Source organism: Rhodanobacter sp. FW021-MT20 (assembly GCF_041107475.1).
GTDB classification, from domain to species: Bacteria; Pseudomonadota; Gammaproteobacteria; order Xanthomonadales; family Rhodanobacteraceae; genus Rhodanobacter_A; species Rhodanobacter_A glycinis.
The window spans coordinates 173,015-230,318 of record NZ_JBGBPX010000002.1 but is presented as its reverse complement, the minus strand read 5'-3'; the positions used below and the strand labels follow the sequence as shown (position 1 = coordinate 230,318).

At 66.2% G+C, this 57,304-nt stretch carries 48 protein-coding genes (1 of these 48 only partly in view); 17 read left to right on the top strand and 31 right to left on the bottom strand.

Annotated elements, in window-relative coordinates; genetic code table 11:
• Nucleotides 1–577 precede the first annotated feature (577 nt).
• Nucleotides 578–763 carry a hypothetical protein gene (locus AB7849_RS03915; protein ID WP_008208032.1) on the top strand — a complete coding sequence of 62 codons (186 nt, stop codon included), beginning with the start codon at nucleotides 578–580 and terminating at the stop codon, nucleotides 761–763.
• Nucleotides 764–819: 56 nt separating this feature from the next.
• Here AB7849_RS03915 and pepN read toward each other — a convergent pair whose 3' ends face one another.
• On the bottom strand, nucleotides 820–3,471 hold the full coding sequence (gene pepN, locus AB7849_RS03910; protein ID WP_008208037.1) for an aminopeptidase N: 2,652 nt from the start codon (nucleotides 3,469–3,471) through the stop codon (nucleotides 820–822).
• A gap of 68 nt (nucleotides 3,472–3,539) precedes the next feature.
• Here pepN and AB7849_RS03905 point away from each other — a divergent pair, with 68 nt between their 5' ends.
• Entirely contained in the window at nucleotides 3,540–4,535 is a 996-nt protein-coding gene (locus AB7849_RS03905) for an aldose 1-epimerase (protein ID WP_008208039.1), read from the top strand.
• Nucleotides 4,532–5,503: a pyridoxal-phosphate dependent enzyme gene (locus AB7849_RS03900; RefSeq protein ID WP_008211229.1), complete on the top strand. Its 972-nt coding sequence runs from the start codon at nucleotides 4,532–4,534 to the stop codon at nucleotides 5,501–5,503. The genes AB7849_RS03905 and AB7849_RS03900 overlap by 4 nt, the downstream gene beginning before the upstream one ends.
• On the opposite strand, the gene AB7849_RS03895 is transcribed toward AB7849_RS03900, so the two are convergent.
• A complete protein-coding gene (locus AB7849_RS03895; RefSeq protein WP_008211227.1) occupies nucleotides 5,504–6,628 on the bottom strand; it encodes a sterol desaturase family protein in 1,125 nt (374 codons plus the stop codon).
• Nucleotides 6,629–6,694: 66 nt separating this feature from the next.
• The gene (locus AB7849_RS03890; RefSeq protein ID WP_008211226.1) at nucleotides 6,695–7,585 is read right to left on the bottom strand and encodes a DMT family transporter; all 891 of its coding nucleotides are present in this window, start codon (nucleotides 7,583–7,585) and stop codon (nucleotides 6,695–6,697) included.
• An 89-nt stretch (nucleotides 7,586–7,674) separates the two neighbouring features.
• Here AB7849_RS03890 and AB7849_RS03885 point away from each other — a divergent pair, with 89 nt between their 5' ends.
• Together AB7849_RS03885 and AB7849_RS03880 are read left to right on the top strand one after the other, a co-directional pair.
• On the top strand, nucleotides 7,675–8,244 hold the full coding sequence (locus AB7849_RS03885) for a DNA-3-methyladenine glycosylase I (protein ID WP_037099711.1): 570 nt from the start codon (nucleotides 7,675–7,677) through the stop codon (nucleotides 8,242–8,244).
• Nucleotides 8,245–8,273: 29 nt separating this feature from the next.
• Nucleotides 8,274–8,840 (top strand): hypothetical protein, encoded by a 567-nt coding sequence (locus AB7849_RS03880; protein ID WP_157618074.1) that lies wholly within the window; start codon nucleotides 8,274–8,276, stop codon nucleotides 8,838–8,840.
• Nucleotides 8,841–8,849: 9 nt separating this feature from the next.
• Here AB7849_RS03880 and bioC read toward each other — a convergent pair whose 3' ends face one another.
• From bioC to bioB, 5 genes are all read right to left on the bottom strand, one after another.
• Nucleotides 8,850–9,731: a malonyl-ACP O-methyltransferase BioC gene (gene bioC, locus AB7849_RS03875; protein ID WP_008211222.1), complete on the bottom strand. Its 882-nt coding sequence runs from the start codon at nucleotides 9,729–9,731 to the stop codon at nucleotides 8,850–8,852.
• Nucleotides 9,728–10,513 (bottom strand): pimeloyl-ACP methyl ester esterase BioH, encoded by a 786-nt coding sequence (gene bioH, locus AB7849_RS03870; RefSeq protein WP_369500620.1) that lies wholly within the window; start codon nucleotides 10,511–10,513, stop codon nucleotides 9,728–9,730. The genes bioC and bioH overlap by 4 nt, the downstream gene beginning before the upstream one ends.
• On the bottom strand, nucleotides 10,510–11,409 hold the full coding sequence (locus AB7849_RS03865; RefSeq protein ID WP_008211220.1) for a sulfurtransferase: 900 nt from the start codon (nucleotides 11,407–11,409) through the stop codon (nucleotides 10,510–10,512). The genes bioH and AB7849_RS03865 overlap by 4 nt, the downstream gene beginning before the upstream one ends.
• Before the next feature lie 59 nt (nucleotides 11,410–11,468).
• Nucleotides 11,469–12,653, bottom strand: a complete 1,185-nt coding sequence (gene bioF / locus AB7849_RS03860) for an 8-amino-7-oxononanoate synthase (RefSeq protein ID WP_369500619.1) — start codon at nucleotides 12,651–12,653, stop codon at nucleotides 11,469–11,471.
• A gap of 66 nt (nucleotides 12,654–12,719) precedes the next feature.
• Nucleotides 12,720–13,775, bottom strand: coding sequence for a biotin synthase BioB (bioB, locus tag AB7849_RS03855; protein WP_008216440.1), 1,056 nt, complete (start codon nucleotides 13,773–13,775; stop codon nucleotides 12,720–12,722).
• A gap of 149 nt (nucleotides 13,776–13,924) precedes the next feature.
• On the opposite strand from bioB, the gene AB7849_RS03850 reads away from it, so the two are divergent.
• Nucleotides 13,925–14,632, top strand: a complete 708-nt coding sequence (locus AB7849_RS03850; protein ID WP_369500667.1) for a ComF family protein — start codon at nucleotides 13,925–13,927, stop codon at nucleotides 14,630–14,632.
• A gap of 46 nt (nucleotides 14,633–14,678) precedes the next feature.
• Nucleotides 14,679–14,864, top strand: coding sequence for a hypothetical protein (locus tag AB7849_RS03845; protein ID WP_369500618.1), 186 nt, complete (start codon nucleotides 14,679–14,681; stop codon nucleotides 14,862–14,864).
• A 21-nt stretch (nucleotides 14,865–14,885) separates the two neighbouring features.
• Here AB7849_RS03845 and AB7849_RS03840 read toward each other — a convergent pair whose 3' ends face one another.
• Nucleotides 14,886–15,932: a hypothetical protein gene (locus AB7849_RS03840; RefSeq protein ID WP_369500617.1), complete on the bottom strand. Its 1,047-nt coding sequence runs from the start codon at nucleotides 15,930–15,932 to the stop codon at nucleotides 14,886–14,888.
• Between the two features lie 93 nt (nucleotides 15,933–16,025).
• Between AB7849_RS03840 and AB7849_RS03835 the strand changes: the two genes are divergently transcribed.
• Entirely contained in the window at nucleotides 16,026–18,155 is a 2,130-nt protein-coding gene (locus tag AB7849_RS03835) for a DUF6311 domain-containing protein (protein ID WP_369500616.1), read from the top strand.
• Between the two features lie 7 nt (nucleotides 18,156–18,162).
• Here the strand turns inward: AB7849_RS03835 and ubiA are convergent, their stop codons facing one another.
• The gene (gene ubiA / locus AB7849_RS03830; protein WP_439822705.1) at nucleotides 18,163–19,056 is read right to left on the bottom strand and encodes a 4-hydroxybenzoate octaprenyltransferase; all 894 of its coding nucleotides are present in this window, start codon (nucleotides 19,054–19,056) and stop codon (nucleotides 18,163–18,165) included.
• A gap of 337 nt (nucleotides 19,057–19,393) precedes the next feature.
• Here ubiA and AB7849_RS03825 point away from each other — a divergent pair, with 337 nt between their 5' ends.
• The gene (locus tag AB7849_RS03825) at nucleotides 19,394–19,717 is read left to right on the top strand and encodes a hypothetical protein (RefSeq protein WP_147628434.1); all 324 of its coding nucleotides are present in this window, start codon (nucleotides 19,394–19,396) and stop codon (nucleotides 19,715–19,717) included.
• 44 nt (nucleotides 19,718–19,761) lie between these two features.
• Here AB7849_RS03825 and AB7849_RS03820 read toward each other — a convergent pair whose 3' ends face one another.
• From AB7849_RS03820 to AB7849_RS03765, 12 genes are all read right to left on the bottom strand, one after another.
• Complete coding sequence (locus AB7849_RS03820) at nucleotides 19,762–20,901, bottom strand: glycosyltransferase family 9 protein (protein ID WP_147628433.1); 1,140 nt, start codon at nucleotides 20,899–20,901, stop codon at nucleotides 19,762–19,764.
• 165 nt (nucleotides 20,902–21,066) lie between these two features.
• Entirely contained in the window at nucleotides 21,067–22,635 is a 1,569-nt protein-coding gene (gene ilvA, locus AB7849_RS03815) for a threonine ammonia-lyase, biosynthetic (RefSeq protein WP_147628432.1), read from the bottom strand.
• Nucleotides 22,632–22,910 (bottom strand): acetolactate synthase small subunit, encoded by a 279-nt coding sequence (ilvN, locus tag AB7849_RS03810; RefSeq protein WP_008211731.1) that lies wholly within the window; start codon nucleotides 22,908–22,910, stop codon nucleotides 22,632–22,634. Before ilvN ends, ilvA begins: the two co-directional genes overlap by 4 nt.
• A 157-nt stretch (nucleotides 22,911–23,067) precedes the next feature.
• A complete protein-coding gene (gene ilvB / locus AB7849_RS03805) occupies nucleotides 23,068–24,867 on the bottom strand; it encodes a biosynthetic-type acetolactate synthase large subunit (RefSeq protein WP_369500666.1) in 1,800 nt (599 codons plus the stop codon).
• A gap of 203 nt (nucleotides 24,868–25,070) precedes the next feature.
• Nucleotides 25,071–25,412, bottom strand: coding sequence for a hypothetical protein (locus tag AB7849_RS03800; RefSeq protein WP_092701688.1), 342 nt, complete (start codon nucleotides 25,410–25,412; stop codon nucleotides 25,071–25,073).
• 71 nt (nucleotides 25,413–25,483) lie between these two features.
• Complete coding sequence (gene ilvC, locus AB7849_RS03795; RefSeq protein ID WP_092701685.1) at nucleotides 25,484–26,494, bottom strand: ketol-acid reductoisomerase; 1,011 nt, start codon at nucleotides 26,492–26,494, stop codon at nucleotides 25,484–25,486.
• A 154-nt stretch (nucleotides 26,495–26,648) separates the two neighbouring features.
• Nucleotides 26,649–27,746: a 3-isopropylmalate dehydrogenase gene (leuB, locus tag AB7849_RS03790; protein ID WP_008211728.1), complete on the bottom strand. Its 1,098-nt coding sequence runs from the start codon at nucleotides 27,744–27,746 to the stop codon at nucleotides 26,649–26,651.
• A gap of 91 nt (nucleotides 27,747–27,837) precedes the next feature.
• Entirely contained in the window at nucleotides 27,838–28,422 is a 585-nt protein-coding gene (leuD, locus tag AB7849_RS03785; protein ID WP_008211727.1) for a 3-isopropylmalate dehydratase small subunit, read from the bottom strand.
• 184 nt (nucleotides 28,423–28,606) lie between these two features.
• Nucleotides 28,607–30,022, bottom strand: coding sequence for a 3-isopropylmalate dehydratase large subunit (gene leuC / locus AB7849_RS03780; RefSeq protein ID WP_369500613.1), 1,416 nt, complete (start codon nucleotides 30,020–30,022; stop codon nucleotides 28,607–28,609).
• On the bottom strand, nucleotides 30,019–31,020 hold the full coding sequence (locus AB7849_RS03775) for a branched-chain amino acid transaminase (protein WP_092701677.1): 1,002 nt from the start codon (nucleotides 31,018–31,020) through the stop codon (nucleotides 30,019–30,021). Before AB7849_RS03775 ends, leuC begins: the two co-directional genes overlap by 4 nt.
• Nucleotides 31,017–32,627, bottom strand: coding sequence for a 2-isopropylmalate synthase (locus AB7849_RS03770; RefSeq protein WP_008211724.1), 1,611 nt, complete (start codon nucleotides 32,625–32,627; stop codon nucleotides 31,017–31,019). Before AB7849_RS03770 ends, AB7849_RS03775 begins: the two co-directional genes overlap by 4 nt.
• Nucleotides 32,628–32,741: 114 nt before the next feature.
• Entirely contained in the window at nucleotides 32,742–32,879 is a 138-nt protein-coding gene (locus AB7849_RS03765) for a hypothetical protein (protein ID WP_369500612.1), read from the bottom strand.
• 381 nt (nucleotides 32,880–33,260) lie between these two features.
• On the opposite strand from AB7849_RS03765, the gene AB7849_RS03760 reads away from it, so the two are divergent.
• On the top strand, nucleotides 33,261–33,950 hold the full coding sequence (locus AB7849_RS03760; protein WP_369500611.1) for a GNAT family N-acetyltransferase: 690 nt from the start codon (nucleotides 33,261–33,263) through the stop codon (nucleotides 33,948–33,950).
• Between the two features lie 46 nt (nucleotides 33,951–33,996).
• Here the strand turns inward: AB7849_RS03760 and AB7849_RS03755 are convergent, their stop codons facing one another.
• From AB7849_RS03755 to AB7849_RS03735, 5 genes are all read right to left on the bottom strand, one after another.
• Entirely contained in the window at nucleotides 33,997–34,626 is a 630-nt protein-coding gene (locus tag AB7849_RS03755; RefSeq protein ID WP_092701672.1) for a glutathione S-transferase, read from the bottom strand.
• 188 nt (nucleotides 34,627–34,814) lie between these two features.
• Nucleotides 34,815–36,131: a threonine synthase gene (gene thrC / locus AB7849_RS03750; RefSeq protein WP_369500610.1), complete on the bottom strand. Its 1,317-nt coding sequence runs from the start codon at nucleotides 36,129–36,131 to the stop codon at nucleotides 34,815–34,817.
• Between the two features lies 1 nt (nucleotide 36,132).
• Nucleotides 36,133–37,131, bottom strand: coding sequence for a homoserine kinase (locus AB7849_RS03745; RefSeq protein WP_369500609.1), 999 nt, complete (start codon nucleotides 37,129–37,131; stop codon nucleotides 36,133–36,135).
• Nucleotides 37,128–38,282 carry a homoserine dehydrogenase gene (locus tag AB7849_RS03740; RefSeq protein ID WP_369500608.1) on the bottom strand — a complete coding sequence of 385 codons (1,155 nt, stop codon included), beginning with the start codon at nucleotides 38,280–38,282 and terminating at the stop codon, nucleotides 37,128–37,130. Before AB7849_RS03740 ends, AB7849_RS03745 begins: the two co-directional genes overlap by 4 nt.
• 502 nt (nucleotides 38,283–38,784) lie before the next feature.
• Nucleotides 38,785–40,797: a bifunctional 2',3'-cyclic-nucleotide 2'-phosphodiesterase/3'-nucleotidase gene (locus AB7849_RS03735; protein ID WP_369500607.1), complete on the bottom strand. Its 2,013-nt coding sequence runs from the start codon at nucleotides 40,795–40,797 to the stop codon at nucleotides 38,785–38,787.
• A gap of 372 nt (nucleotides 40,798–41,169) precedes the next feature.
• Between AB7849_RS03735 and AB7849_RS03730 the strand changes: the two genes are divergently transcribed.
• On the top strand, nucleotides 41,170–42,900 hold the full coding sequence (locus AB7849_RS03730; protein ID WP_369500606.1) for an LTA synthase family protein: 1,731 nt from the start codon (nucleotides 41,170–41,172) through the stop codon (nucleotides 42,898–42,900).
• 264 nt (nucleotides 42,901–43,164) lie between these two features.
• Here the strand turns inward: AB7849_RS03730 and nagA are convergent, their stop codons facing one another.
• From nagA to AB7849_RS03710, 4 genes are all read right to left on the bottom strand, one after another.
• Nucleotides 43,165–44,325: an N-acetylglucosamine-6-phosphate deacetylase gene (nagA, locus tag AB7849_RS03725; RefSeq protein ID WP_369500605.1), complete on the bottom strand. Its 1,161-nt coding sequence runs from the start codon at nucleotides 44,323–44,325 to the stop codon at nucleotides 43,165–43,167.
• Nucleotides 44,325–45,359, bottom strand: a complete 1,035-nt coding sequence (locus AB7849_RS03720; protein WP_369500604.1) for an SIS domain-containing protein — start codon at nucleotides 45,357–45,359, stop codon at nucleotides 44,325–44,327. Before AB7849_RS03720 ends, nagA begins: the two co-directional genes overlap by 1 nt.
• A gap of 223 nt (nucleotides 45,360–45,582) precedes the next feature.
• The gene (locus AB7849_RS03715; protein ID WP_008213732.1) at nucleotides 45,583–46,614 is read right to left on the bottom strand and encodes a LacI family DNA-binding transcriptional regulator; all 1,032 of its coding nucleotides are present in this window, start codon (nucleotides 46,612–46,614) and stop codon (nucleotides 45,583–45,585) included.
• 109 nt (nucleotides 46,615–46,723) lie between these two features.
• The gene (locus AB7849_RS03710; protein ID WP_008213730.1) at nucleotides 46,724–48,010 is read right to left on the bottom strand and encodes a sugar MFS transporter; all 1,287 of its coding nucleotides are present in this window, start codon (nucleotides 48,008–48,010) and stop codon (nucleotides 46,724–46,726) included.
• Between the two features lie 399 nt (nucleotides 48,011–48,409).
• Here AB7849_RS03710 and glk point away from each other — a divergent pair, with 399 nt between their 5' ends.
• The 6 genes from glk to AB7849_RS03680 all read left to right on the top strand — a co-directional run.
• The gene (gene glk, locus AB7849_RS03705) at nucleotides 48,410–49,489 is read left to right on the top strand and encodes a glucokinase (RefSeq protein WP_092701648.1); all 1,080 of its coding nucleotides are present in this window, start codon (nucleotides 48,410–48,412) and stop codon (nucleotides 49,487–49,489) included.
• 116 nt (nucleotides 49,490–49,605) lie between these two features.
• Nucleotides 49,606–52,323: a TonB-dependent receptor gene (locus AB7849_RS03700; protein ID WP_369500603.1), complete on the top strand. Its 2,718-nt coding sequence runs from the start codon at nucleotides 49,606–49,608 to the stop codon at nucleotides 52,321–52,323.
• 112 nt (nucleotides 52,324–52,435) lie between these two features.
• Nucleotides 52,436–54,778 (top strand): beta-N-acetylhexosaminidase, encoded by a 2,343-nt coding sequence (locus tag AB7849_RS03695; protein WP_439822704.1) that lies wholly within the window; start codon nucleotides 52,436–52,438, stop codon nucleotides 54,776–54,778.
• A 171-nt stretch (nucleotides 54,779–54,949) separates the two neighbouring features.
• On the top strand, nucleotides 54,950–56,017 hold the full coding sequence (locus AB7849_RS03690; RefSeq protein ID WP_369500601.1) for a glycerophosphodiester phosphodiesterase: 1,068 nt from the start codon (nucleotides 54,950–54,952) through the stop codon (nucleotides 56,015–56,017).
• A gap of 85 nt (nucleotides 56,018–56,102) precedes the next feature.
• On the top strand, nucleotides 56,103–56,849 hold the full coding sequence (locus AB7849_RS03685) for a lysoplasmalogenase (RefSeq protein ID WP_369500600.1): 747 nt from the start codon (nucleotides 56,103–56,105) through the stop codon (nucleotides 56,847–56,849).
• Nucleotides 56,846–57,304 carry the 5' end (the start) of a sterol desaturase family protein gene (locus tag AB7849_RS03680; RefSeq protein WP_369500599.1) on the top strand. The gene runs 825 nt beyond the window's last position, so 459 of the gene's 1,284 nt are visible here — the first part of the coding sequence; it begins with the start codon at nucleotides 56,846–56,848; its stop codon lies beyond the right edge, outside the window. The genes AB7849_RS03685 and AB7849_RS03680 overlap by 4 nt, the downstream gene beginning before the upstream one ends.

Sequence of the window (57,304 nt, the reverse complement as noted above, 5' to 3'; positions counted from 1 at the left end):
ATGGTAACTCCGAAGCCCGGCCGGGCGACAGGCGTCGTCGGTGGCACGCCTCGTGCTTCCTCTGAATTGCACTTTCACGGGCAGACGCTGCGCGGTCAACGCGCGCCGAGATCGGACGGACAGGGGTTCGATTGCGTGCCGGGAGAGGAAGCATGGCGGCGCCCCGGGTTTCCCTGGGCGCCGTCACTTTTTTCGGGGTTGGCTTCCGCGCGAAACCCTCGCCAGCCGGGCTCCGGGCACAAAAAAACCGCGTCGTGCGCGGTTTCCTGCCTTGCGAGAGAGATCTGGCGCCCGGCGGTCTCAGGAACAGGGGGAATCCAGGATGACCGTGTTGCCGGGCGCCAGAAACCGTGAATGCGGTTGCCGTCAAGCAGCCTTCGCTGCCTCAAGCGTGGATTGATCATGCCGCCGCGCGCGTGAACACGAAGTGACTAAAACGCGGTTTTGTGTCGGATCGCGGCAGCAGCTGACGCGGTGTGTCAGCTTGTGATCCATGACCATTTTCGATGTGATGTCCATCACGTTTTTGGCATGCCTGATGCAACGCCTCGGAGGCAACAGAGAACGAGGTGATGGCATGGACTTCAACAACGAAATTGCGCCGGTATACATGCACCATGACCTGCTGATCGAGATCGGCAAGGTCGAGATGGCGATGGATTACCTGAATCAGAACGAGATGGCCAAGCAGGAGCAACTGCTGTCGCGCCTGCAGAGCAAGATGAGCCATCTGCGCGACGAACTGATGCACCTGGCGGTCTGATGCCGCCGCTCGTGCAGGCGAGAGTCTGCACGAGTGGCCGGGAATGAGCCGTCGGCTCAGTCCTGCAGCATGTTGCCCAGAATCTCGCCCAGATTGCGCGACAACGCCGGCCGCCCCAGCAACTGCGCCATCGCCTCACGCGCCGCTTCGCGGCGTACCGGTTCGAGCCGCTTCCAGCCGTTGAATGCCGTGGCCAGTCGCGCGGCGATTTGCGGATTGAGTGCGTCGAGCTGGGCCAGGCGTTCGGCAAACAGCACGTAGCCGGCACCGTCGGCACGGTGGAAGCCACTGGGATTGGCGCTGGCGAACGTACCGAGCAGGGCGCGGGCGCGGTTCGGGTTCTTCAGCGTGAACTTCGGATCGGCCTCCAGCGCCTGCACGCGGGCCAGTGCCGGTTCGCCCGGGATCTGCGCCTGCACCATGAACCACTTGTCCAGCGCCAATGCGTTGTCGTCGTAGCGCGCGCGGAAGTGCGCCAGCGCGGCATCGCCTTGCGTCGCCTGGTTGCGTACCAGCACATCGAGCGCAGCGAGGCGGTCGGTCATGCCTTGCGCGTTGTCGTACTGGGCGGCGGCCAGCGCATGGGCGCGTTCCGCGTCGATCAGGGCGAGCAGTTCCAGCACGCGCCGCTTGAGCCGGCGCATGCCCTGGCCGGCGGCACCGAGATCGAGTTCGGTTGGCGCGGCGAGGGATTGATAACGCGCATGCAGCGCCGCAGCGCCGATACGGCTGGCGAGACGCTGCAGCAACGACTGCCGCAACGCGTGGATGCGCGCAGGGTCGGCCTCGGGCTGGCGGTCGGCCAACTCGAGTTCGCCCGGTGGTGTGAGCAGGCCGGCGAGCAGGGCGTCGTCCAGCTCGGCTTGTGCGAACAGCGCGGCGAGCGCATCGCACCAGGCGACGGGAGCCGCGTCGTCGCCGCCGTCACGCAGCGCGTCGAAGGCGCGTGCGGCGAGCTGCTGGCCGGCCTCCCAGCGGTTGAAGCCGTCCACGTCGTGGGTCAGCAACAGCGCCAGTTCGTGCGGGGCGTAATCGCACTCCAGGATCACCGGTGCGGAAAAGCCACGCAGCAGCGACGGTACGGGTTTCTCCGCAACATCGCGGAACACGAAGGAGTGTTCGGGCCGATCGAGCACCACCACCGACTCGGTTTCGCCCGCGGCCGTCTGGCCGTCCATATGCAAGGGCAGCATGCGGCCATCGTGACCGAACAAGGCCAGCTTCACCGGAATCGGCACCGGTTGCTTGTGCGGCTGGCCGTGACTGGGCGGTGTGTGCTGCGATAGCGTCAGTGTGTACTGATGACGCGCGGCATCGTAATCGCCACGGGCCTTCAGCCGGGGCGTGCCGGCCTGGCCGTACCAGGCCAGGTTGGGGCTGAGGTCGATGTCGTTGGCCTCGCCCAGCGCGGTGAGGAAATCCTCGATGGTGGCGGCGCGGCCGTCGTTGCGTTCGAAGTAGCGGTCCATGCCGCGACGGAAGCCGTCGCGACCGAGCCGGCCGGCAGTCATGCGCACCAGTTCGGAGCCCTTCTCGTACACCGTGGCGGTATAGAAATTGTTGATCTCGCGATACTCGGACGGGCGCACCGGGTGCGCCAGCGGGCCGGCATCCTCGGTGAACTGGGCGCGGCGCAGCAGCGAGACGTCTTCGATGCGCTTCAGCGGCGCGGAATTCATGTCAGCCGAGAAACTCTGCTCGCGGAACACGGTGAGGCCTTCCTTCAGCGACAGTTGGAACCAGTCGCGGCAGGTGACGCGGTTGCCGCTCCAGTTGTGGAAGTACTCGTGTGCGACCACCGCCTCCACCGCGCGGTATTCGTCGTCGGTGGTGGAATCGGGATCGGCCAGCAGGTATTTGGCGTTGAAGATGTTGAGGCCCTTGTTCTCCATCGCGCCCATGTTGAAGTCGTGCGTGGCGACGACATGGAACACGTCGAGGTCGTAATTGCGGCCGTAGGTCTGTTCGTCCCAGCGCATCGCGCGTTCCAGCGCGTCCAGCGCGTAATGGCAGCGGTCGATCACGTTCGCCTCGGACCACATCACCAGCTTCACTGCATGGCCGTCGGCGGTGGTGTAGTCGCGTTCGATCTTTTCCAGCCGTCCGGCGACCAGCGCGAACAGGTAGCTGGGTTTCGGGTGCGGGTCGACGAAGCGCGCCCAATGGCGGCCACCCTCAAGTTCGCCGGTGCCATCCGGGTTGCCGCCGGCCAGCAGGATCGGGAAGCGCTCGCGATCGGCGCGCAGGGTGACGGTATAGGTCGCCAGCACGTCGGGGCGATCCGGGAAGAAGGTGATGTGACGGAAGCCCTGCGCCTCGCATTGGGTCAGCAGGAAGCCGGCTTCGCGCGAGCCCGACAGGTACAAGCCTTCCAGCGCGGTATTCGCGGCCGGTTTCAGTCGCACCCGGGTTTCCAGCACGCTGCCGTCGCGCGCGCCATCGATTTCCAGCACGTGGTCGGCGTAGCGCCAGGCAGTCGGTGCCAACGCCTCGCCATCCAGGGTGATCGACAGCAGCTCCAGCCCTTCGCCGTCCAGCCGCAGCGGCTCGTCCTGCGCATCGTCGCGGCGCAGTTGCAGGCGCGCGGTGACTTCGCTGGTGTCGATGCCAAGATCGAAGTCCAGTTGCACCGCGTCGACGCGCCAGGCCGGGGGGCGGTAGTCGCTGAGTCGGGTCGGGGCGGGAGTGTGTTCGGGGCGAGCGCTCATGGGGGGATACCGGTGAAATGGAATCGGATCAGGCTAACATGGGGCGTGTTATGCACAGGAAAACGCCGATGGGTCGATATGCCGCAGAACGCGCCACGCTTGGCGCACAGCCGATCGTGGTGCTGCAGGATGGCGCGGGACGATGCGTTCGCGTCGCCTGTCACGGCGCCGCGCTGATTGGCTTCGAGGTGCCGCGTGCGGGCGGTGTGTTCGATATCGCGGCCGGGTATCGCGACGAGGCGGAGATCGTGGCCCGACCCAGCTCGCGCTTTGCCATCATGGTGCCGTTCGGCGGACGCATCGCCGACGCGCGCTACACCTTTGACGGGCAGACGCAGGATCTGCAGCCGGGGGTGGAAGGCGCGGCCCGCGCCAGCCGGCATGGCTTCGTGCGCGGGGTGGATTACGAGGTGGCGTCGTTGCAGGCGGACGAGCATTCCGCGCATGTCGCGCTGACGACCTCGGCGATTCGCCCGCAGCCCGGTTATCCGCATGCGATCGATCTCACGGTGACTTACACGCTGGACGCTGGCGGCCTCACGCTGGAGGTGTGCATGCGCAACGTGGGCGACAACGCCGCGCCGTGCTTCTTCGGTTGGCATCCGTATTTCCGCGTGACCGAGGGCGAGGTGGACAGCTGGGCGTTGCAGGTGCCGGCCGAAGTCCTGGTGCGTGCCGATGCCAACCTCATCGCGCTGCCCGGCGCGTCTGCCTACGTGCCGCTGGACGACGCACCGGCGCTGGATTTCCGCGAGCCGCGCGTGATCGGCGACACCATCCTCGACCAAGGTTATGTCGACCTCGACACCGAGACGGACGGTCGCATCCGCACGCGCCTGCATGATCCGGCCAGCGGCTTTGCCATCGCGGTGTGGCAGGAGCGCGGGATGATGCACACGTTCACCGCCGACACGATCAGCAGTGGCGTGCGCCAATCCGTGGCGTTGGAGCCGATGGAATGCATGGCCAACGCGTTCAATCGGCCCGACTGCGCCGAGGCGATCCGGCTGGAGCCGGGTGCCGAACGGCGGTTCCGCTGCGGCGTGGAAGTCGAAACGGCATGAGTGACGCCATGCCCGTGGATGCACTGCCGACACTGGCGCAGATCCGCGACGCCGCGGCACGCATCGCGCCGCATGCGGTGGTGACGCCGGTGCTGCGCAGCGACGTGCTGGACGCGCTGGCCGGCGCCGAGCTGCATTTCAAGTGCGAGAACCTGCAGCGTGGCGGCGCGTTCAAATTCCGCGGCGCCTGCAATGCGGTGTGGTCGCTGGACGATGGCGAAGCCGCGCGCGGCGTGGTCACCCATTCTTCCGGCAATCACGGCAATGCGTTGGCGCTGGCGGCCGCCACGCGCGGCATTGCCGCCCACGTGGTGGTGCCGGAAGGCGCGGTGCAGGCCAAGCTCGATGCCATCGCGCGCGCCGGCGGCATCATCCATCGCTGTGCGCCGACACAGGCGGCGCGTGAGGCGGCCGCCGCAGAAGTGCAGGCGCAGACTGGCGCCGTACTCGTCCATCCCTATGCCGACACGCGGGTAATGGCAGGCCAGGGCACACTGGCGCTGGAGCTGCTACGCCAGGCGCCGACGCTGGACAGCGTGATGACGCCGGTGGGTGGCGGCGGTCTGGCCGCCGGCGTGGCGATCGCCGCGCACGGCATCGATCCGACCCTGTCCCTGTTCGGCGCCGAGCCCCAAGGTGCAGACGATGCAGTGCGTTCGCTGGTCGCCGGCGAGCGCGTCACCGACGTGGTTCCCGACACGCTGTGCGACGGCCTGCGCGCGCTGGTCGGTCTGCGTAACCTCGACGCGCTGCGCGGGCATCGTGTCGAGGTGATCACCGTCAGCGATGCGGAAACCATCGCCGCGATGCGCCTGTTGTGGAGCGAGCTGAAACAGGTGGTCGAGGTATCCAGTGCCACCGTGCTGGCGGCCGTGCTGAAAAGCCGCGAGCGCTTCGCCGGTCGGCGCGTGGGGCTGGTGCTCACCGGTGGCAACGTCGATCTCGACGCGTTGCCGTGGGGTGCCTGATCAGGCCGCTGCGGATTCTCCGGAGGGGGCATCGGTCGGTGCCGGTACCGTCACCTGTGCATGGACATGGCCGGGCAGATGGTGCGCCAGCGCGTGCAGGTCGAGTTCGCCCACGGGAATCGGCCGGTAATCGTCCGGGCTGAACGCCACTTCGCCGGGTTTCCAGCCGTCCAAACGGCGCACCGTGCCCCAGAAGCGTTTCAACGAGGCCCAGTGCAGGCCGATCAGGCCGTAGTTGTTGTCGGCATCCACTACCGGATCACCCACGCCGGTCGGGCGCAGCGGTTCGTCGTACAACGAGGTGCCAAACAACACATCCCAGATCGACAGCACCTGGCCGTAATTGCAGTTGTGCAGGCCCGGGCGTTCCGGGTCGACCAGCATGTGGTGCAGACGGTGGAATTTGGGATCGACGAAGACGTGTTCGAGGATGCGGCCAAAGCCGAAGCGCGTATTGGTATGCGAGAAGTTCTGCACCAGTTCGCCCAGCAGCATCAGCCACGCGAATTCATCCGGATCGACGCCCATCGCCAGGCCCACCACAGCGAGAATCATCGACTGGATGAAGCCGTCCACCAGGTTGCCGCGGTCGTTGGTCCAGCAGCTCATCTGCCGCGTGCTGTGGTGCATGCTGTGCAGCGCCCACCACCAGGGCAGCGCGTGCTGGGTGCGGTGCATCCAGTAGTACACGAAGTCGTAGACCACGTAATACGTTGCGAACAGGGCGTAGGGATGGTTGTTGAACCACGGCATCCAATGCGTCAGCGCCAGCGGTGAACCGGTGCTGGAGGTGGCCGCGTCCGCGCCACCGAACAGGTGGCTGAACGGCATCAGGATCAGGTAGGTGAACAGCGGAAAGATGCCCAGCAGCATCATCAGCGTGTAGTTGCGATCCACCAGGGTGAGCTTGCGATCGCTCCATTTCTCCGCAGGAAACCAGGTTTCCAGCGGACGGAAGATGAAGCCGATGATGCTGATCTGCAGCGCCGCGATCAGCAGCGACGCGGCGATGTCGCGCGGATCGCCGGACAGCTTGCCCAGATGCAGCAAATCGAGTGTCGGTGCGACGGCATGACTGCTCAGCCAGTCGACCAGGTGAAGCCAAAGCTGTGGCAGGGAGGACATGGTGTTGTTCGTGGGGACGACGGGCGCATGATACCGCTGTCAGCCGGCGCCGGCACTGACGGAAAATCAGTGCCCGCGCCGGCGTATGCCGACACCGCTTACCGAGCACAAACCCAGCAGGATGCAGACGATGCCGACGCCTTCCATCAGCGTCGGCTGCTCGTGCAGGATGATCCAGGCCAGCAGCACGCTGACAATCGGCACGCCCAGGCTGGACAGGCTGGCCACCGCCGTGGGCAGGCGTTGCAGCACGAATAGCCACAAACCCCAGGCGATGCTGGAAGCGAACACCACGCAATAGGCCAGCCCGGCCACGAAGGCCCCGTTCCATTCGATTGGCCGCTGCGGCAACAGCAGCGCGATGATCGCCAGGCCGATGCCGCCGAACAGCATCTGCCATGCCGTGAGACTGAGCGGCGAGCAGGTATGGCGCTGGAACATCCGTTTGCTCAACACCGTACCCAGCGCCCAGCCTGCACCACCCAGCAGGGCCAGCGTCGTGCTGTGCCAACTGCCCATGCCGCGCCAGGGTTCGAGAATGCAGAGCAGGCCGAGCGCGGCGAGCGCCAGCCCCAGCCAGTGCCGCGCGGTCGGACGCTCGGCCAGCAAGGGCCACGCCAGCAGCACGGCCCAGAACGGCATGGTGTAGGCCAGCAGCGCCACGCGTCCGGCGCCGCCGGTCACCAGCGCCCATTGTTCCAGCCCCTGGAACGCGGTGGTCTGCGCCAGGCCGATCAGCACGGTGGCCAGCAGCGGTGGTGGCCGCAGCGATTGCTTCGCCACCAGCAACGCGGCAAACAGTACCAACGCCCCCAGCAGGTAGCGGATCGCCGAAAAATCGAACGGCCCCGAGTAACGCAGCACCTGCTTCATCACCACCCAGCTGTAGGCCCACAAGCCGATGGTGACGAGCATGGCCAGCACGGCGGTGCGCTGCGGGGAAGACGATGAAGCCATGGATCGAGATCACGAAGAAGGAAATCACGAGTCTATCCGCATCGTCGCCGCCGCTGCGCTACATTGCCTGCTCCGAAGGAGGACATTGCATGCAGCGCTGCGCCTGGGCCGCCGATGGCGACGACTTGATGTGCGACTACCACGACCGCGAATGGGGTGTGCCGCTGCACGACGACAACGCCTTGTTCGAATTCCTGTGCCTCGAAGGGGCGCAGGCAGGGCTGTCGTGGCGCACCGTGCTGGTCAAGCGCGAAAACTACCGCAAGGCGTTCCATGGCTTCGACATCGCCCGCGTCGCGAAGATGACCGATCGCGACCTGGAGAAACGCCTGCTCGATCCCGGCATCATCCGCAACCGCCTGAAAGTGTCATCGGTCCGCGACAACGCCGTGGCCGCACTCAAGGCCATCGACGAATTCGGGAGTCTGGACGCCTGTCTGTGGTCGTTCGTCGACGGCAAGCCGATCGTGAATCGCTGGCGCGAATCAAGCCAGGTGCCGGCCACCACGCCGCTGTCCGACCACATGAGCAAGACGCTGAAGAAACGCGGCTTCCGCTTCGTCGGCGGCACCATCTGCTATTCGCTGATGCAGGCAACCGGGATGATCAACGATCACCTCGTCGGTTGTTTCCGGCATCCAGAAATCTCTTCTGCCTGAGGGTGTACACAATGCCAGAAGCTTGCGTTGTGCTGATTGCGCTGATGAGGGATGGGACTTTCTGGACTGCTTTAAGCGCGCTAGCGACGCTTGCAGCAGTGATAGTTGCCATTGTTGTTCCGTGGGTTGCGCATGGCCGAGCGAAACGTGATGCACTCGATGTTGCAAATGCAGCGCTCAAAGTACTTCAGCAAGAGTTGAAGGCTGTTGCGGAACAGGCAGATAGCGCTTCGGAATTGGCTAGGCGCCTAGCTTCCGGAGTGTTGCATCCGGACCCAAGCGGGTCTGGCGACTTCGTCCGAAAGCTGAAGGCGTTCGAAGTGAGAAAATTGAAAGACCTGGCGCATATTGAATTCCCGACACTGCAGGCCTTTGGTGACCGGATTCGTGGAGCCAAGCCGGATTTGGCTCTATCTGTGATGTCTGGCTATGGCGAGCTTATGCGAGCGCGCCTGATATTGCAGTCCATCGTGAATCATTGGACTGAGGGCCAGTCACCTTTCGCTGACGATCTTCTTGCGTATGGCAAGGCGGCAGATACCATTTCTTGCGCTGGGCGTCGCGCCGCAACGCGTATCGACAGTTCGCTTCGATGAATTGCGCGCTCAGCGTCGCCGCGAGCCGCGCAGGCTGTTGATCGAGAAGCTGGCCATCTCGCCGCCGCCGGGGATGCGGCGCGATTGTCCCGGCGGCGGACCCCAGGCGTGCGCGGTGACGACTTCCCACGTGGCGGGAATGCGGCCGTCTACGCGCATGGTTTCGTAGGCTTCGAGCATGGCGCGGTAACGTGATTTTCCGGCGAGGCCGCGTGCGCGCGTGGCATCGGCGTTGGTGGCACCCAGGCCCTGCAGTTCTTCCAGCAATTTGCGCGGCTCGCTGTAGGTCAGGGTGAAGCGATCGACGTCCAGCACCGGGTCGCGCAGGCCGGCGTTGATCATGGCGTCGCCGATGTCGTGCATGTCAAGGAAACGGCTGACGTGCGGCTGGCCGTCGGCGGCGGCCCAGGCGGCGCGCAGTTCCTTCAGCGTGTCGGGGCCGAAGGTGGAGAACGTCAACATGCCGCCGGTCTTGAGCACGCGCACGCACTCGCCGAACAGCGCGGGCAGGTCGTCGATCCACTGGAAGCACAGGTTGGAATGCAGCACGTCCACGCTGTGGTCGGGCAGCGGCAGCGCGGTGGCGTCGGCACAGATGCGTTGAAACGGTTTCAGCCAGGCGCTGTGGCGCTTCGCTTCGCGCAGCATCGGCAGGGCGGCATCCAGTGCGATCACCTGCGCTTTCGGCCAGCGCTTCTTCAGCAGCGCGGTGCCGCGACCGGGGCCGGCGCCGACATCGACCACGCGCGCCGGCTCTTCCAGATAGAAGCCCAGCCGATCGAGCAGCAGCGTTTGTACTTCGCGCTGCAGCGCGTCGTGTTTTTCGTAGCTGCGCGCAGCCGCGCCGAAATGGCGACGGACCTGGCGGTGGTCGACGTGGAAATCATTCATGGCGTGGGGTTTGCTCTGAAGCGGGCCAGCAGCGGCTGCAACGCCGCGGCAACGGCATCGGCATGGCCGAAGAAGGGGGCGTGGCCGGCGTGCGCAACCTCGCTGAATCCGCCGTTGGCAGCGTCGGCCGACCATTGCATGGACAGCGGATGCACCAGCCGGTCGCGGCGACCGGCGATCCACTGATTCGGCACGCCCAGTCGCGGCAGGTGTTCGCGCAGGTCGGTGTTTTCCAGCAGGCGAATGCCCTCCTGCAGCACGCGCAATTTCGGCTCGCCGCGCGCGAAGGCGTCCGCGCGCAGGCGCCGCAGTTCGGCGCGCGGGTCGGGGCTGCCCATGGCCTCCAGCGCCATGAAGCGTTCCAGCGTGGCGTGGTAATCGGTTTCCAGGTCCTGCGCGAGCTGGCGCACCATCGCCGGCGCATTGCCGTGCGGCCAGCTCTCGTCGCGCACGAACTTTGGCGTGGCACACAGCATGGCCAGCCCGCGCACGTGCTGCGGTTGTTCCAGCGCGGCGACCAAGGCGACCAGACCACCCAGCGACCAGCCCAGCCACACGGCCGGCGGCGTGGCCGCGGCCACCGTTTGCGCGATGACGTGCGGTTCCAGCGGCAGGTCGCAGTCACGCGAATAGCCATGGCCGGGTAGGTCGATCACGTACAAGGTGCAGTCGTCGGCCAGAGCCTCGACCAGCGGCGCGAACAGTCCGCCGTGCATCGCCCAGCCGTGCAACAGCACCAGTGGCACGGGGCCGCGGCCGTGGGTTTCGATGTGCAGCGTCATGCGCTTTTTTCCTTCTCCCCGTCGGGGAGAAGGTGGCCCGAAGGGTCGGATGAGGGGCGGGTGCTTGCGGAGATGTTTAATGGAACAGACTTTGTAGCCAAGTCATCGCCAGGTTGGCCCCTCACTCCAGCCCTCTCCCCGGCGGGGAGAGGGAGTTGGTGTCTGGCGGGGAGAGGGAGCAGATCCGGCCCCACCGCACCGCGGTTGTCGAACACGAAGCAGCCGCCTTCCCAATGCGCGCCGCCGGTTTCCTCGAAATACTTGAGCACGCCGCCGTCGAGCTGGAATACGTGTTCGATACCGGCATCGCGCATGTGCAGCGCGGCCTTTTCGCAGCGAATGCCGCCGGTGCAGTACGACACTACGGTCTTGCCTTCGTAGCGGGCACGGTCGGCGGCAATGGCCGCGGGCAGGGCAGTGAACTGCGGCAGGCGATAATCCACGGCTTGCGGGAATTTGCCGACGTCCGTTTCGTAGTCGTTGCGCGTGTCCAGCAACAGCAGTTCGCGGCCGTCGTCATCGTGACCCTGGTCGAGCCAGCGTTTCAGCGTGGCGGCATCCACTGCCGGCGCACGCCCGGCTTCGGGGCGGATCGCGGGTGCACGCAGGGTAATGATCTCCTTCTTCACTCGCACGCGAAGACGGCCAAACGGCGCAGTGTCCGACGGCGATTCCTTCGTCTCGATATCCGCGAAGCGTGGATCTTCGCGCAGCCATGCCATGAATGCGTCCAGCGCGTCGCGCGGCCCGGCCAGGAACAGGTTGATGCCCTCCAGTGCCAGCAATACGGTGCCTTTCAGTGCCAGCGCCTCGCAGCGTTCGAACACGCGCTCGCGCAGGGCCGGGAGGTCGTCCAGGCCGACGAATTTGTATGCGCAGAGATTGACGATCGACATGCGGGGAAATCGCGGAGGCAAGCGGCTGATTATACGTGGCGGGGGGCGATGGCCGGGATTCAGCCGGCGCCGGACATCAAGCGCAGCTCGTCCAGGGCCTGCAGCAGGTGGTCGATATCGGCTTCTTCGTGCGCGGCCGACAGCGTGATGCGCAGCCGCGCCTGGCCTTTCGGCACGGTGGGCGGACGGATCGCACCTACCAGGAAACCGCGTTGCTCCAATGCTTGCGCGGTATCCAGCGCAGCCTGCGCATCGCCCAGTTGCAGCGGCTGGATCGCGCTGGGCGAAGGCATCAGCGCCAAGCCGAGTTCGGCGGCACCAGCGCGGAAACGGGCGATCAACGCGGCGAGTTTTTCGCGGCGCCAGCTTTCCTCGCGCGCGGCGATGACCGCGGCCAGCGCAGCAGCGGCCAGCGCGGGTGGCATCGCCGTGGTGTAGATGTACGGGCGAGCGAATTGCAGCAGGCCGTCGATCAGCGCGGCCGAACCAGCGACGAAAGCACCGCTGCAGCCCAGCGCCTTGCCCAGCGTGGCCATCAGTACAGGCACGTCACGCTGGCCAAGCCCGGCGGCGCGAATGCTGCCGGCGCCATCATCGCCGAGCACGCCCAGGCCGTGGGCATCGTCCACCATCAAGGTGGCGCCTTCGCGCGTGCACACGGCGGCCAGTTCGCGCAGTGGCGCCACGTCGCCATCCATGCTGAACACGCCGTCGGTGGCAAGCAGGGCGGCGCTGTCGGGGCGGCTCTGCAACTGGCGCGCGGCGCCGGCCACGTCGGCGTGCGGATAGCGTTTCAGTTCGGCGCCGGCCAGTTGCGCGCCATCGATCAGGCAGGCGTGGTTGAGCTTGTCCTGCACGCAGGTGTCGCCACGTTGCAGCAGTGCCTGCAGCGTGCCGAGGTTGGCCATGTAGCCGGTGGAGAACAGCAGCGCGCGTTCGCGCCCGGTCCATTCGGCCAGCGCCTCTTCCAGCATCGCGTGCTCGCGCCGATGGCCGCAGATCAGATGCGCCGAGGTGCTGCCCACGCCTTCGTCGTCGGCGGCGCGCTTCAGTGCAGCGATCACCTGCGGATGCTGTGCCAGGCCCAGGTAGTCGTTGCTGCAGAAGCCGAGCAGGCGGCGGCCTTCCGATTCCAGCCACGGGCCGTCGCCGTGCTCGACCACGCGCAGGCGGCGCAGCAGGCCGGCACGCTCGCGCCGGGCCGTCTCGGCGGCCAGTCGATGAAGAAGCTCGGGTCTGGGCATGGGGCGGTTATCCGTGCGACGGATGCTGGCGTCATCCCCACTTGCGCAGGGATGACGCCAGCAGGGTCATGCCGCCGCGCCGCAACCGCAGCTGTTGCCGCAACAGGCGGCTTCGTCGGCGCTGGCAGAATCGAGGATGTCCGCGTGCACGGTGCCCGAGGTCTCCACCACGTCCAGCGGATGCAGGTCGAGCCGGCGGAACAGGGCGTGGTCGTGCGCCACGTCAGGATTGCCGGTGGTGAGCAGCTTGTCGCCGGCAAAGATCGAGCCGGCGCCGGCGAAGAAGCACAGAGCCTGCACCGCATCGTCCATCTGCTGGCGGCCGGCGGACAGGCGCACGATCGAGCGCGGCATCAGGATGCGCGCCACCGCGATCGCGCGCACGAATTCGAACGGGTCGAGCTTGTCGGTATTGGCCAGTGGCGTACCGGGCACCGGCACCAGCTGGTTGATCGGCACCGACTGCGGGTGTTCGGGCAGGTTGGCCAGCGCCTGCAGCAGGCCGGCGCGCTGCTCGCGCGTTTCGCCCATGCCGACGATGCCGCCGCAGCAGGTCTTCAGGCCGGCGTCGCGCACCTGGCCCAGCGTTTCCAGCCGGTCCTGGTATTCGCGGGTGTGGATGATCTCGCCGTAGAATTCCGGCGCGGTGTCGATGTTGTGGTTGTAGTAGTCCAGCCCGGCATCCTTCAGTGCCTGCGCGTGACCGTCGCCAAGCAGGCCCAACGTGGCGCAGGTTTCCAGGCCCAGCCCCTTCACCGCGCTGACGATGGCGGCGACCTTGGGAATGTCGCGATCCTTCGGCCCGCGCCACGCCGCGCCCATGCAGAAGCGACTGGCGCCTGCGGCCTTGGCGGCTTTCGCGCGCGCCAGCACGTCGTCGATCTCCATCAGCTTCTGCGCCTGCACGCCGGTGTCATAGCGCGCGGCCTGCGGGCAGTAGGCGCAATCCTCGGGGCAGCCGCCGGTCTTGATCGACAGCAGGGTCGACACTTGCACGGCGTTCGAGTCGTGGTTTTCCTGATGCACTGTGTGCGCGCGGTACAGCAGGTCGTTGAACGGCAGGTCGAACAGCGCGAGCACTTCGTCGCGGGTCCAGTCGTGGCGGGTCGGGGTAGCGGTCACTGTCTATGCTCGCGGGATCAAAGCGAAAGTGTGGAAGTCGCGGCCTCCGTGTGTCAACTTCAATATGCTATTTCAGGTTGACGATGCGTGGACGCATGCGCCCCGCTACCATCGGTGCATCGCGTCGAATGGAGTGATTCGTGCAGGGAATGGCACGCCGCTGGATCGAAGTCCTGCGATACGGCTTGTTGCCACCGCGCTGCCTGCTGTGCGGCGCGCAAGGGCATGACGGCATCGACCTGTGCGCCGATTGCGCCGCCGAGTTGCCGCGCAACCACCATTGTTGCGCCCGCTGCGCCTTGCCGTTGCCCACCTCCGCTGCGCTGTGCGGTCAATGCCAGCGCCATCCGCCCACCTGGGATGCCGCATGGGCGCCATTTCGTTACGGCTGGCCACTGGATCGGCTGGAATCGCGCTACAAGTTCGGCGCCGCGCTGGCGGCCGGTCGTGCGCTGGGCGCCCTGTGGCAACGCGAGCCGCTGACGATCGAGCGGCCGGCGCTGATCGTACCGGTGCCACTGCATCGCACCCGCTTGCGTCGGCGCGGCTACAACCAGGCGCTGGAGTTGGCCCGACCGCTGGCGAAGGCGCTTGGTGTGCCGTGTCGCCACGACGTGCTGCGACGCGTTCGCGCCACCGATGCACAAACCGAACTCGATGCCGTCGCACGCCGCCGCAACGTGCGCGCCGCCTTTGCCGTGCGCGAAGGCATCGTGCTGCCATCGCACGTAGCCGTCCTCGACGACGTGATGACCACCGGCGCCACCCTGGCCGAATGTGCCCGCGTGCTCAAGCGTGCCGGGGTGCAACGCGTGGATGTGTGGGCACTGGCGCGCGCACCGTCACGACGTGATTGATGTTGCCTGCACAAGCCGTTGCAGACAGTGACGGTCAATGTCGCACATGTCGGAGACGATCAGGGCAAATCCGCATGGTCGAACGTATCCCTTTCGCGTCGACGGCACCACGCCCATCCTGCCCATCTTCGATCAAGCCGCGGTGCTGATTTACAGGGGTTTCATCGGCTTCATGGTGCGCCGGGAACGAGGCATGCGCGACGCGAGAACAAGTGCGAGCTGCTGGCGGTGACACACGTGCACATGCTGGCTGTCATTCGCTTGCGCCTGATGCCTCCAGCTTGTCCAGCGCATCCAGAAACCGTGTGACGCGCCACGATAGACGGCCCAGTGGCGTGAAGTGCGCAGGATCGAGATGTCCATTGTTCTGCTCGATCTGGGGCAGGGCAAAGCCGGCGCTGGCCTGGGTCCTGAAATCGCCGTACAGGTCCATTGCTTCCGACACAACGGTGCACCGGGATTCGGGTACCTGTTCCATCGTGTAATGACGAATCTTGCGGCTGTCGTAGTAAGCCATGCCATTCGACAGTGGAAGATCGAGCGACGTACCAAGAGCACGGAACGCGTCCGGGCCGACCGATTCGTGGAACCAGCCATGCACATGGGGCAGCGTGCGTACGGCCTGGAAGTAGAGCTGCACGACCAGAAAGTAGCCGCGCAGCACCTCGATGCAGCTCGCGATACGGCCGCCATTGAGTTCGGACAATCCGCGCGTGGACATCAGCGTGTCCAATGGATTGCGGAAGGTGAATATCTGGTGCGATGTGTAAAAGCGGCGGCACTGGAAATCGAACAGCTCGCTGCATTCCGCTGTCGCGTCATGAGGGTTGATGACGATCTTCGAGCCAACGTAGCGATAGTGCCGGGCCAGTTTTTCGAGGTAGTCGTGCCAACGGGCATCGTGTTCGAACAAGCGAGGGCAGTAGCTGCTCTTGGTCTCCTGGTTGCCCCAGGCGCGGTGCATGCCGTTGTAGCGCGAGGCAAAGTCGGGGGTTCCCGGGTCGCGATGAAAAGCGGGTTCACCGAACAGGAAAATCTCACGGGAATCGTTCAGTGCACCTTGCAGGATGGTCGTGCCCGTCCGGGCCGCGCCGATGACGAACAGGCCCTGTCGAGCAACCGGGTCATCGGTCGCCGACCCTGTGTCCGCGGGCGTTCTGGTGTCGTCGTCAACCGGCGTGCGGGATGGTTGGCGCATGAGCAGGTGATGGAGTTTGAACATGGGGCCAGCTGACGTTCGAACCGGGAAGTATCGAGGCGCAGTCTTGCATACGATGCCTTGCGCGTGCGGGACATCCATGGCGCAGGTCCGTAGGTTACCCTCGACAGGGTGTTGATACGGACATGAATGATGGCATTCAACGACCTGCCGCCACGCTCTAGAGGAAACCCCATGTTGGCAGCGGCCATATGGGCTGCCTGTGGTGGGGCGTTGATGTTCTGCCTGCTGCTGGATGCTTCGTATCTGTGGCCCGGGCATGTCGGCTGGCTGGCGGTGGGCGACTCGGCACAGAGTTACATGGGGTGGCTCGCCTTTCGAGCGGAGCCATGGATGTTCCCGCTGGGCCGGCTGCATGCGCTTGGGCTGGAACAGGCTCATTCGATCGTCTATTCCGACTCGATCCCGCTGCTGGCATTGGTCTTCAAGCTGTTCCGGAGATGGCTGCCCGCGACGTTCCAGTACGACGGCATCTGGCTTTGCCTGTGCTATGTCTTGCAGGGTTATTTCGCCTGTCGCCTGCTGTCCCTGTTCACGCGAAGTCGTCTGCTGCTGGCCGTCGGAACCGTGTTGTTCCTGCTCAGCCCGATCATGTTGCTTCGTGCCCAGGCTCATCTGGCGCTGAGCGCGCACTGGATCATCGTCTGCGCGCTCTATCTGTACTACGTGCCGCCGAGCCGTGGCCGGCTGTGGCAGTGGCTGGCGCTGTTGTGGCTGGTACCGCTGGTGCAGGCCTACCTCGTGGTCATGGCCTATGCGATCTGGGCGGCCTATCTGTTGCGCTATCTCGTCCTCGATCGTGCTCGATTGGCGAAATCGATGCTGTGGGCAGCGCCGGCGTCGATCGGCGGCTCGCTGCTCCTGATGTGGCTGGCCGGCTATTTCGGTGACATGGATGTATCGGCTGGCGGCTTCGGCTTCTATTCGATGAATCTGCTGTCGCCATTCATGCCGGTAGGCATTCGTCCCTTCCTGATGCCGGCGCTGTCGCCTGCGACTGCGGGTCAGTACGAGGGATTCAATTACCTTGGTGCCGGTGTCTTGCTTGCATTGATGGCGGGAGCGGTCTGGTGGTGCTGGCGGGGACGTCGGCCTGGCCAGGTGCAAGCATGGCAAAAGCGGCCAGGAACGGCGATTGCACTGTGTGCATGGGTGCTCACGGCACTGGCCGTGTCGAATGTCGTGACTTTCGGGTCGCACGTACTGTTCACGTTGCCCTTGCCCACCATCGTTGCCAAGTGGGCCAACACCTTCCGCTGTTCGGGGCGATTGTTCTGGCCGGTTTACTATCTGTTGATGCTGGTCGCGGTCCGCGGATTGTCTCGATTGCCCGTCCGGGGAATGCAGGTGACGGCCATCGTGGTATTGCTGTTGCAGTTCATCGACCTGCAGCCTTTCCTGCAGGTTTCTCGCCACACTGCAGCAGGCAAAGTCGCAGACGGCCATTTTCCGCAGACCTCTTCGGCGTTCTGGAACGAGGCGCGGGCACGCTATTCCAATCTGTACGTGATCCCGGGCCATTACAGCGGTGATGAGTACATCGCCTACGAAATGCTGGCGCTATCCCATGGCTTCGGTATCGATACGGCCTACTATGCGCGACTTCCCGCGCCGTACCTGCAACGCGAGCGCACGCAGCGGCATGATGCGTTCTTCCGCGGGAAGCTCGATGCCCATGGCCTCTACCTCGTGCAACCGGACATGTGGCAGCGACTCGCGCGTATCCAGAATGGCTTTCCCGCGGGTACTGGCATGGGCATGGTCGACGGCTTCCATGTCGTCGCGCCGGGCTGGTTTGCGCATGGTCAACGCGGCGTCCTGCATCATCCGTCGCGCGTTGGTTATGCGGAAGCCTTGCCGGGCCACATCTATCATTTCAGTCCGGATGCTGCGGGGCTTGCTTTTCAGCTGGCAGGCTGGAGCCATCCCGGCGACGGCGGCACCTGGTCAAGCGGAGCCACCGCCGAATTGGGCCTCCGCGTGGCATCGCCCGGAGCTGGCGTGCGCCTGGTCATGGGTGTATTGCCCTATCTGCCAGTGGCATTTCCGAAGCTCACTGTCGATGTTTCTGCCGGCCAGCATCTGCTGGCACGCTGGTCGTTCGAGCGCGGCAAACCCATGCCGATGACGGTAGTGAGGGTGCCGTCCGAAGCGATGGATGCGCAGGGCAACCTCCATGTCGAGTTGCGCTTCGACCAGCCGCGGTCGCCGCTTGCTGCCGGCGAGAGCGCGGACCCTCGTGATATTTCGGTAAACCTGCAAAGCCTGCAGGTCGAAACAGTCCGGAATCAGCCGCAGGGGTAGCGGTTCACTATCTGACCGCCAACGCCAGCACGATGCCGATCCACACCGCCAGGCCCCACCAGTTGTTGTGGCGAAAGGCAGTCAGGCAGGGGCCGCGTTCGCGTTTGCGGATCAACCACAGTTGGTAGGCGAACAGGCCGGTGGCGACAAGCAGGGCCAGCCAGTACGGCCAGCCCAGGTGTGCGCGCTGGCCGACGAAGACCATCGCCAGCAGCAGGGTGGCCATCAGGATGCCGAGGATCGGCAGGTCGGCGTCGCCGAACAGGATCGCGGTGGATTTGGCGCCGACTTTCAGGTCGTCGTCGCGGTCGACCATCGCGTACTCGGTGTCGTACACCACCGACCACAGGATGTTGGCGATGAACAGCAGCCAGCCCAGCGGCGGCACCGTGCTCGTCACGGCGGTGAACGCCATCGGGATCGACCAGCCGAACGCCGCGCCCAGCACCACTTGCGGCAGGTAGGTCCAGCGCTTGGTGAACGGGTAGATTGCCGCCAGCGCCGCGCCGATGAACGACATTTCGATGGTGAGCTTGTTGGTGAACAACACCAGGATGAAAGCGAACACCAGCAACGCGGCGAACACGATCAGCGCCTCGCGCGGCGTCACCCTTCCGCTGGCGATCGGCCGGCCGGCGGTGCGTTCCACCTGCGGGTCCAGCTTGCGGTCGGCAAAGTCGTTGATCGCGCAGCCGGCCGCGCGCATCGCGAACACGCCCAGGGTGAAGATGATCAGCAACTTCCATGGCGGAAAATCGTCAGCCGCCAGCCACAGCGCCCACCACGTCGGCCACAGCAGCAGCAACGCGCCGATCGGGCGATCCATGCGGGTCAGTACCAGATAGTCGTGCGCCTTCTCGCGCTGGCGCAGTGGCAATTTCTGCAGCAGCCAGTCCAGCACGCGACTGGCACGGGTCGAACTGTCGGCAGGACCCGCAGGCCTGGCCGCCGCCGGCCGTGGCGCACGCACGTGTGGCCGGGTCTGGGTGGACGATGCAGGTTTGCGCCGCTGGCGCTTGCGCGGAGGAGGAGCCATCGGCGAAGTGTAGCGTGAGCCGATGGCGGAGGCAGTGTGGCCTGTCGGGAGAAACGCGTTGTGCCGCACGATCCCGGCTTCGGGTCAGTCCGGTGAGCGCATGTGGCCATCGAGCGGCTCCACACGGATTCGCCGACCTCTCTTGACGTCCGGTTCAACTACGCCGCGCCAAGATCGGCCATGGCCCTGACCGGAGCGGCGTATGAAGGCGATCCTCTGCACTCTCACCCTTGCGGCGATGTTTGGTCTGGCGGCTTGTCACGCCAACCGGGACAAGCCGGTAGCGTCGGACGGGCCTGCGGCAAGTTCGTCTGCGCCGGCACCGGGCACCGCCAAGGCTATCGAGAAGTCGCGCAATGCCATGATGGACAAGAGCATGGATATCCAGAGCGAGCACTGGGCCTCGACGCCGGCGGCGTCATCCACGACGGCGTCATCACCAGCAGTCACGCCCGGGACCACGGCGCCGCCAAAGGCGGCGACGCCTGCAGCCACTCCGCCGGCAGTACCCGGCAGCGGGCACTGAAGTCCGTCCCGGGGGGCGGGCCCTGCCTGCGCGGAAACCTCGGGTCAGGCTCCTTCGGCAACGGCAAGCGAAGTTGTCGAGGATGGTCCTTGTCGAGGACGTGGGGCGTTGTCAGTGGAGGGCGCGTCAGGCACGCCACGTGAGGGCAATCGATGCCATGCGTCGACCACCGTTTCGAGCTGGATCTGGTCCACGCGCTGACATTCCGGCAGGCCGCCGACCACGCTTACCGCCCCACCGCGCCCGCTGCGGGGCGCCCACGTGCGTGGCGACCGGCCGCCGAACAGCACCACCAGCGGGCAACCCAGCGCGGCCGCCAGGTGCGCCGGCCCGGTGTCGACGGACACCATGCTGTGGGCGATGTCGAGCAAGGCCTTGAGGCGACCCAATGGCAGTGCGGCTATCTCGATGGCCGGCGTCGTCGGTCCCACGGCCGCCTTGAGCTGGCGCAGGTAACCGGCTTCCGCGGGCGACCCGCAGAACAGGATTTGTGCATGCGGCATGGCCTGCGTCATGGTTTGCGCGAGGGCGGCCCAGCGGTCCGCCGGCCAGGATTTGACGTCTTCATCGGCTGCACGCACCCCGTTCCAGCGCATCGTCCGCTTGTTGGCCGGTTGCAACAGCACCAGCGGGCGTTGTGTCCAGTGGCGCGCGCGCAACCATTCGTCGCGGTCCAGTTGTTCGCCCTGGCTGACCCGCAAGTCGGGGGCTCCGCACCATTCCGGTATCGCGTGCCCGGCGTGGTCGCGGAACGCGCTTGGCGTGGTGTCGCTGAAGCGCGACAGCCAGTCCAGCCAATGCTCATCTTCCCGCATCGGCAAATCCTCGATGAACTGGCAGTGCTCTGGCGGTATGCCCGCCAGCTTCAGCATCGGGCGGATCTTGGTCCGGGCGCGGTTGGCTGGCTCGGCAATGTAGAACGGATGGCCGCGTAGCCGACGCAGTGCCAGGATCGCTTTCCAGCGCTCGGGGCGGATCCACAGCGGCCCATATTGAGTGGCCAGCGGGATCAGGCCGGCGACTTCCGGCTGGGCCGAAAACAGCGTGGCCGACCAGTCGCCGAGGGACAGCAACTGGCAGGGCTGGCCATAGCGTCGGGACAGCTTGTGCAGCAAGGGCTGCAACAGAATCGTGTCACCGAGGCGACCGAAGCGCACCACGACCGGGCTGCAAGTGACGTCCATCAGAATCGCCAATAGGGCCCGAGAAGGCGCGATAGGCGTCCAAACGCTCATCCGCGGAAGTGGTGTACATGATGGGAGTCGAAACCGGCGGGTGCCATTGGGCCACTCCGGGCCGGGCGCCCGGTTTGTGCGCAGCCCTGTCAGGGCGCCCCGCGGCGCCCCGCTTCATTCACGCAGCAGCAGGCGGTACGCCGGATTCTCGCTTTCGTCGCAGTGCGGGTAGCCCAGCGTGTCGAGGAATTGGCGGAACGCGGGCTGCTCATCGGCGGGCACCTGGATGCCGACCAGGATGCGGCCGTAGTCGGCGCCCTGGTTGCGGTAGTGGAACAGGCTGATGTTCCAGTCCGGGTGCATGTGGCCGAGGAAGCGGGTGAGTGCGCCGGGGCGTTCGGGAAATTCGAAACGGTAAATCCGCTCGTCGTCCGCCAATGGCGAGCGGCCGCCGATCATGTGGCGCAAGTGCAGCTTGGCCAGCTCGTCATCGGTGAGGTCGAGCACGTCGAAAGCCTGCGCGCGAAACGCGGTGGCCAGCGCCTCGCGTTCATTGCGGCCGGTGGTCTGAATGCCCACGAACAGGTGCGCGCGGGTGGCGTCACCGATGCGGTAATTGAATTCGGTGATGCTGTGCTGGCCAAGCGCGGCGCAGAAGCGGCGGAAACTGCCGCGTTCCTCGGGGATCGTCACCGCGAACACCGCTTCGCGCTGTTCGCCCACTTCGGCCCGTTCGGCGACGAAGCGCAGGCGATCGAAATTCATGTTGGCGCCGGAAACCACCGCGACCAGCGCGCCGTCGATGTCGCCGCGCGTGGCGGCGTATTGCTTGAGTCCGGCCAATGCCAGTGCGCCGGAGGGTTCGGGCACGCAGCGGGTTTCCTGGTAGACGTCGCGGATGGCGGCACAGATGGCGTCGGTGTCCACGCGCAGCATGGCGTCCACGTGGCGCTGGCACAACGCGAAGGTGAGCGCGCCGACCTGCTTCACCGCGGTGCCGTCGGCGAACAGGCCGACTTCGTTCAGCAGCGCGCGTTCGCCGCTTTCCAGCGAGCGTGTCATCGCGTCCGAATCGGTCGCCTGCACGCCGATCACTTTCACCCCGGGACGTTGCGCCTTGATGCACGCGGCGATGCCGGAAAGCAGGCCGCCACCGCCTACCGGCACGAACACCGCGTGCAGGTTATCCGGATATTGGCGAAGCAGTTCCAGGCCAACCGTGGCTTGCCCGGCGATCACGTCGAGATCGTCGAAGGGGTGCACGAACACGCTGCCGCGTTCGGCCTGCACACGTGCAGCGGCTTCTTGTGCGTCGCTGTAGGAATCGCCGGCCAGCATCACTTCCACGAAGTCGCCGCCGAGGCGGCGCACCGCGTCGATTTTCACCTGCGGCGCGGTGACCGGCATCACGATGACGGCGCGAATGCCGAGCTTCGCCGCGGCCAGGGCCACGCCTTGCGCATGGTTGCCGGCCGAAGCGGCCACCACGCCGCACGCGCGTTGTGCCGCATCCAGTTGCACCATGCGGTTGTAGGCGCCGCGCAACTTGAACGAGAACACCGGTTGCTGGTCTTCGCGCTTCAGCAGCACGCGCGCGCCGAGTCGGGCGGACAGCAATGGCGCGTCATCCAGCGCACTCACGTGGGCCACGTCGTAGACGCGTGAGGCTTGCGCGCGCTGCAGCAGCTCGCGATCGGTCGCGGCTGCATCGGCGGTGGCTTGTTCGGCGAGCCGTGCGTTCAAGGCTGGGCAGCCAGCGCCAAGGGGGCGCTGTCGTCACCGATCAGCGACAGCGTGTTGACGTCGATCACGTCGACCAGCTTGCGCGTCTGCCGCACGATCTGGTCCAGCACCGAGGCGCTGCCGTGCAGCACCAGGGTCAGCTGCGACACCGACGGATCATGGGTGGCGGCGACGGTCAGCGCATCGATATTGCAATGACGCGCGGCAAACAGGCCGGCCACGCGTACCAGCGCGCCGGATTCGTTCTGCAACAACAGGGACAAGGTGTGTTTCATGGCAACCCTCCGAATCGTTCGGTAGTGAATCTCTCTCCCATTGGGAGAGGGTGCCGGCAGGCGGGTGAGGGTACGGTCGGAGCGAAACGTCGAGACTTCGCCGAACCCTCATTCGGCCCTTCGGGCCACCTTCTCCCAGAGGGAGAAGGAAAAAAGCTCAGAACATGGATGTCGAGGGAACCTCGTTCGTGTCGGCCGGTATCTCGCCGCGCGAAGCGATGAAGTCGCCGGTAATCATTTGTGCGTAAGTGGCCCCCGGCCCCACCATCGGGTAGACGCCGGCATCGGGGTCGATCATCACTTCCAGGAAGGCCGGGCCGTCGAAGGCGAGGAACTCGGCGATGGTGGAAGCCAGCGCCGACTTGTCGTCCAGTCGACGCGCCCAGGCGAAGCCGTCGGCCTCGGCGGCCTTGATGAAATCCTTGCGATGCAGGCTGCGGTCGCTGGCACTGAAGCGGCCTTTGAAGTACAGCTTCTGCCACTGCCGCACCATGCCGTCGCCGACGTTGTTGAGCACCACCACCTTCAGCGGCAGGCCGTAGGTGGTGACGGTTTCCATCTCGCCCAGGTTCATGCGGATGCTGGAATCGCCGTCGATGTCGATGACCAGCGCATCGGGTCGCGCGAACTGCGCGCCGATCGCCGCGGGCAGGCCGAAACCCATCGTGCCCATCGAGCCGGAGGTCAGCCACTGGCGCGGCTGGCGGAAATCGAAATACTGCGCAGCCCACATCTGATGCTGGCCAACGCCGGTGCTGATGATGGCGCGGCCCTGCGTGTGGCGATTGATTTCCTCGATCACCGCGTAGGGCTGGATCAGCGCGCTGTCGCGGTCATAGTTCATCGCGTGAGTGTGCTTGAGCGCGGCGACGTGCGCATGCCATTCGTCCGGCGCCGGACGTGCACCGTGGGTGATGCCATAGTGGGTCAGCCGCTCCAGTGCGGCGGCGAGCGGGCCGACGTGGTGCCAGTCCACCGCTTTCACCTTGCCGATTTCCGCGGGGTCGATGTCCAGCTGCGCGATGAACTTCGCGCTGGGGGCGAACTTGTCCGGCACGCCGGCCACGCGGTCGTCGAAGCGGGCGCCAAGGGTGAACACGAAGTCGCAGTCGTCCACCGCGTAATTGGCGTAGGCGGTGCCGTGCATGCCCAGCATGTGCAGCGCCAGCGGTGTGGTGGTATCGACGGCGCCCAGGCCCATCAAAGTGGTGGTCACCGGGATGCCGAAGGCTTCGGAAAATGCGCGCAATGCCGGTGCCGCGCTGGCGGCGATGACGCCACCGCCGGCGTAGATCAGCGGGCGTTTTGCCAGGGCCAGTGCGGCGAAGAAGCTGGCGCAGGCATCGTCGTCGAGGCGCGCCGATTCCACCGCATGCAGGCGTGTGCGATAGCCGGGAATCGGCAGGCGGCACTGGCCGTCGAAATGCAGTTCGGCGTTCTGCACGTTCTTCGGAATGTCCACCACCACCGGGCCGGGGCGGCCGCTGCGGGCGATCTCGAAGGCGGTGCGCAAGGTGGCTTCCAGCGTCTGTGCGTCGGTGACCAGGAACACATGCTTGGCGCAGGCGCCCATGATGTTGCTGATGGGGGCCTCCTGGAATGCGTCGCTGCCCAGCGAGGTGGTAGGCACCTGCCCGCAGATCACCACCAGCGGGATCGAATCGGCCATCGAGTCGCGCACCGGGGTGACCATGTTGGTGGCGCCGGGGCCGGAGGTGACCACGGCCACGCCCACCTTGCCCGAGGCGCGCGCGTAACCGGAGGCCATGAAGCCGGCACCCTGTTCGTTGGCCGGCACCACCAGCGGCATCGCTTCGCGGCCGTCGGGGCCGGCGTGTTCCGCGTTGTAGCGGAACACCGCGTCGTACACCGGCAGGATCGCGCCGCCGGAATAGCCGAACAGCACACTGCACCCTTCGTCGGCCAGTACCTGTACGACCACCTCGGCGCCGCTCATCGGCTGGCTGGCGAGGGGGTGGTGGTCGGTGGCGATGGAGGAGGCAGCGGGGGCTGTCAGCGTTGATGTGGTCACGATGGGTTCCTGAATGCGCCGGGCGGGCCGGCAGGTCGGGCACGGGTCTTGAAAGGCCGTGCCGGTGGGCTATCTGTCGGACCGCGCGGCCGGGCATGCCGGCCAGCGAGCGGGTGCCGACCGATGCTTCAATTGCGGATCAGTTCGTGCTGGACGGCGGGATGCACGGGCACGCCGAAGGTGGTGATGATGCGAAGGTCCTGTTCCAGCGTGGAGAAACGCTGCCACTCGATGTCGTTGACGTCGGTGCTGCTGGAGAAGGTTTGTGCGGCATCGTCTTCGAAACCGAGCTGGCAGATGCGGCCGGCCTGCGCGGGTTCCTGGCGGATCGAGAAGTTGAGCTGCTCGGTGCGCCACATGGCGTAGGTTCCGTTCACCACGGCCTGCGGCTTCTGGCCCAGGCGGGCGCTGTAATCGGCGATGGAGGCGTCCAGGTCAGCGACGGCCAGGGCGATATGGAAACGTTTCATGGCGAACCTCGTCTTCGTGGATGGGTAAAGCGGGCCGCGCGGCCTCATGCACGCGCGGCCTGATGCCGGTTTCAGCCGGCCTTCTTCAGCGACTCCGCCGGCGCGGCGGTGGTCGGGTGCAGCCAGGTCATGCGTGCGCGCAACTTGGCGCCGACCGCCTCGATCGGGTGATCGAGATCGGCCTGCTTGTACTTCTTGTAGTTGGGCAGGCCGGCCTGGTATTCGGCGGTCCAGTTCCTGGCGAAGGTGCCGTCCTGGATGTCCTTCAGCACGTCCTTCATGCGCGCCTTCACGCTGGCGTCGATCACCCGCGGGCCGCTGACGTAGTCGCCGTACTGCGCGGTTTCGGAGATGAACTCCAGCATCTTCGCGATGCCGCCTTCGTAGAACAGGTCCACGATCAGCTTCAGTTCGTGGAACACCTCGTAATAGGCGATTTCCGGCTGGTAGCCCGCCTCGATCAGGGTCTCGAAGCCGGCCTGCACCAGCGAGCTGGCACCGCCGCACAGCACGGCCTGCTCACCGAACAGGTCGGTCTCGGTCTCTTCCTTGAAGTCGGTCTTGATGATCATCGCGCGGCCGCCGCCGATGCCGTCGGCATACGCCTTGGTCTTCGCCTCGGCCTGGCCGCTGGCATCCTGGTGCACGGCCCAGATGCACGGCACGCCGCGGCCGCGCTCGTACTCGCTGCGCACCAGCGCGCCCGGACCCTTCGGCGCGACCAGGATCACGTCGATGTCCTTGCGCGGCTCGATCTGCTTGAAGTGCACGTTGAAGCCGTGCGCGAACAGCAGCGCGGCGCCGGGCTTGATGTTCGGCTCGATCGCCTCCTTGTAGACGGCCGGCTGCACCATGTCGGGGGTGAGTACGGCGACCAGGTCGGCGCCGCGCACGGCTTCGGCCGGTTCCGCCACGGCAAAGCCGTCGGTGTAGGCGCGGTTCCACGAGGGACCGCCCTTGCGCACGCCGACCACGACGTCGAGGCCGGAGTCTTTCAGGTTGAGCGCATGCGCGCGGCCCTGGCTGCCATAGCCCAGGACAGCGATGCGGGCGTTGGCGAGCGTGTCGTTGGTGGTGCTCATGCGGTAACTCCTTCGGTAACGTTGGCTGGTTGGTTTCTGGCCGCATGGACGGCCACAGGTAAGGTCTTCAATGACGGTGGAACGAGCTGCTTCGTGCGTGTTCGAATAAAAAAAGCGGTCACGTCCCTGTGTCCGCGGGGTAAGGGGTGTGGTGTCAGCCGCATGCGCGCTCGCGATCGGCAGAGGCATTGCTGCTGTTGGCGTGATCATTCAGCGCGGCCAGCACGGCATCGCGCACCGCGTCGGTGCCGGCATCGCCACCGATGTCGCGGCTGTGCGGGCCGTGCTGCAATACGTGGTCGACCGCCGCTTCCACCGCCTGCGCCTCGGCTTCCAGTTGCAGCGAGTGACGCAGCAGCAAGGCGACCGAGAGGATGGTGCCGACCGGATTGGCGACGCCCTTGCCGGCGATGTCCGGGGCCGAGCCATGGATCGGTTCGTACAGACCCTTGCGGCCCTCGCCCAGCGAGGCGGACGGCAGCAGGCCCAGCGAGCCGGCCAGCGCGGCGGCTTCGTCGGTCAGGATGTCGCCGAACAGGTTCTCGGTGACCACCACGTCGTAGCGGTTCGGCTGGGTCAGCAACAGCATCGCCATCGAATCGACCAGCTGGTGCTCCAGTTTCACGTCCGGGTACTCGGCGGCCACCCGGATGACGGTGCTGCGCCACAAGCGCGAGGTTTCCAGCACGTTGGCCTTGTCCACCGAGGTGACGTGCTGGCGGCGGCCGCGCGCCAGTTCGAACGCACGCCGTGTCACGCGCTCGACTTCGGCCACGGTGTATTTGCATTCGTCGGTGGCGGTGTCGGCGGTGCGGGTCTTCGCGCCGAAGTAGGCGCCGCCGGTCAGTTCGCGCACGAACAGCACGTCGACGTTGTGCAGCTTTTCGTTCTTCAGCGGCGACAGCGAGGCCAGCGCGGGATGCACGGTCAACGGACGCAGGTTGGCGTAGACGCCCAATGCGGCGCGCAGGCCCAGCAAGCCCTGTTCCGGGCGTACCGGAGCATTCGGATCGGACCATTTCGGTCCGCCCACCGCGCCCAGCAGCAGTGCGTCGGCGTTCTTGCACGCGGCCAGCGTGGCGGCGGGCAGCGGTTCGCCGGTGGCGTCGATGGCGGCACCGCCGATCAACTGTTCGTCGAAGCTGAAATCGTGCGCATAGTGCGCGGCGACGGCTTGCAGCACGGCAACAGCGGCAGCGGTGACTTCCGGGCCGACACCATCGCCGGGCAGGGTGACGATACGGGCTTTCATGCGTGGGATTCCTTGGACGGGGTGGCGTTATGGCCGTCATCCCAGCGGAAGCTGGGGTGACGGTGAGATGGGGTGGGGAGTGCGTAGGACTTCATGCCGCCTCCTCGCAACGCGCTTCGAACGCTTCGATCGCGTCGGCGTGCTGCTGCAGGAAGCCGAGCTGATCCACGCCGTTGAGCAGGCAGTGGCGCGCGAACGGTTCCAGCTCGAAGCGGATGCGACCCCCGTCGGGCAGCTCGATCGCCTGCTCGCGCACGTCGATGGCCAGCTCGGTGCCGGGGTGGTCCAGCAGCCAGCGGTGCTCGGCCTCATCGATGACGATGGCGAGCAGGCCGTTCTTCAGCGCGTTGCCGCGGAAGATGTCCGCGATCTCGCTGCACAGCACCGCCTTGATGCCGTAATCCAGCAGCGCCCACGGCGCATGCTCGCGCGAGGAGCCGCAGCCGAAGTTGCGCCCCGCGACCAGGATCGCGCAGCCCCTGGCTGCCGGCTGGTTCAGCGGAAACGCCGGGTTGTCGCTGCCATCAGCCTGGTAGCGCCAGTCGTTGAAGCACAGCTTGCCCAGGCCTTCGCGCGTGGTGGTGGTGAGAAAACGGGCCGGGATGATGCGGTCGGTGTCGATGTTCTCGTCCGCCAGCACGGCGGTGCGGGAGTGGATGCGGGTGATGGGCTGCATCAGTGAAATTCCTCGCAGGTTGCGTTCGCTCCCTCTCCCCGCTGGGGAGAGGGTTGGGGTGAGGGGCGGGTGCTCGCGAAGCCGCTGATCGAAGCGCGCTTCGATGCAAAGCTTCCGCGAGCTTGGCCCCTCACCTCGGTCCTCTCCCCGGCGGGGAGAGGAAGAAAAGCTGCGACGCGAGTGTTCATGCCGCTGCCTCCGTCAGGTACGCGCGCGGGTCGGCGATCCGCCCGGCGACGGCGGAGGCCGCGGCGGTGGCGGGGCTGGCCAGCACGGTGCGGGCGCCCTTGCCCTGGCGACCTTCGAAGTTGCGGTTGGAGGTGCTGACGACCAGCTGTCCCGGTTGGGCCAGGTCGCCATTCATGGCGATGCACATCGAGCAGCCCGGCACGCGCCACTCGGCGCCGGCGGCGGTGAACACGTCATGCAGGCCTTCGCGCTCGGCATCGCGGCGCACGGCCTCGGAACCGGGCACCACCAGCATGCGCACGCCCTCGGCGACACGCCGACCGCGCAGTACATGCGCGGCTTCGCGCAGGTCGGACAGGCGCGAGTTGGTGCAGCTGCCGACGAACACCACGTCCACCGGCATGCCCTGCATCGGCTGGCCGGCAGTGCTGTGCATGTAATCCAGTGCACGCTGTTCGATAGCATTGCGCGCGGCCGGCACGGGCGCATCCATCGCGATCGCCATGCCCGGATGGGTGCCGTAGGTGACGGTGGGTTTCACCGCGCGGGCATCGATGCGCACTTCGCGGTCGTAGCGGGCACCGTCGTCGCTGCGCAGGGCGCGCCAGGCGTCCACGGCGGCATCCCATGCCGCACCCTTTGGTGCGCGCGGGCGGCCTTTCAGCCAATCGAAGGTGGTGTCGTCCGGCGCGATCAGGCCGGCGCGGGCGCCTGCCTCGATCGACATGTTGCACACCGTCATGCGCTGTTCCATCGACAACGCCTCGATCGCCGCGCCGCGGTATTCGATCACGTGGCCGGTGCCGCCGTTGATGCCGATCTGGCCGATGATGTGCAGGATCAGGTCCTTCGCCCCCACGCTCGCCGGCAACTGGCCATCCACATGGATCGCCAGCGTCTTCGGTTTGCGTTGCAGCAGGCATTGCGTGGCCATCACGTGGCCGACTTCGGTGGTGCCGATGCCGAAGGCCAGCGCACCGAACGCGCCGTGGGTGGAGGTGTGGCTGTCACCGCAGACGATGGTCATGCCCGGGCGCGTTGCACCCAGCTCCGGGCCGATCACGTGCACGATGCCGCGGTCGGCGCTGTCCCAGCCGTGCAGTTCCACGCCGAACTCGCGGCAGTTGGTTTCCAGCTGCGAGACCTGCGCCTTGGCCTGCGCGGTGGCGTAGGGCCGTTCGCCATCGGCGCCGGCCGGCAGCGTCGGGGTGGAGTGATCCAGCGTGGCCAGCGTGCGATCCGCGCGGCGCAGCTTCAGGCCGCGCGCGCGCAATTCGTCGAACGCCTGCGGCGAGGTGACTTCATGCACCAGATGCAGGTCGATGTACAGCACCGCCGGCGTATCAGCGGTTTCGGGCGCGACCACATGCGCGTCCCAGATCTTTTCGAACAGAGTGCGTGGCGCGCTCATGCAGAAGCCTCCAAAGAAGCCGGCTGTTGATGAGGAGTGCGGGCATGGATGCCCGCTTCTTGACTTTCGCGGTCAGGGACGACCGCATGAACAAAACTCAGCCAGCCCCAGCGATCGCGCGTGCTGCCATTGAACAAGCCGAAGAAGCTTTCCTGCAGGCCGCGCGTCACCGGCCCGGGCTTGCCGCTGCCCACGGGTTTGCGATCCACCGAGCGCACCGGGGTGATCTCGGCAGCCGAGCCGGTCATGAACACTTCGTCGGCGGTGTACAGCGCCTCGCGCGGCAGGTCGCGCTCTTCCACCGGGATGCCCAGTTCGGCGGCCAGGGTGATGACCGTGTCGCGGGTGATCCCGGCCAGGATGCCGGCGCTGGACGGCGGCGTGAGCAACTTGCCGCGCTTGACCAGGAACAGGTTTTCGCCGGCGCCTTCGCTGAGCAGGCCGTTGTGGCCCAGCGCGATGCCTTCGTCGTAACCATTGCGACGCGCTTCCAGTCCGATCAACTGGCTGTTGAGATAGTTGCCGCCAGCCTTGGCCCAGCTCGGGATGGTGTTCGGTGCAGGGCGGTGCCATGACGACACGCACACGTCGGCGCCGCGTTCGGCGGCTTCACCCAGGTACGCGCCCCATTCCATCGCCATCAAGGCCACTTCCACCGGTGCGCCGTCCTTCGGCAGCACGCCCAGGCCGCCGGCGCCACGGAACACGATCGGCCGCACGTAGGCGGACTTCATGCTGTTGGCGCGGATCAGTTCCAGGCTGGCGGCATTGATCTCCGCCTCGCTGTAACCGATCTCGATCTCGTACACCTTGGCCGATTCGAACAGCCGGCGAGTGTGGTCGGCCAGGCGGAAATAGGCCGGGCCATCGGGCGTGGCGTACACGCGCTCGCCCTCGAACACCGAGGAGCCATAGTGCAGGGCGTGCGTGCTGACGTGGGTGTTGGCTTCACTCCACGGCTTGATGCGGCCGTTGTGCCAGAGGAAGGGCGTGTTCATGCGTGGGCTCCCAGGGTTTTCGCGGTGCGGGGCTGCGGGGCGTGCGCGGTTGGCGCGTGGTGTTCGATGTGATTGACGATGGACAGCGCGGCCTGTGCAGCGGCTTCGACGATGTCGGTGCTGACGCCGTGACCGTTCCACTCGCGCTCGGCGTGGCGCGCGGTGAGGCGGGCTTCGCCCTGCGCGTCGCCGCCTTCGCTGATCGCCTGGATCTGGAAGCCGGTCAGTTGCAGGTCGGCGCCGGTGGCGCGTTCGATCGCGCGCAACACGGCGTCGACCGGGCCATCGCCCAGCGCCGCTTCGGCGACATCGCGGCCGTCGTCATGGCGCAGCCCGACCGAGGCCGAGGCGCCGCCGGCCAGATGCGAGCTGGTATCCAGCCGGACCAGCCGCCACGGGCCGGCGGCATCGGGATCGCGGCCGTGTGCCAGCGCGTCCAGGTCTTCGTCGTGGATGGTGCGCTTCTTGTCGGCCAGCGCCTTGAAGCGGATGAAGATCTCACCCAGCGCGGCGTCGTCGGGCGTGTGGCCCAGGGCTTCCAGTCGCTGGCGCAGCGCGGCGCGGCCGGAATGCTTGCCCAGCACCAGTTGGGTTTCGCCCAGACCGACATCCTGCGGGCGCATGATTTCGTAGGTATCGCGATGCTTCAGCATGCCGTGCTGGTGGATGCCCGACTCGTGCGCAAAGGCATTCGCACCCACGATTGCCTTGTTGCGCTGCACCGGCTGGCCGGTCAGCTGGGTCAGCAGGCGCGAGGCCGGATGCAGCTGGCGGGTGGCGATGCGGGTGTCCACGCCGTACCAGGCGCGACGCACCTTCAGCGCCATCACGATCTCTTCCAGCGAGGCATTGCCGGCACGTTCGCCGATGCCGTTGATGGTGCATTCCACCTGCCGCGCACCGGCACTCACCGCGGCCAGGCTGTTGGCCACACCCAGCCCCAGGTCGTCGTGGCAGTGGCTGGAGAACACCACCTCTGGCGACGCCTTCACATGCTGGCGCAGCCAGGTGAAGCGTTCGGCGATCTCGGTCGGCGTCATGTAGCCCACCGTGTCCGGCGCATTCAGCGTGGTCGCGCCGGCGGCGGCCGCGGCGCTGAAGATTTCGGCCAGGAATTCCGGCTCGGTGCGCATGGCGTCCTCGGCGGAGAATTCCACCTCGTGGCACAGCCCGCGGGCGCGTTCCACCGCGGCCACCGCGGCGTCGAGCACCTGCGCCTTGCTCATGCCCAGCTTGTGCTCGCGATGCAGCGGGCTGGTAGAGATGAACACGTGGATGCGCGAACGCTGCGCCTGTTCCAGCGCGCGGCCGGCGGTGTCGATGTCGCCGGCCTGGCAGCGAGCCAGTGCGCACACGGTGGTGTGGCGCAACGTGCCGGCGATCTCCGCCACGGCGGCGAAATCATCCGGCGAAGCCTGCGGAAAACCGGCCTCGAGCACGTCCACGCCCAGCGTTTCGAGCATGTGCGCCATGCGCAGCTTGGCGCGCCGGTCCATCGAGAAACCGGGCGTCTGCTCGCCGTCGCGCAAGGTGGTGTCGAAGATGCGCACGTGCTCGGCGACTACGTCGCCTTCGCTGTTTTCGTCGTGCTGGCTGGAATTTTTCATCATGGCTCCGCTGTGTGAGGCGATGCCGAGGGCAACAAAAAACCCCGCTCCATTTCTGGTGCGGGGTTCTTTGGGAGTCTTCAGGTTTGTTTCTATTTACCTGGACACATGCCCTCAGCCCGCACCTCCGTTGGTAATGAGGAGTACGAGTACAAGGGCAAGAAGGAGCGTGCCGCGAAGCCGCAGCAGGCCGGTAATCGCCAGATGGCGATTCGATTCGGCGATGCGACGGTGGCTGTTGCGCTGCGACATGCGATTGAACCTACGGCAGTGTCGAAGGCTTGTCAAACATTTTCTTCATGACGATTTTTCCGATGTCTGGCCGGCGTCGGATACGTACGCGTACGGACGGCTGGCCGTCCATATGATTTTGCGACCGGCGTCACTCGAACGGATCGTGATCACGCGGACGCAAGGCAGCCCGCCACGTTGTGCGGATGCGCACGCAAGTTTTCGGAGGTTCGACATCCGCCATGATGAGAGCCTTCCATGCCGGCGAAACAAGCATCCAGGTGGGTCTCCCTGGGGGCGCCTGGTGAGGCAGGTCGGGCGTTTCGGGACGGTCGGCGTGCCATGCACGGCGCAGGTGAAGTATCTTCGGACGACGGTTTTCAGATCAGCGAGTGGTGTGGGATGAATCAGCTCGACCGCCCCGTCTGGGCCAGCCTGACCAGTGCGCATGCCCACCTTGCGCAGGGTGATGCCAGGGCCAAACGCTATCGGCCCGAGATCAACCGGTTCGCTTCGGCGTGCGATGACGACGACGCCTCGCTCGACGCGCTGGCCCGGCTGCTCCGCCCCGCCCAACCGGTGTTCATCCTGCAGGTGCCCGAAATAGGCATTCCTTCCGGCGTGACGGCGGCCAAGACCGCAGTCGGCGTGCAGATGGTGGCTGCCGAGCCGATCGAGACTGTCCCGGGTCCGGATCGGCTGATCGCGCTGGGCGACGCGGACGCGGAGGACATGCTGGCGCTGGCCACGCTGACCCAGCCGGGGCCGTTCCTGCGTGACACCCATCGCATGGGGCAGTTTGTCGGTATCCGCATCGACGGACGGCTCGCAGCCATGGCCGGTGAACGCTTCCGCTTCCCGGGCTATACCGAAGTCAGCGCGGTATGCACGCATCCGGATTTCCGCGGACGCGGCCTGGCCAGCCGCTTGTCGCGACATGTCGCCGCGGCGATCGCGGCACGCGGCGACACGGCCTTCCTGCACGCCTGGCAGAGCAACACGACAGCAATTCGCCTTTACGAAGCACTGGGCTTTCGCCTGCGTTGCGAGGTAAACGTGGCCGTGCTCGAGCGAAACGCCGACGGCGGGTGATGGGCTTGTGGGCCGGGCGGGTGGCGGCTTCCGCACCCGTGGCTCGTCATGGCTGGCAGGTGCCGTCGCCGTAGGGGGCTGCCCTGAATTCGGGCAGCGATTCGGCGCTTGCGGAGAATGCCGCCAGGGAAGGACACGACTCGACCGGAACCGTCCCCGGAAGCATGCGCTGGGTGAAGTACCAAGCCACGCCCACGGCCACGCCAGCCTGCCGGATCGTTACGCTGTCGACGGGATGGGCGCCATGGGCGAACTCGCGTTCAAGTTCGCGGTAGGCGGACAGCAACTGGCCGGTCACGCGGGAGACCCAGGGCTGGTGCCGCTTCTCCGCGGGCCGCAATTCACGCTCGTAGACCAGTTGCACGCTTTTCTCGGTCGCCGCCAGCGCCAGGCCGAGGAGATGCAGATCGTGCTGGAGCGCCGCGGGCGCCAAGGGGAATAGCGACCTGGGACGCGCCACTGCCTCGGCGTACTGGATGATCAGGGTGGAGTCCATCAACACCTCGCCGTCGTCGCAGACGAGGGTCGGTGCCTTGACGACGGGATTGATCTTTTCGAACCCGGCGAAGTCGCGGAACACCGAGAGCGGCTGGTGCTCGAAGCGAAGTCCCAGCAAAGACAGCGAGATGGCGACCCGGCGGACGTACGGTGAGTCCAGCATGCCGATGAGCTTCATCGTTTTCCCCTGGAGGCTTGAGTCAATCGGTGCGCGCCGGGACACCCATCTTTCCGTGCCGCCCCACGGTCGGGGCGGCGATTCGCTGCGGCCCGGAAATGCTTCAGCGGACCGAGGCGGATGATGCGCCAGCTCCGCACGCAACCGGTAGCTGCCGGAAGTCACCCGCCGGCCGGTGCAGGCCATGCTCACGCATAGGCAGGCTCCCGCAGCCACCGCTTCAACGCCTCGTCGTCCGCCGCCATCGGCTCGGCGCTGGCGGAACGTTGCAACATGGCGGCGAGGGCAGGAGGTACCGGGACGGCGCGATCGGCAAGCGGTTCCACCACGCTTTCGAATTTCGCCGGATGCGCGGTGGAAACGACGGCCCAGGGCGCGGTGTTGCCAGCGTCGCGCAGGCGGTCGAGCAGGTGCATGGCGGTGGCGGTGTGCGGGCAGAACACGTCGTCGTATTCGCGTGCGTGTCGGGTGAGCGTGCGGCGGATGGTGGCGTCGTCCACGCTCATCGCCTGGGTCTGCGCGCGCAGTTCGTGGGCGTGCGGGAAGGTCCAGCGCAAGCGTTCGAAATTGCTGGGGGCGCCAACATCCATGGCGTTGGCCAGGGTGGCGATGGCATCGCGGGGACGGTAATCGGCGCCGCTGAAGAATTCGGGCAAGGTGGCGTTGGCGTTGCAGGCCAGGCAGACCTCGCCGACCGGCAGGCCGATCTCGCGCACCCACAGCGCCGCCAGCGCATTGCCGAGGTTGCCGGTGGGGATGATGAAGTTGAGCGGCGTGTGATGTTCGTTCCACCACGCCAGTGAAGCATGCGCGTAGTAGCTCATCTGCGGCAGAAGGCGGCCAAGGCTGATGCTGTTGGCGGAGCTGAGCGGGCGTTCGGCCTGCAGTTCGGCATCGTTGAGCGCGGCTTTCACCATGCGCTGGCAATCGTCGAAGCGGCCCTGCACGCGCAATGCCAGCACGTTGTCGCCGAAGCAGCCGAGCTGGTGGGCCTGGCGCGGCGAAACCAGGCCGTCCGGATACAGGATCACCACACGCACGTTCGGCTGGTGATGGAACGCGGCACCCACCGCGGCGCCGGTATCGCCGGACGTGGCCACGAGGATGGTCAGCGGGCGTTCGTCCTTGCGCGGCAGGCGGCGCAGGCAGGCGGCGAGGAAGCGTGCGCCGACGTCCTTGAACGCAGCGGTGGGGCCGTGGAACAGCTCCAGCATGTGCGCGTCGCGATGCGGCAGCGGACGCAGCGGGGTGTCGAAGTCCAGTGCCTCCCTGCAGATCGCGGGGAGCGCCTGCGCGAGCGGGTCGCCGACGAAGAACGGAGCCAGCAGGGTGGCGGCGGTATCGGCCAGCGTGCCATGTGGATCGAACGCGTCAGGCGAGAGCCGCGGCAGTGCTTCGGGCACGTACAGGCCGCCGTCCGGAGCCAGCCCGGCGGCAATGGCACCACTGATGCCCACGGCGGGACTGCGGCCGCGGGTGCTGAGGTAAAGCAGGGGTTCGGTCATGTCAGGCTTCGTCCGGCAAGGCATCAACAAGGGTGGCAGCGGGGCCGTCGACCGGGGCGACGAAGGTGTCGCTGTCCAGTCCGGCCTCGGCGAAAGCGGCGCGCATGGCGCTGGCCGCGGCATCGGCGTCGGCACGGCAGGCGTACCAGCCGAACACGCTGGGGCCGCCACCGGAGATGCTGGCGCCGAAGGCGTGATGATCCAGCGCTGCCTGTTTCACGCGGATGAAACCCGGCACCAGCGGGGCGCGGCGCGGTTCCACCAGCACGTCCTTCAGCCCTTCGCGCACCAGCGCGGCATCACCGCGGAAACAACCGGCCAGCAGCAGGGCGAGGTTGGCGCTTTGCGCCACGAATTCGCCGAGCGCGTAATTCCCCGCCAGTGCCGCGCGCGCCTTGCGCGTTTCCAGCACGCAGTGCGGATGCACCAGCGCGCAATGCCATGCAGGCGGCACGGGGATGCGCAGCAGGCGTTCGTGCGTGGCGAGCACCAGGCCGCCGAGCAGCATCGGGCCCAGGTTGTCGCCATGCCGGCTGCCGCTGGCCACGGCCTCGCCTTCCAGCGCAAAGCGGTACAGCGCCTCGCGCGACAACGGCTGTTCCAGCAAGGCATTGGCGGCCACCAGGGCGGCCACGCAGGACGCGGCCGAGCCGCCCATGCCGGAACCCAGCGCGATGCCCTTGTGCAGGGTCAGTTCGAAACCGAAAGGCAGGTCCAGCGCTTCGCGCATCGCCAGCAGGGCCGCGCCGGCGGTGTTCTTGTGCGGCTCCAGCGGCAGGTCGGCGACGCAGCCGCGGATGGCGGCGATGCGCACCTCCGGCTCGGTGAGGCGGCGCACTTCGGCGCGATCACCGGCCTCGCCCATGCTGTGGCCGAGGATGTCGAAACCCACCGCCACGTTGCCCACGCTGGCGGGGGCGAAGGCGCGCGCCACATCGGTACGTGCGGCGGCCGCGGGAGCGGGAGTGGCCAGCACGGCGTCCACGGCTGGGCTGCTCATGCGTGCACCGCCAGCGATTCGGCGATGCGCAACATGTCGGCGAACACGCCGGCGGCGGTCACTTCCGGGCCTGCGCCGGGGCCTTGCACCAGCAGCGGGTTGTCGCGGTAGCGCTCGGTGTGGAACTGCACGATGTTGTCGGTCAGGCGCGTATGCGCAAAAGCGTGGCTGGATGGCAGCACCGCCAATCGCAGGCGTGCGCGGCCGGCATGGTCGAGGCTGGCGACATGGCGCAATACGCCGCCGGCGGTGTGCGCGCTGGCCAGGCGCGCGGCCATCGGCGCATCGAGTTCATGCGCACGTTGCATGAAGGCGTCCAGCGGCAGCGCGGCCAGCGCCGGCGGCACCAGGCTTTCCACTTCCACGTCCTCCAGCGACAGCGGCAGGCCCGCCTCGCGGGCCAGGATCACCAGCTTGCGCGCCACGTCGATGCCGGACAAGTCGGTACGCGGGTCCGGCTCGGTATAGCCCAGCGCATGCGCTTCGCGCAGCAGCGTGGAGAACGGCAGCTGGCCGTCGTGGCGGTTGTACAGCCATGCCAGCGTGCCGGAGAACATGCCTTCGATCGACAGCATGCGGTCGCCGGTGTCGAGCAGGTCACGCAGGGTCTGCACCACTGGCAGGCCGGCGCAGACCGTGGCCTCGTAGCGAAAGCGAGCGCCATGGGCGCAGGCGGCGCGGATCGCTCGCCACTGGGCCAGGTCGCCGCTGCCGGCCAGCTTGTTCGGCGTCACCACGTGGATGCCGGAAGCCAGCCAGTGCGGGTAATGCGCGGCCACCGCGGGATTGGCGCTGCAATCGACCAGCAGCGCATGGCGGCCTTCGTTGCCGCGCACGTGCGCGGCGAATTCGTCGAGGTCGCTGGGGCGCCAGGTCTGCGCGCTGTGGTGGCGTGCGTTGAGTTCCGGGTCGTCGCAATCCAGCCACATGCGTTTGCTGGCGACGACGCCACACAGGCGCAAGTCCAGCCCCGAATCGCGGGCCAACCGGGGTTGCGCCGCCCGGAGCTGTTCGAGCAACGCGCTGCCGACCCGGCCGGGGCCAACCACACCGACCGCAAGCGTGCGCTGGCGCGGGGTACGCGTGGGCAGCGCCAGGGCCGGCGGGAGCGGGTTCGGGTGTTCGGCGAGCGGTGAAGCGCAGATGTTCACAGTGACCTCCGGTAGAGGCCCCGTTTCGCTTGGCGGTGTCGGTGTGCGCCGGCCCGCCTCATCGAGGGCGGGGCCGTTGCGAGTGATGAAGCTAGTCGCGCACGGACACCCACCCGGAACCGGTCGTACCGGTGCCGGTGGTAATAATCGTGGCGATGATGGATGCCGTCGTGCCGCCCGCGAACAACGACGCGCGCCCGGTGGAAACCGGGGCGAAATGCGTGCGTGCGAGTGCGAAGAAGGGCGACATGGCTTTGGAGACTACGGGGCGGCTTGGGCGGCTGTCAATAGACTTTGTGGAATATGGGTGGGCGGTTGCCGCGTGTTTCGGTGTTGGACGTATGGATGTCCATATGAATGCCAATGACCTTCTCCCTCTCCCCTCCGGGGAGAGGGTTGGGGTGAGGGGTCGACCTTGCGAGAGCCTTGCCAACGAAGTGTTTTTGCGAGCACCCGCCCCTCACCTCGGTCCTCTCCCCAAAGGGGAGAGGAGGTAAAAGCTTCAGTGCGCCAGGTTGATCTCATAGGTCGCCGTGCCGTCGCCGTTGTCCTTGATCTGGCGGATGTCGGTGAGGCCGTCGCCGCGCGCCACGCGTTGTTTGCCGCTGGCGGTGGTGAACAGCGCCGGGCCGTGCGTCTTGATTCGGGCGAAATGCCACGAGCGGACGGGCAGGTGGTGCGCGCCGAGGTCGGGGTGGCGTTGCAGCCACTTGGCCACGATCTCGCGGGTGCCGTCCGGTGCGGCCAGCACGATGCTGCTGCCGTCGAGGCCGGGGAAGTGGCCACCGCCGCTGGCGCGGTAGTTGTTGGTGACCACCACGAACGGCTGGTCCGGCTTGACCGGCTTGCCCTTCCATGTGAGCGAGACGATGCGCTGGCCCACCGGCTGGGTCACGTCGATGACGTAGTGCAGGCCGCCGCCCTGGATCTGGTCGAAGTTGAAGCCGGCGAAGTGCGTGTTGATCAATTCCTGCGGACCGGTTTTCGACGGATCGATGCGCTGGAAGCGTTCGGCCGATTTCTCCAGCCACGCTTTCACGCCGGCACCATCGGTTTTCACCGCGGCCAGGGTGTTCGGGTAGAAGTACAGGTCGGCGGCGCTGCGCAAGGTGAGCGGGCCGGGTTTCACGTCGGTGTAGTCGTCGGGGCCGCCGAAGCCGGTGCGGAACGCGGCGGCCGCGGCCAGCAGCGGTACGTGCGCCAGCTCCGGGTGCAGGCGCGGCAATTCGCGCCGCGCATAGTCGAGCTGGGCGGCGTTGACCGCGGCCAGCGCGGTCATGTCGCCCTCGTCGGCGAAGTAACTGGACAGGCGCACGCGGCTGCTGCCGATCGGCGTGTTGACGTAGGCCACCGCGGACTTCTGCACATTGCTGATCAGCGGCGCGATCGACGGATCGGCCGGCACGCAGCTGCCGGCATCGCCGGGCTTGCTGCAGATCGGTCGCACTTCGCTGCGGGTCTGGCTCTTGTCGATCACCCAGCGCCCCTGCTCGCGGTCCAGCGCCAGCTTGATCACGCCCAGGTCCTTGCCGAAGAAGCCACCCATCACCGCCGGCACGCCGCGCACGAAGCCCTTGCTGTCATCCACATCCTTCATGTGCGCGAAGCGCGGGCCGGGGAAATCGGTGTGCATGTGACCGAGCAGCAGCACGTCGATGCCGGGCACGCCGGCGAGGTACCAGCCGCCGTTCTCCATCGTTGATGTATACGGCGCGGTGTCGAGGCCGCCGTGCAGGATGGCGATGACCAGGTCCGGGTGCTGCGCCTCGATCTGCGGCATGTATTTCTGCGCAGCCTCGACCACGCCGGTGGTGGTCACCTTGCCTTCCAGGTTGTGCTGGTCCCACTGCATGATCGGCGGTGGCGCGAAGCCGATGATGGCAATCTTCAACGGCACACTGAGCTCGCTGCCGTCCGGCGTATACGCGGCGATCTGGCGGTGGATCATCGTCCACGGCTTGAAGATCGGCTTGCCGTCGCGCGTGCTGACCACGTTGGACAGCACCAGCGGAAAGTGCGGGCCGGCGCAATGCTCGGCGGGCACGCCATCCACGTTCATCGGCGTGCCGGTGACCTGCGACAGGAACGGCAGGCCGTAGTTGAATTCGTGGTTGCCGATGGTGCCGCCGTCGTAACCCACCGCGTCCATCGCGCGGTACACCGCCAGTTCCTGGTGGCAGGTCACCGGCTTCACCTGGGCCTGGTAGTCGGCCAGCACGCTGCCCTGGATGGTGTCGCCGGCATCGAACAGGAAGGTGTTGGTGAACTCGGCGCGGGCGCGACGGATCAGCGTGACGGTGCGCTCGAAGCCCAGCGTCGGGTCGGCCTTCTGCTTGTAGTAGTCGTAGCTGAGGACGTTGGAGTGGATGTCGGTGGTTTCGAGAATCGCCACATCGGCCCGCGCGCCGTCGGCCAGCTGTGCCGAATCGACATCGGGCCGGGTGGCCTGGCGGGCGCAGCCGGCGAGCAGCAGGGCGGCAGTGAGGGCGGCGAGACGGGTGAGACCTTGCGACATGACAGCTTCCGGCGGGATGACGTGGGGGTGAAATCTGGCAGATCGGGGTGACGACACGATGTCGCGACACGGCCACTGCGATGGCGGCAAACCTTCTCGCCGCAGGCAAGGAGCGTAGCTCGCGCGGCAGCCGAAGTCGAAGCCCGAACGCGTGCGCGGCGGCGGGCACGGCCGTGCCAGGAGGGTCATGCCGACAGCCTGGCGCACGGAGCCGTTCCTGCGCGTCGATCCGGTCACGTGAATGGGGCCCAGACGCGCTGCGCCGGTGCCTGCCGAACCGCGCTCCGGCGCCGTGCAAACGCTCTAGAATGGCGGCCTCATCGATCATGACGCGCCGCGTACCACGGCCGTCGCTGCACAGGGGCGGCATACATGCAGGGCAACCCGTTTCGCGTTCCGCGACCGCGCGTGACGCTGGCCTGCGCGCTGGTGTTCTTCGCCGTCTGCGTGTGGCTCACTGCGTGGCGTGAACCGCTGCCGGAACAACGCGGCTTCGTATTCGCGCTGATGCTGTGCGTCAGCGGCGGGGTGCTGTTTGCCTCGGCGCGGCGTGCGTTCGCGCTGGTGTTCGGCGGCGGGCTGTTCCTGCTGTTGCGCGCGATCACGGTGATGAAGCAGGAGTATCTCGAATCGCCGCTGATGCCGGCCGACTTCGTCTACTACCTGCGCTCCAGCCTGTTCGAGACCTTGCGGCGCTATCCGCATATCTACAGTGTGGGGCTGGCCGTGCTGGTGGCAATCCCGTTGCTGCTGTGGCTGGCTTGGCGCGGCGACCACCGCTTGTTCGCGCGCTGGCGCGGAGGGTTGCAGGCGATGCTGCGCGTGGGCGGCGTGGTGGTTTGCGCGGCGGCATTCTGGGTCTGCCTGCTGCCCAATGGTCCGTTCGCCCAGGTGCATGCACGCGATACGTGGGACAAGATGTCCGACGACGCGGTACTCACCGATTTCTTCGTCAACCTGCGCGATTCCAGCGTGCACCTGCCGCCGATGGCTGATGCCGCCACCGCCGAGCGCGACTGGCAGTCCACCGCCACGGCCGCCCAGGCCACGGTGCCGGCCAGCCAGTATCCGGACATCGTGCAGGTGCTGGAGGAAAGCACCTTCGATCCGGCGCCGTTCACGCATTGCGACGTACCGGCCTGCCATCCGGCGATGCTGCAACCTGACGCGCGCACCCGCGGCCACGGCTTCCTGCGCACGCACACCTTTGGCGGCGGCACCTGGGTCAGCGAGTTCGCCGCGCTCACCGGTTTGCCGCAGGACATTTTCGGCCCGGGCGGCATGTACGCGCCTTACGTGCTGGCGCCGCACATGCGCGATTCGCTGCCGCTGCTGCTGAAGCGATTGGGTTACCTCACCGTGGCGATCTATCCCACCCACGGCGATTTCCTCAATGGCGAGGACGCGTACAAGGCCTACGGCATCGATCATTTCTACGGCGCGGATGCACTGGGCCTGGACGACTGGGAAGAGACCGACGCGCAGATGTTCACCGCGGCCAAGCGCGTCTACGACAAGCTGGAGACCTCGGGATTGCGCAAGCCGGGACAACCGGTGTTCGTGATGATCCTGACGATCAACGAGCACGGCCCGCACGATGACCCGATGTCCACCCTGCCCAAGCCGTTCCAGAATCTGCTGCAGGGTCTGCCGGCGGATGCGGCGCTGAATTTCGACACCTACCTCGCGCGCCTGCACGACTCGGACGTGGCGATGGCCGGGCTGGAACACGACTTCCTCGATCGCGCACGGCCCACCATGCTGGTGCACTTCGGCGACCACCAGCCCTCGTTCGACAGCCTGATGTCGACCTTGCCGCGCACGCTGCCGCCGGCGCTGGTGCCGTACCGCGATTACCTCACCTATTACATGATCAAGAGCAACGTGGCCGGGCCGCCGCTACCCGGCTACCCGATGCTCGACATCGCCTACCTGCCAGGCATGGTGCTGCAAGCGGCGGGCCTGCCGCTGGACCCGTATTTCGCCGCGCAGAAGGTGTTGCGCGAGCGTTGCGACGGGCGCTACGACGATTGCCCGGACAAGGCGCTGCTGGCGTCGTATCACGCGTGGATATTCGGGAAGTTGCATGTATACGAGGAATAACGGGACGTTTGGCGCCCTCTCCCCGCCGGCGACCGAAGGGAGTCCCCTTGTGGGTGGAGGAGGGCTGGGGTGAGGGGCGGGTGCTCGCCCCAGACTTCATTTCCGTTTTTTTTTGCTCTTGTCGTAACTGACAGAGCAGGCGTCAAAAGCACCCCGCCCCAACCCTCCCCTGCATGCAGGGGAGGGAGTCATACGTTGCGTTCCCTTGAAGAGGATGGGCAAGCATGCGCTGCATGGCGGCGAACGCACGCCGCAGACTGAAAGTCAGTCGGTCGGGTAGACCACGCCACTGATCCACGTTTCCCGTGTAACCAGCGCATCATCCAGCACGGCGAAATCTGCGCGGTAGCCGGCTGCGAGGCGTCCATGCGTGCGCCCGAGTCCGAGCCATGCGGCGGGGTAGGCACTCGCCATGCGTGAGGCTTCGGCCAGCGGCAGGCCGACCATCTCGACCAGATTGCGTACGCCGGTGGCCATGTCCAGCGCGGAGCCGGCGAGCACGCCGGCCTCGCTCTGGCAGATGCCGTCGCGGGCGATGATGGTCTGGCCGTTGAGCGTGTAGGACGGATCGTCCGAGCCCACCGGCGGCATCGCGTCGGTGACCAGTACGCACTTGCCGCGCGCCTTGGCGGCGATGGCCACGCGCAGGCTGGCGGGGTGGACGTGGTGGCCGTCGACGATCAGGCCGCACCAGCTGTGCGGGTCGTCCAGTGCGGCGCCGACCACGCCGGGTTCGCGGCTGGCCAGTGGCGTCATCGCGTTGTAGAGGTGGGTGAAGCCGCAAATGCCGGCGTCGAGTGCGGCGCGGGTGGTGGCGTAGTCTGCGGCGGTGTGGCCGGCGACGACGATCACGCCGGCTTCGCTGAGCGTGCGGATGACCTCGGTCGACACCTGTTCCGGCGCCAGCGTCAGCATGATCCGGCCGCGATGTTTCGCCGCGAGCATCGCCAGATCATCGGCATCGGGATGACGGAACAGGCGGGCGTCGTGGATGCCCTTGCGCGCGGGGGCGAGGAACGGACCTTCCAGGTGGATGCCGAGGATGCCGGGCACGCGCTGTTCGATCGCCGCGTCCACCGCATCCAGCGCGGCATGCATCTTCTCGGCCGTGTCGGTGATCAGGGTCGGCAGCAGCCCGGTGGTGCCGAACGTGCGGTGCGCGGCGGCGATGCCGCGCAAGGTGTCCACGGTGGGTGCGTCGTTGAACAGCAGGCCGCCGCCGCCGTTGACCTGCACGTCGATGAAGCCGGGCAGCAGCAGGTGGCCGCCGAGGTCATGCGATGTCGCGCTGGCGACGCGTGGGTCATCCTGCGCCACGATGGCGGCAATGCGCTCGCCTTCCACCAGCACGGCCAGTCCTTCGCGCGGGCCGTGGTCGCCCAGCACGCGGCCGTTGACGAGGGCGATCGTTGCAGCGTTTTCCATCACACCGTCTCCGTGACCTTGTTGAGATGCGGCGGCACATCCGGATCGTAGCCGCGTGCCAGCGACAGCGCACTGGCTGCGCGGTAGAAGCTTTGCACCGCCAGCAACGGGATGACGATGGGCGCGATGTTGGCTGGCAACGGCAATGTGTCGATGCCGCTGGCGCCAGGCGCGGCGACGAATACGCGCGCACCGCGTGCGCGGAACTCTTCGGCCACGGCCAGGGTGTTGTCCTGGGTGCCGTCGTCCTGCGCGAAGAACAGCAGCGGAAAGCCGTTGCCGACCAGTGCCATCGGGCCGTGTTTCACTTCCGCCGCGCTGAACGCTTCGGCATGCAGGCCGCAGGTTTCCTTGAGCTTCAGCGCCGCTTCCAGCGCGGCACCAAAGCCGTAGCCGCGGCCCACCACGAACAGATTGGTCGCGTTGCGCAGACCGTCGGCAAGCGCGCTCCAGTCACCGTTCCAGCCGCGACGCAAGTCGTCGGGCAGGCGTGCAATCACGTCGTGCAGGGTGGCGTCATCGCTCCAGTGCGCGACCAGTTGCAGCACGGCGGCCAGCGTGGCGAGGTAGCTCTTGGTGGCGGCCACGCTGCGCTCGGGTCCGGCGTGCAGCGGGATGAAAGTATCGGCCAGCGCGGCCAGCGGCGAATCTTCCACGTTGACCAAGGCCAGCACCTGCGCGCCGGCATCCTTGGCAGCCTGCGCGCTGCGCAACAGGTCGGGACTCTTGCCCGATTGCGAGATGGCGATGAACAACGCGCCGTCCAGTTTCAGGTCGGCATCGTAGATCGACGAGATCGACGGCGAGGCCGAGGCGGTGACCAGGCCCAGCCGGGTCTCGAACACGTACTTGGCGTAAGCGGCGGCGTGATCGGAACTGCCGCGCGCGCAGGTGATGATGAAACGCGGCGGTTGCGCGCGCAGCCGCTGGCCGAGGGCGGCCAGCGTGTCGGCGTTGCGGGCAAGCTGGCGCTCGACCACGGCGGCGGTTTCCTCCGCCTCGCGGTACATCAGGGTGTCGCTGGGGGACTTCATGGGGACTCCGGGAAGGTCGGCGGCACGCCAGACGTGGCGTGCCCGAGTAGCGCGGCTTCCTCTCCCCTTTGGGGAGAGGATTGAGGTGAGGGGTGGGTGCTCGTAGCAGCGCTTCGTGGGTGGGCTTGTGGCAAGAATGGCCCCTCACCCCGGCCCTCCTCCACCCGCAAGGGGACTCCCTTCGGTCGCCGGAGGGGAGAGGGAGAAAAGCTGTGGATGAGGTTCAGCCCTGCCGCGGCGGCGCGGTAGATCCGCGTACCACCAGTTCGGGCATGAAGCCCTCGTTGGCGTCGCCGGCTTCCGGCTGCTGCAGGCTGCGCATCAGGCGCAGCGCGGCGTGGCGGCCGACTTCCTCGGTCGATTGCCGTGCGGTGGTCAGTGCCGGCCATGCCTGCTTGGAGAACGGGCTGTCCTCGAAGCCGGCGATCGACAGATCCCATGGCACGTCCAGCCCGGTCGAGCGCGCGGCGGCCAGTACGCCGGCGGCAATCTCGTCGTTGCTGCCGAAGATCGCGGTGGGGCGTTCCTTGTCCTTCAGCGCCAGCAATTTGCGGGCGCCGCGGAAACCGTCGTCGAAGGCGTAGCGACCCGGCAGCACCAGTTTCTTGTTCAGCGCGATGCCGTAATCCTTCAGCGCATCCGCGTAGCCCTGGTAGCGCTCCGGGCTGGAACGATGGTGCGGCTCGCCCCACAGGAAACCGATGCGCGTGTGGCCGAGCTGGATCAGGTGTTCGGTGATCGCGTAGGCCGCATGGCGGTCGTCGATGAAGACGCAGGGCGAGCCGTCGCGCGGGTCCTCGCGCGAGGAGATGATGCGCACGAAGGTGACGTCGTTGGCCTTCAGCGTGGCGATCAGTCCGGCCTGTTCCGACATCGGAGGCGCCAGCACCAGCCCGGCCAGACGCGCGCGCTTGACCAGCGACACCAGTTCCTCGGCCAGCTTCGGCGAGCTGGAATCGCAGGGATGGATCTGCAGGCCGAAGCCGCGTTCGCGGCAGGCCGACAGCACGCCGTTCTGCATGTCGATCACGTAGTGCGCGTTCGGGTTGTCGTAGACCAGCCCGATCGCGAACGAATGCGTGCTGCGCAGGCTGCGCGCCGACGGATCGGGGCGATAGCCGAGTTGCGCGATCGCCCGCTCCACCTTCTCGCGCGTTTCGCTGCGCACCGCCGGCTCGTGATTGATCACCCGCGACACGGTTTTCAGCGAGACGCCGGCGTGACGGGCGACGTCCTTGATGGTGGGGCTGCGCAACGAGGGGCACTCCTGTGATCCGGATGGACATGGTAGCCCAGCCCCGAGGTTCAAAGGTGCAGGGTTCAAATGTGGAGGAACGGCAGGCGGCTCGCGGCATGGCGATCCATCAGCCCACGTGCTCGCCCACGGCGTGTCCGCGCATGCCGTAGTACAGGATGTACAGGTAGCACGGCACGATCACCACCAGGAACGCCAGCTGGAAATCGATGTGTTCCTTCAGGTGCACGAACACCTGCGGAATCAGCGCGCCGCCCACGATGCCCATGATCAGCAGGGCCGAGCCGAATTCGGTGTGGCTGCCCAGGCCCTTGATCGCCAGCGGGAAGATCGCCGGCCACATCATCGCGTTGGCGAAGCCCAGCGCGGCGACGAAGGCGATCGAGGCGTAACCGTGGGTGACGTAGGCACCGATGGCGAACAGCACGCCCATCACCGCCGATACCGCCAGATAGCGCTGCTGCGAGATGAAACGCGGGATCAGGGCCAGGCCCACCACGTAGCCGGCCAGCATCGCGAACATGGTGAACGCGGTGAAATGCTTGGTCGCGTCCAGCGGCAAGCCCAGCGCCAGGCCGTAGATGCCGATGGCGTCGCCGGCCATCACTTCCACGCCCACGTACAGGAACAGGCACAGCACGCCCAGCCACAGGTGCGGGAAGCTGAAGATGCTGCCGCCCTTGTGGCCGATCTGGCCCTCGCTGTTGGCGCCGGTCGGCTTGATCTCCGGCAGCGAGGAACGCACCACCCAGATCGCCAGCAGCACCAGCAACGCGGCCATGATCATGTACGGCCAGTAGACCCGCGAGGCGAAGTGGTTGAGCAGTTCGGTGGCGGCGGCGGGACTGGGTGCGGCCTTGACCTGCTGCGCCAATGCATCGATGCCGTGCAGCACCAGCGCGCCGAACACGAACGGGGCGAGGAAGCCGGCCAGCTTGTTGCAGATGCCCATGAAGGCCACGCGCTGGGCCGCGCTGTCGATCGGCCCGAGAATGCTGATGTACGGATTCGATGCCGTCTGCAGCAGCGACAGGCCGGCGCCGATCACGAACAGGCCGACCAGCGCACCGTGGTAGTTGCGCATGTCGATGAACTGGCCGAACAGCACCGAACCGATGGCCATCACGAACAGGCCCAGCGCCATGCCTTTCTTCATGCCGGTGCGCTTGAGCACGGCCGCCGACGGCAGCGCCAGCACGAAATACGACACGTAGAACGCAAACGGCACCAGGAAGGCGCTGACATCGTCGAGGTTGAAGGCCAGCTTCACGAAGATGGTCAGTGGACCGTTGAGCCAGGTGACGAAGCCGAAGATGAAGAACAGCACGCCGATGATGATCATCGGCAACAGGTTCGACGTGCGTGACTCGTCGGTGGCAAGCGGAATGGACGACATGAACGTTTCCCCGTGATGAACACCGATAACGCCCGCCATGGACGCCATCGCTCCGGCGGCCTTTATTGACCGCAATGCGCAACGTTGTCAATTGATGCCATGACTTTGGTCATGCTGCAAGCGCATCCGCTGCCTGGGGCAGCCGGCCGTGATGGCGCGGCGCAACACCCCGAAGCTCGCGGCTTGAGCGGCCCGTGATGCCTGCTGCATAAGGATCGACGGGCATTTTTCGAAACGCCGTGGCGGTCGACGAGTCTACCGTTCCGCAACGCACAAGCGTTATGACGAATGGTCGCGAAAAAGAAGTTGACACCGTTGTCATCCATGGCCAGACTCCGGCATCGAATGGGGGTCGCGTGCAGACAACGGTGACGCGACGGGACAATCGAGGAGGAACGCGTGGCCCAGGCTGTCAATCACAGCGATGCGCAGACGGTACCGGCAACGGAACCCGCCTTTCTTGCCGCCGACGTCGGCGGCACCCATGCGCGCATTGGCCTGGTCAGTCCGCATCCGGATGGCCGCCGCCCGGTGACCATGCTCGAATATCGCCGCTACGCCTGTGCCGAATGGCCGAGCCTGACCGCGGTGCTGCAGGATTTCGTCAGCCAGGTTGGCGTGGGCCATGTCAGCCGTTGCGCGGTAGCCAGTGCCGGATACGTGCTGGACGACGCCATCGTCAACGACAACCTGCCATGGCGCGTGTCCATCCGCGACATACGCGACAGCCTGGGCATCGAGCGCCTCGCCGTCATCAACGATTTCGAGGCGGTGGCCTATGCCACCCAGTTCCTCGCCCAGGCCGACACCACGCCGATCATCGAGACCCGCGCGCTGCCGGTTGATGGGCCGGTGCTGGTGATGGGGCCGGGTACCGGGCTGGGTTCGGCGGTGCTGCTGCCGGGTCAGCCGCACGCCACCGTGCTGGCCACCGAGGCCGGGCAGATCGCGCTGGCGCCGGGCAACGAGCGCGAGATCGAGATCCTGCGCCTGTTCTCCCGCGACCGCTCGTACGTGTCGTTCGAACACGCGCTGTCCGGGCCGGGTTTGCTCAATCTCTATCGTGCGATCTGCACCTTGCGGCACGTGCCGGCCACGCTGGCACGGCCGGCCGACGTCACCGCCGCGGCATTGGCCGGCGGCGACGAAGCCGCCGTCGAGGCGCTGGACGTGTTCTGCGGGCTGCTTGGCAGCTTCGTGGGCGACCTGGTGTTGCTGTACGGCGCGCGCGGCGGGGTATTCCTCGCCGGCGGCATCCTGCCGCAAATCCGCGAGCTGCTGCTGCAGAGCCGCTTCGCCGAACGTTTCTTCAACAAGGGCGTGATGCGCCCTTACCTGGAACAGATACCAGTACGACTGATGGAGCACGGCCAGCTCGGGGTGATCGGCGCCGCGGGCCTGTATCTGGAGGGTCAACCTCCGGAAGGCCAGCCCATGGAAGGCCAGATTGCCCACGACGGGCACGCCGAGCGGACGTGACAAGCACGCGTGAATCAGCACTTAGCAATGAACCGGGCGCAAGCCCAGATCGCCACACAGCACGGATGGTTGTGAGTAGCCGCCGCTGCTGACTTAGCCTCTGAGGGGAGGACACCATGTCATATCGCAAGAGTCTGTTGGCCGCGAGCATCGTCGCCGGCCTGTGTCTGTCGGGGGCGCTCAATGCGCAGGACAGCAACCCGACTTCCGACAATTCCAGCACCAGTACCGCGCAGCAGCAGAAGGACAAGATCAAGCAACTGGCGGCGGTTACCGTCGTTGGTATCCGCGGCAGCGAAGAGCTGTCGCTCGATACCAAGCGGGCTGCCAATTCGCACGTTGAAGTAGTGTCTGCCGAAGACATCGGCAAGCTGCCGGCCAAGAACGTGGCCGATACGCTGGCGCAGTTGCCTGGCGTCAACATCAGCTCGTCCAGCGCAAGCGAAGGCGCCTTTGACGAGGCTGATCGTGTCAGTTTGCGCGGTACCAATCCGAGCATGACCCAGACGCTGATCAACGGTCACAGTGTCGGCACGGGCGACTGGTTCGTGTTGAGCCAGGTGCAAACGGTAGGCCGCAGCGTCAGCTACAGCCTGCTGCCGTCGGAAATCGTCAGTCAGGTGGTGGTACACAAGACGTCCGAGGCACGCCTGGTCGAAGGTGGCAGCGCCGGCACGGTGGACATCCTTACGCGCAAGCCGCTGGATTACGCCAAGCCGTTCACTGGCTCGGTGTCTCTGGGTGGCGTTTACTCCACGCTTCCCGGCAAGACCGAGCCGCAGTTCAGCGGATTGGTCAACTGGAAGAACGACGACAACACGTTCGGCGTATTGCTGGAGGGCTTCTACGAGAAGCGCGCTCTGCAGCGCGATGGCCAGGAAGTGGTGGGCGGCTATCTGCCGACCACGCTGGATGGTCGCACGGTGTATTACCCGAACGAAATCGGCAACGCCTTGTTCCAGCAGAAGCGCACCCGCAAGGGTGGCTCCATCGATATCGAATGGAAGCCGGCCGACAACCTGACACTGGACCTGAACGGCTTCTACTCCAAGCTGCAGGCCGACAACATCAACACCAACTACATGTTGTGGACGAGCAACGTGCTCGGCGCAGGCGGTTCGATCATGCCTGGCTACTCGTTGAACGGTAATGTGATCAGCAAGGCGAATCTTGCGCCGGGGACTTCCACGGCCTACGGCATCTACGACCAGATATCCCGCCCGGGTGCATATTCGAAGACCAGCTACGTCAGCCTGAGTGCCGACTGGAATGTCTCTGACACGCTGAGCTTCAAGGGCGAGGCTGGCACCACCAATGGTACCGGCGAGAGCCCGCACCAGAATGTACTCGAGCTTGGCGAGAACGTGGGTGGCAGTGGCAGCTGGAACATGAACGGTCTTGGCTCGCCGATCGACTGGTCCGAAGGCGCCAACAACACCACACCCGCGGGCATGGCGCCTTCCTTCGGCTGGATCTTCGGCGAACAGGACATCCATGTGAAGGACAAGGAGAACTGGTTCAAAGTCGATGGCGAGCAGGATTTCGACGGAACGCTGTCCTCGCTGCAATTCGGTATTCGCTATGCCGACCATACCCGGCAGAGCCTGGAAGACATTGCCCAGGGTCCGCTGGCAGGCTGGACCGATCCGGCCAACTTCCCGACTTCTTATTCCAGCTATCCGGGTGATTTCGGCAGCCAGTTGGGAGCGTCGGTACCGAACAACGTGTGGATGTATTCGCCGGCGCAGCTGGCCGCGTTCGATGCAAAGTGGGCCAATCGTGACCCGGTCACGCGCTTCTACTGGAATGACATCTACAGCGTGAAGGAAAAAGACAGCGCTGCGTACTTCCAGGTGAACTTCGAGGGCGATCGCTGGGGCGGCAACATCGGTGCGCGCTGGGTACACACCGGCGAAACCATCAACGATGCCACCACCAGTCCCGATCCGGCGGCCAGTTCCTCGAATGGCCCGATCACCACTTCGGCGTTTGGTCCTTACTACTGGAACACCATCAAGCGCTCGTACAGCAAGCTTCTGCCCAGTGCGAACATCAAGTTCAACCTGACGGACGACCTGCTGTTCCGCTTTGCCGCTTCGCAGACGCTGACTCGACCGGATTATTCCGCGATGGCCGGCTCGGTGTCGCTGGATGACCTGACTCATACCGGTACGGGCGGCAACCCGTTGATCAAGCCGCTGATCTCGACCAATTTCGACAGCTCGCTGGAGTGGTATTTCATGCCGCGTGGCCTGCTGTCGGCCAGCGTGTACGAGATGTCGTTGAAGGACTACGTCGATTTCGCGGACGTGAAGCGTACCTACAAGGACATCCAGGCCAGCACCACCGCCGGGCATGACGTGTTTGCCACCTACACCGTCGAAGTGCCAAGCAACGTCAATGGCAATGTGCGGGGCGTGGAGCTGAATTACATCCAGCCGATTGGCGATAACTTCGGCGTATCAGCCAACTACACGTTCGCCAGCGCCCACGCCGATGGCAACCAGCCGCTGGAAGGTACTTCGAAGAACACGGGTAACGTTTCGGCCTTCTTCGAGAACAGCAAGTTCAATGCGCGTGTCAGCTACACCTATCGCTCGTCGTTCTATGCCACCGTCAGCCACGGTTCGCAGTATTACCAGCAGGGTGTCGGCAACTTGTCGATGTCGCTGGGCTACACGATCAACAAGTGGGCATCGCTGTCGTTCGATGCGATGAATCTCAACAACCCGACGACGAAGTACTACTACAAGGATCCGGCATTCGGCAGTCAGCCGTATGCGTTCTACACGAATGGTCGGCAGTACTACCTGAACCTGCACTTCAAGTTCTGATCCATCGCTGCATCATTGCGGGCCAGGGACGGCCCGCCTTCTCTCCCCGAACGGGCCCCTTAGCTGTTTCCGGGCCCGTTTTTTTCTTCTGCATGGCCATGTCATGCATGGCATGCTGGACTGCCCGCGCCGGAGACCGCCGATGACCTTCCGCCCATTGCTCGCCGCCTGCGCTTTCCTGCTATTTGGCGCGTTGCAGCCGTCGCATGCCGCACCGGTGATGGCGTCACCATCGCTGATTCCGCTGCCGGCACAGATGACGATGGCCGACGGTCGCTTCCACGTCGATGCGCACACGCCGATCGTGCTGGACGACCACTCCGCTTCGACACGACAGACGGCGGCGTGGCTCACCGACGTGCTGGCGCGCACGCGCGGGCTGCATTTGCATGTGGTGCACGGTGCCGCGACAGCGCATGCCATCGTGCTGAAGCTCGATCCGCACGCGCCGGTGGCGCAGCATGCAGGCTATGCGCTGGACGTCACCGCGCAAGGCATCCGCATCACCGCGCGCGACGACACCGGCCTGTTCTACGGCGCGGTCACGCTTTACCAGTTGCTGACCCCGAATGCGGCACAAGGCGCGGTGGATGTGCCGGCGCTGCACATTCGCGACTGGCCGCGCTTCGCCTGGCGTGGCCTGATGCTGGATTCCGCGCGGCACTTCCAGAGCGTGGCTGACATCAAGCGTCTGCTCGACCAGATGGCGCAGCACAAGCTCGATGTATTCCACTGGCACCTCACCGACGACCAGGGCTGGCGCATCCAGATCAAGCGCTATCCCGAACTGACGAAGATCGGTGCCTGGCGCACGCCACCCGACGCCGGCCATGACGGCGAGCCGAAGCGTTACGGCGGTTTCTATACGCAGGCGCAGATCCGCCAGGTGGTGGCCTACGCCGCCGCGCGCCACATCACCATCGTGCCGGAGCTGGACATGCCCGGCCACGCGCAGGCCGCCGTGGCCTCGTATCCGCAACTGGGCGTCACCGGCAAGCGGCCGCAGGTGTCGACGCTCTGGGGCGTCAATCCATACCTGTACAACGTGGACGATTCCACCTTCACCTTCATCGACAACGTGCTCGACGAGGTGATGGCGCTGTTCCCGTCGAAGTACATCCACGTCGGCGGCGACGAGGCGATCAAGGACCAGTGGAAGGCTTCGCCTGCGGTACAGGCGAAGATGCACGCGCTGGGCATCAAGAACGAGGATGCGCTGCAGGGCTGGTTCATCGGTCGCGTCGGCAAATACCTCGCCGCTCATGGGCGCAAGCTGATCGGCTGGGACGAAATTCTGGAAGGCAACAACGTGCCGGCCGATGCCACGGTGATGTCGTGGTGCGGCACGGATGGCGCGATCACGGCCGCGAAAGCCGGCCATGACGTGGTGTTGTCGCCCTCGCCGCAACTGTATTTCGACGGCGTGCAAAGCGATCACGCCGACGAATATGCTGGCCGCATCCCGGTGCAAACGCTGCAGAGCGTGTACGCCTTCGAGCCGGTGCCGAAGGTGCTGACGCCGGCGCAGGCCAGCCACGTGCTCGGCGCGCAGGCCAACGTGTGGACCGAGCACATGCCGGCCATGGCGCACGTGGAACACGCGGTGTTCCCGCGGCTGGATGCCTTGAGCGAGGTGGACTGGTCGCCGGCTTCCGCGCGCAACTGGAACGGTTTCCTGGCACGGCTTCCGGCCCAATTCGCGCGCTATCGCGCGCAGCACATCAACGTGGCCGACAGCGCGTTTGCGCCGGTCATCGCGGTGGACCGCAATACGGCACTCGCGAGCGGGACGGCCACGATTACCCTGTCTGATCAGACCGACTTCGGCGCATTGCGCTACACCGTGGATGGCCAGGCACCGACGCTGGCGTCGCCGCTGTACCGCGCGCCTTTCACCGCGAAACTGCCGCTGACGGTGCGTGCTGCTACCTTCGCGCCTGACGGCAGCGAACTGGCCGCGCCGCGCGAGCGGATCATCGACCGCACGCATTTGCTCAGCCGCATCGGCAACACTATGCCCAACTGCCCCGGCAGCGATTTCCGCCTGCGCGTGCAGCCGATGCCCGACGCCACCTCGACGCAACCGGTATATGGCATCAACGTGTTCGACAGTTGCCAGATGTTCCCGTCCACGCGGATGGATGGCGTCACCGAGATCCATGTGGATGCCGTGCGACTGGAACGCAATTTCGCGCTGGCGCACGATCAGAAGCTGGTGGTGTCGCGTCCGCATACCACGCCGTTTGGCGAGCTGGTGGTCCATGCCGATAGTTGCAAGGGCGCCGTGCTGGCCTCGATGCCGTTGCCCGACCCGGCGCACAGTGCGCGTACGTTCCCGCTCACCGCGAAGCTGCCTGCGCAAACCGGTAATCACGCGCTGTGCCTGATCTACACCGCGCCGATCAGTGGGCCCATCTACGCGCTAGGCCGCGTGTCACTGGTGGCCAGGCCCTGACGGGATGCCGTGTCATCGCCGGCCATCTGGCCGGCGACGGATGCAGCCACGACGTGTAGGAGCCCGCTCGCGGGCGATGCTTTTGATCTGGCCTCCAGAGATGCCAAGAGCATCGCCCGCGAGCGGGCTCCTTCGCGTACTTTCGGGCGGTGCGTGGCTGCCGTGCGGGTTATGCTGGTCGCCATTCGTGCACGAGTCGCCCCTATGCCTCCCGAAAAGCCGCTGGTCCCACGCGTCCAGGTCATCGCCCATCGTGGCGCCAGCGCGTTGCGGCCGGAACACACGCTGGCGGCGTACATGCAGGCGATTCGCGATGGTGCGGACTGGGTCGAACCGGATCTGGTGATGACCCGCGACGGCGTGCTGGTGGCGCGCCATGAGAACGCCATCGGCGGCACTACCGACGTGGCGGCGCATCCAGAGTTCGCCACGCGCCGGACCTGCAAATCGATCGATGGCGTCATGGTCGACGACTGGTTCGTCGAAGATTTCACGCTGGCGGAACTGAAAACGCTGCGTGCGCGCGAACGCCTGCCGGCACTGCGTGGCACGCGTTTCGATGGCCAGTTCGCGATTCCCACCTTCACGGAAATCGTCGAGCTGGTAGCCAGGGAATCAGCGGCGTGCGGGCGGCGCATCGGCCTCATTCCCGAAATCAAGCACGGCACCTATTTCCAGGGAATCGGCTTGCCGATGGAAGACGTGCTGCTCGATGCACTGGCCGCGCACGCCTATACGCACACCGCGCCGGTGGAGATCCAGTCGTTCGAGATCGGCAACCTGCGCTATCTGCGCGAACGCCTGGGTGTGCAACATGCCAACGTGCGCCTGTTGCAATTGATCGACGCGGCGGACATGCAACCGTTTGATGCGGTGGCTGCCGGTGGTGCGCAGCGTTACGCCGACATGGTCACGCCCGCCGGCTTGCGTGACATTGCCGGTTATGCCGATGCGATCGGGCCGAGCACGCGTGCCGTCATCCCGCTGGATCCGGGCGGCCGCCTGATGCCGCCCACCACGCTGGTGCGCGATGCACATGCCGCCGGGCTGGAAGTCCACGTATGGACGTTCCGCCCGGAGCAGCAGTTCATGGCGCGTGATTTCTGGTGCGACGACGATCCGGCCACGCGCAATGCGGCGGGCAGCATCGCCGAGATCCGTGCCTATCTCGATGCCGGCATCGATGCCTTCTTCAGCGATGACCCGGGCCTGGGGCGTATGGCGGTGGATGGCGGCTGAGGTCGCACGACGGCGGTGGCTTCGCGGCAGCCATGGCACCCGCACTGCCGCTAAGATCGGATCAACTGTCCACCCGGAACATCGCATGTCCAGCCCGTCGCCCGTCGTTCGCACGGGGTCGCCATCGACCCGGTTTGCCGTGCCGGTGGCGTTGGCGGCGTTGGGTGCGATCCTTGGTGCGATGCTGGCGTCGTCGCAGGCCATCGATGGCTGGCACTGGCTGCATTGGGTGTGCAAGCCGCTGGCCACGGGACTGATCGTGGTGATGGCGTGGCGCGCGTCGCCACCCGTTTCGGGCCGCTACCGTCGGCGCATGCTGATCGGCCTGGTGGCTTGCCTGGGCGGCGATATCTGCCTGATGTTGCCGGGCGATCTGTTCGTGCCGGGACTGGTGTGTTTCCTGATCGCGCATCTCCATTTCATTACGGCATTCACCAGTGACGTGCGTTTTGCCGCGCGGCCGTGGCCGTGGATCGGCTGCCTGGCCGTCGGCGGCTTGGTCGCGTGGCAGTTGTGGCCGGCGCTGGCGCCGACGTTACGGGTGCCGGTACTGATCTATGTGGCGGTGCTGGCGAGCATGGCCGGGCAGGCGCTGGGTCGCGCCCGCTGGCTGGGCATGCGGGGCGATCCATGTGCGGCATCGGCGCGGTGGGCCGCGATGGGCGGACTGCTGTTCATGCTGAGCGATGCCCTGCTGGCCTGGAGCCGCTTCCGTGGTGGCGTGCCATGGCCTGCGCTGTGGGTGCTGGCGACGTATTATGCGGCGTTGTGGCTGCTGGCCCGGTCGGTGGATCGTACGGCTGGCACGGGCAGGCAGGCGGAGCCGAGATGATCACACCCGAACGCATCATGGCCTGGGCGATACCGGGTTTCTTCGTGCTGATCGCGATCGAGTTCGCGGTGGCGCGATGGCGCGGCCGCGGCGACACGTATCGCGGCAACGATGCGATCAACAGCCTTGGCCTGGGCATGCTGTCGCAGATCGTCGGCATCTTCACCAAGGTCTTCGGCATTGGCGTGTATGCGTGGTGCGCACGCCATCTGGCGCCATGGCAGCTGCCGGCCGACAGCGTGTGGGTATGGATCAGCGGCCTGCTGTTGTACGACCTGCTCTACTACGTTTTCCATCGTGCCAGCCATCGGGTGGCGGTGTTCTGGGCGGCGCACGTGGTGCACCACCAGAGCGAGCGCTACAACCTCACCACGGCGCTGCGCCAGACCGGTACCGGTTTCCTGCTGACCTGGGTGTTCTACCTGCCGATGGCCTTGCTTGGCTGGCCAGTGCAG

Bases quoted from the DNA above. Each gene is read 5' to 3' on its own strand.
- AB7849_RS03915 (WP_008208032.1), top strand. From the start codon at position 578: ATGGACTTCAACAACGAAATTGCGCCGGTATACATGCACCATGACCTG.
- pepN (WP_008208037.1), bottom strand. From the start codon at position 3,471: ATGAGCGCTCGCCCCGAACACACTCCCGCCCCGACCCGACTCAGCGAC.
- AB7849_RS03905 (WP_008208039.1), top strand. From the start codon at position 3,540: ATGGGTCGATATGCCGCAGAACGCGCCACGCTTGGCGCACAGCCGATC.
- AB7849_RS03900 (WP_008211229.1), top strand. From the start codon at position 4,532: ATGAGTGACGCCATGCCCGTGGATGCACTGCCGACACTGGCGCAGATC.
- AB7849_RS03895 (WP_008211227.1), bottom strand. From the start codon at position 6,628: ATGTCCTCCCTGCCACAGCTTTGGCTTCACCTGGTCGACTGGCTGAGC.
- AB7849_RS03890 (WP_008211226.1), bottom strand. From the start codon at position 7,585: ATGGCTTCATCGTCTTCCCCGCAGCGCACCGCCGTGCTGGCCATGCTC.
- AB7849_RS03885 (WP_037099711.1), top strand. From the start codon at position 7,675: ATGCAGCGCTGCGCCTGGGCCGCCGATGGCGACGACTTGATGTGCGAC.
- bioC (WP_008211222.1), bottom strand. From the start codon at position 9,731: ATGAATGATTTCCACGTCGACCACCGCCAGGTCCGTCGCCATTTCGGC.
- bioH (WP_369500620.1), bottom strand. From the start codon at position 10,513: ATGACGCTGCACATCGAAACCCACGGCCGCGGCCCCGTGCCACTGGTG.
- AB7849_RS03865 (WP_008211220.1), bottom strand. From the start codon at position 11,409: ATGTCGATCGTCAATCTCTGCGCATACAAATTCGTCGGCCTGGACGAC.
- bioF (WP_369500619.1), bottom strand. From the start codon at position 12,653: ATGCCCAGACCCGAGCTTCTTCATCGACTGGCCGCCGAGACGGCCCGG.
- AB7849_RS03850 (WP_369500667.1), top strand. From the start codon at position 13,925: ATGGCACGCCGCTGGATCGAAGTCCTGCGATACGGCTTGTTGCCACCG.
- AB7849_RS03845 (WP_369500618.1), top strand. From the start codon at position 14,679: ATGTCGGAGACGATCAGGGCAAATCCGCATGGTCGAACGTATCCCTTT.
- AB7849_RS03840 (WP_369500617.1), bottom strand. From the start codon at position 15,932: ATGGATGTCCCGCACGCGCAAGGCATCGTATGCAAGACTGCGCCTCGA.
- AB7849_RS03835 (WP_369500616.1), top strand. From the start codon at position 16,026: ATGTTGGCAGCGGCCATATGGGCTGCCTGTGGTGGGGCGTTGATGTTC.
- AB7849_RS03825 (WP_147628434.1), top strand. From the start codon at position 19,394: ATGAAGGCGATCCTCTGCACTCTCACCCTTGCGGCGATGTTTGGTCTG.
- AB7849_RS03820 (WP_147628433.1), bottom strand. From the start codon at position 20,901: ATGGACGTCACTTGCAGCCCGGTCGTGGTGCGCTTCGGTCGCCTCGGT.
- ilvN (WP_008211731.1), bottom strand. From the start codon at position 22,910: ATGAAACACACCTTGTCCCTGTTGTTGCAGAACGAATCCGGCGCGCTG.
- ilvB (WP_369500666.1), bottom strand. From the start codon at position 24,867: ATGAGCGGCGCCGAGGTGGTCGTACAGGTACTGGCCGACGAAGGGTGC.
- AB7849_RS03800 (WP_092701688.1), bottom strand. From the start codon at position 25,412: ATGAAACGTTTCCATATCGCCCTGGCCGTCGCTGACCTGGACGCCTCC.
- ilvC (WP_092701685.1), bottom strand. From the start codon at position 26,494: ATGAGCACCACCAACGACACGCTCGCCAACGCCCGCATCGCTGTCCTG.
- leuB (WP_008211728.1), bottom strand. From the start codon at position 27,746: ATGAAAGCCCGTATCGTCACCCTGCCCGGCGATGGTGTCGGCCCGGAA.
- leuD (WP_008211727.1), bottom strand. From the start codon at position 28,422: ATGCAGCCCATCACCCGCATCCACTCCCGCACCGCCGTGCTGGCGGAC.
- leuC (WP_369500613.1), bottom strand. From the start codon at position 30,022: ATGAGCGCGCCACGCACTCTGTTCGAAAAGATCTGGGACGCGCATGTG.
- AB7849_RS03775 (WP_092701677.1), bottom strand. From the start codon at position 31,020: ATGAACACGCCCTTCCTCTGGCACAACGGCCGCATCAAGCCGTGGAGT.
- AB7849_RS03770 (WP_008211724.1), bottom strand. From the start codon at position 32,627: ATGAAAAATTCCAGCCAGCACGACGAAAACAGCGAAGGCGACGTAGTC.
- AB7849_RS03765 (WP_369500612.1), bottom strand. From the start codon at position 32,879: ATGTCGCAGCGCAACAGCCACCGTCGCATCGCCGAATCGAATCGCCAT.
- AB7849_RS03760 (WP_369500611.1), top strand. From the start codon at position 33,261: ATGAATCAGCTCGACCGCCCCGTCTGGGCCAGCCTGACCAGTGCGCAT.
- AB7849_RS03755 (WP_092701672.1), bottom strand. From the start codon at position 34,626: ATGAAGCTCATCGGCATGCTGGACTCACCGTACGTCCGCCGGGTCGCC.
- thrC (WP_369500610.1), bottom strand. From the start codon at position 36,131: ATGACCGAACCCCTGCTTTACCTCAGCACCCGCGGCCGCAGTCCCGCC.
- AB7849_RS03745 (WP_369500609.1), bottom strand. From the start codon at position 37,131: ATGAGCAGCCCAGCCGTGGACGCCGTGCTGGCCACTCCCGCTCCCGCG.
- AB7849_RS03735 (WP_369500607.1), bottom strand. From the start codon at position 40,797: ATGTCGCAAGGTCTCACCCGTCTCGCCGCCCTCACTGCCGCCCTGCTG.
- AB7849_RS03730 (WP_369500606.1), top strand. From the start codon at position 41,170: ATGCAGGGCAACCCGTTTCGCGTTCCGCGACCGCGCGTGACGCTGGCC.
- nagA (WP_369500605.1), bottom strand. From the start codon at position 44,325: ATGGAAAACGCTGCAACGATCGCCCTCGTCAACGGCCGCGTGCTGGGC.
- AB7849_RS03720 (WP_369500604.1), bottom strand. From the start codon at position 45,359: ATGAAGTCCCCCAGCGACACCCTGATGTACCGCGAGGCGGAGGAAACC.
- AB7849_RS03710 (WP_008213730.1), bottom strand. From the start codon at position 48,010: ATGTCGTCCATTCCGCTTGCCACCGACGAGTCACGCACGTCGAACCTG.
- AB7849_RS03700 (WP_369500603.1), top strand. From the start codon at position 49,606: ATGTCATATCGCAAGAGTCTGTTGGCCGCGAGCATCGTCGCCGGCCTG.
- AB7849_RS03695 (WP_439822704.1), top strand. From the start codon at position 52,436: ATGCTGGACTGCCCGCGCCGGAGACCGCCGATGACCTTCCGCCCATTG.
- AB7849_RS03690 (WP_369500601.1), top strand. From the start codon at position 54,950: ATGCTGGTCGCCATTCGTGCACGAGTCGCCCCTATGCCTCCCGAAAAG.
- AB7849_RS03685 (WP_369500600.1), top strand. From the start codon at position 56,103: ATGTCCAGCCCGTCGCCCGTCGTTCGCACGGGGTCGCCATCGACCCGG.